The 55,682-nt window shown below is 66.2% G+C and carries 58 protein-coding genes, 5 tRNA genes and 1 pseudogene (1 of these 64 running past the window's edge); 24 read left to right on the top strand and 40 right to left on the bottom strand.

The annotated features are described in order from the left end of the window. The 4 genes from AB0M74_RS30945 to AB0M74_RS30930 form a co-directional block, all read left to right on the top strand. Positions 1-650 carry the 3' portion of a glutamate ABC transporter substrate-binding protein gene (locus tag AB0M74_RS30945; protein ID WP_366529836.1) on the top strand. 187 nt of this gene lie to the left of the window's left edge, so 650 of the gene's 837 nt are visible here — the last part of the coding sequence; the start codon falls outside the window, past its left edge; the stop codon is at positions 648-650. Between the two features lie 145 nt (positions 651-795). Further along, complete coding sequence (locus AB0M74_RS30940; protein ID WP_366529835.1) at positions 796-1,470, top strand: amino acid ABC transporter permease; 675 nt, start codon at positions 796-798, stop codon at positions 1,468-1,470. Next, positions 1,467-2,366, top strand: coding sequence for an amino acid ABC transporter permease (locus tag AB0M74_RS30935; RefSeq protein ID WP_366529834.1), 900 nt, complete (start codon positions 1,467-1,469; stop codon positions 2,364-2,366). The genes AB0M74_RS30940 and AB0M74_RS30935 overlap by 4 nt, the downstream gene beginning before the upstream one ends. Positions 2,367-2,518: 152 nt before the next feature. Then, complete coding sequence (locus tag AB0M74_RS30930) at positions 2,519-2,941, top strand: NUDIX domain-containing protein (RefSeq protein WP_366529833.1); 423 nt, start codon at positions 2,519-2,521, stop codon at positions 2,939-2,941. Positions 2,942-3,166: 225 nt separating this feature from the next. On the opposite strand, the gene recX is transcribed toward AB0M74_RS30930, so the two are convergent. Both recX and recA read right to left on the bottom strand, forming a co-directional pair. Next, positions 3,167-3,766 carry a recombination regulator RecX gene (recX, locus tag AB0M74_RS30925; protein ID WP_366529832.1) on the bottom strand — a complete coding sequence of 200 codons (600 nt, stop codon included), beginning with the start codon at positions 3,764-3,766 and terminating at the stop codon, positions 3,167-3,169. Between the two features lie 337 nt (positions 3,767-4,103). After that, positions 4,104-5,150 (bottom strand): recombinase RecA, encoded by a 1,047-nt coding sequence (gene recA, locus AB0M74_RS30920; RefSeq protein WP_328403677.1) that lies wholly within the window; start codon positions 5,148-5,150, stop codon positions 4,104-4,106. A gap of 815 nt (positions 5,151-5,965) precedes the next feature. On the opposite strand from recA, the gene AB0M74_RS30915 reads away from it, so the two are divergent. Beyond that, positions 5,966-6,190 (top strand): hypothetical protein, encoded by a 225-nt coding sequence (locus tag AB0M74_RS30915; RefSeq protein ID WP_366529831.1) that lies wholly within the window; start codon positions 5,966-5,968, stop codon positions 6,188-6,190. A 206-nt stretch (positions 6,191-6,396) separates the two neighbouring features. On the opposite strand, the gene AB0M74_RS30910 is transcribed toward AB0M74_RS30915, so the two are convergent. After that, complete coding sequence (locus AB0M74_RS30910) at positions 6,397-6,846, bottom strand: nuclear transport factor 2 family protein (protein ID WP_366529830.1); 450 nt, start codon at positions 6,844-6,846, stop codon at positions 6,397-6,399. A gap of 190 nt (positions 6,847-7,036) precedes the next feature. On the opposite strand from AB0M74_RS30910, the gene AB0M74_RS30905 reads away from it, so the two are divergent. Next, entirely contained in the window at positions 7,037-7,552 is a 516-nt protein-coding gene (locus AB0M74_RS30905; protein ID WP_366529829.1) for a CGNR zinc finger domain-containing protein, read from the top strand. Positions 7,553-7,554: 2 nt separating this feature from the next. Here AB0M74_RS30905 and AB0M74_RS30900 read toward each other — a convergent pair whose 3' ends face one another. The 10 genes from AB0M74_RS30900 to pgsA form a co-directional block, all read right to left on the bottom strand. Next, positions 7,555-8,868 (bottom strand): phosphotransferase, encoded by a 1,314-nt coding sequence (locus AB0M74_RS30900; protein ID WP_366529828.1) that lies wholly within the window; start codon positions 8,866-8,868, stop codon positions 7,555-7,557. A 98-nt stretch (positions 8,869-8,966) separates the two neighbouring features. Beyond that, positions 8,967-9,161 carry a DUF3046 domain-containing protein gene (locus AB0M74_RS30895; protein ID WP_366529827.1) on the bottom strand — a complete coding sequence of 65 codons (195 nt, stop codon included), beginning with the start codon at positions 9,159-9,161 and terminating at the stop codon, positions 8,967-8,969. A gap of 64 nt (positions 9,162-9,225) precedes the next feature. Continuing rightward, the gene (locus AB0M74_RS30890) at positions 9,226-10,389 is read right to left on the bottom strand and encodes a nucleotide disphospho-sugar-binding domain-containing protein (RefSeq protein WP_366529826.1); all 1,164 of its coding nucleotides are present in this window, start codon (positions 10,387-10,389) and stop codon (positions 9,226-9,228) included. A 283-nt stretch (positions 10,390-10,672) separates the two neighbouring features. After that, on the bottom strand, positions 10,673-11,383 hold the full coding sequence (locus AB0M74_RS30885; protein WP_366529825.1) for a PIG-L deacetylase family protein: 711 nt from the start codon (positions 11,381-11,383) through the stop codon (positions 10,673-10,675). A 134-nt stretch (positions 11,384-11,517) separates the two neighbouring features. Then, positions 11,518-11,688: a hypothetical protein gene (locus AB0M74_RS30880; RefSeq protein ID WP_328403695.1), complete on the bottom strand. Its 171-nt coding sequence runs from the start codon at positions 11,686-11,688 to the stop codon at positions 11,518-11,520. Between the two features lie 218 nt (positions 11,689-11,906). After that, a complete protein-coding gene (locus AB0M74_RS30875; protein ID WP_366529824.1) occupies positions 11,907-12,812 on the bottom strand; it encodes a hypothetical protein in 906 nt (301 codons plus the stop codon). 165 nt (positions 12,813-12,977) lie between these two features. Next, positions 12,978-13,808 carry a phage shock protein PspA gene (gene pspA, locus AB0M74_RS30870; RefSeq protein ID WP_366529823.1) on the bottom strand — a complete coding sequence of 277 codons (831 nt, stop codon included), beginning with the start codon at positions 13,806-13,808 and terminating at the stop codon, positions 12,978-12,980. Positions 13,809-14,008: 200 nt separating this feature from the next. Further along, positions 14,009-14,458 carry a helix-turn-helix transcriptional regulator gene (locus tag AB0M74_RS30865; RefSeq protein ID WP_366529822.1) on the bottom strand — a complete coding sequence of 150 codons (450 nt, stop codon included), beginning with the start codon at positions 14,456-14,458 and terminating at the stop codon, positions 14,009-14,011. A 135-nt stretch (positions 14,459-14,593) separates the two neighbouring features. Then, positions 14,594-15,103, bottom strand: coding sequence for a CinA family protein (locus AB0M74_RS30860; protein WP_366529821.1), 510 nt, complete (start codon positions 15,101-15,103; stop codon positions 14,594-14,596). Continuing rightward, positions 15,100-15,759 (bottom strand): CDP-diacylglycerol--glycerol-3-phosphate 3-phosphatidyltransferase, encoded by a 660-nt coding sequence (gene pgsA, locus AB0M74_RS30855; protein WP_366529820.1) that lies wholly within the window; start codon positions 15,757-15,759, stop codon positions 15,100-15,102. Before pgsA ends, AB0M74_RS30860 begins: the two co-directional genes overlap by 4 nt. A gap of 136 nt (positions 15,760-15,895) precedes the next feature. Here pgsA and AB0M74_RS30850 point away from each other — a divergent pair, with 136 nt between their 5' ends. Both AB0M74_RS30850 and AB0M74_RS30845 read left to right on the top strand, forming a co-directional pair. Continuing rightward, positions 15,896-16,462, top strand: coding sequence for an amino-acid N-acetyltransferase (locus AB0M74_RS30850; RefSeq protein WP_366529819.1), 567 nt, complete (start codon positions 15,896-15,898; stop codon positions 16,460-16,462). A gap of 14 nt (positions 16,463-16,476) precedes the next feature. Further along, positions 16,477-16,761 (top strand): YciI family protein, encoded by a 285-nt coding sequence (locus AB0M74_RS30845; RefSeq protein ID WP_366529818.1) that lies wholly within the window; start codon positions 16,477-16,479, stop codon positions 16,759-16,761. 79 nt (positions 16,762-16,840) lie between these two features. Here the strand turns inward: AB0M74_RS30845 and AB0M74_RS30840 are convergent, their stop codons facing one another. Beyond that, complete coding sequence (locus AB0M74_RS30840) at positions 16,841-17,845, bottom strand: TerC family protein (protein ID WP_366529817.1); 1,005 nt, start codon at positions 17,843-17,845, stop codon at positions 16,841-16,843. A 126-nt stretch (positions 17,846-17,971) separates the two neighbouring features. Between AB0M74_RS30840 and AB0M74_RS30835 the strand changes: the two genes are divergently transcribed. Further along, the gene (locus AB0M74_RS30835) at positions 17,972-18,829 is read left to right on the top strand and encodes a class I SAM-dependent methyltransferase (protein ID WP_366529816.1); all 858 of its coding nucleotides are present in this window, start codon (positions 17,972-17,974) and stop codon (positions 18,827-18,829) included. 13 nt (positions 18,830-18,842) lie between these two features. Here the strand turns inward: AB0M74_RS30835 and AB0M74_RS30830 are convergent, their stop codons facing one another. Beyond that, on the bottom strand, positions 18,843-19,610 hold the full coding sequence (locus AB0M74_RS30830; protein WP_366529815.1) for a serine protease: 768 nt from the start codon (positions 19,608-19,610) through the stop codon (positions 18,843-18,845). Between the two features lie 530 nt (positions 19,611-20,140). On the opposite strand from AB0M74_RS30830, the gene AB0M74_RS30825 reads away from it, so the two are divergent. From AB0M74_RS30825 to AB0M74_RS30810, 4 genes are all read left to right on the top strand, one after another. Then, positions 20,141-20,224 (top strand) — tRNA-Tyr (locus AB0M74_RS30825). Between the two features lie 12 nt (positions 20,225-20,236). After that, positions 20,237-20,309: transfer RNA gene (locus AB0M74_RS30820), tRNA-Arg, on the top strand. A gap of 311 nt (positions 20,310-20,620) precedes the next feature. Next, positions 20,621-20,694, top strand: a tRNA-Leu gene (locus tag AB0M74_RS30815). Between the two features lie 26 nt (positions 20,695-20,720). Then, a tRNA-Arg gene (locus tag AB0M74_RS30810) sits at positions 20,721-20,794 on the top strand. 169 nt (positions 20,795-20,963) lie between these two features. On the opposite strand, the gene AB0M74_RS30805 is transcribed toward AB0M74_RS30810, so the two are convergent. Together AB0M74_RS30805 and AB0M74_RS30800 are read right to left on the bottom strand one after the other, a co-directional pair. Continuing rightward, positions 20,964-23,552 (bottom strand): DNA translocase FtsK, encoded by a 2,589-nt coding sequence (locus tag AB0M74_RS30805; RefSeq protein ID WP_366529814.1) that lies wholly within the window; start codon positions 23,550-23,552, stop codon positions 20,964-20,966. A 157-nt stretch (positions 23,553-23,709) separates the two neighbouring features. Further along, a complete protein-coding gene (locus AB0M74_RS30800) occupies positions 23,710-24,333 on the bottom strand; it encodes a TIGR03085 family metal-binding protein (protein ID WP_366529813.1) in 624 nt (207 codons plus the stop codon). Between the two features lie 259 nt (positions 24,334-24,592). Between AB0M74_RS30800 and AB0M74_RS30795 the strand changes: the two genes are divergently transcribed. Continuing rightward, complete coding sequence (locus AB0M74_RS30795; RefSeq protein ID WP_366529812.1) at positions 24,593-24,961, top strand: DUF4189 domain-containing protein; 369 nt, start codon at positions 24,593-24,595, stop codon at positions 24,959-24,961. A gap of 64 nt (positions 24,962-25,025) precedes the next feature. Next, positions 25,026-25,577: a hypothetical protein gene (locus tag AB0M74_RS30790; RefSeq protein ID WP_366529811.1), complete on the top strand. Its 552-nt coding sequence runs from the start codon at positions 25,026-25,028 to the stop codon at positions 25,575-25,577. 63 nt (positions 25,578-25,640) lie between these two features. Here the strand turns inward: AB0M74_RS30790 and AB0M74_RS30785 are convergent, their stop codons facing one another. Both AB0M74_RS30785 and dapA read right to left on the bottom strand, forming a co-directional pair. Continuing rightward, positions 25,641-27,713 carry a ribonuclease J gene (locus AB0M74_RS30785; protein WP_366529810.1) on the bottom strand — a complete coding sequence of 691 codons (2,073 nt, stop codon included), beginning with the start codon at positions 27,711-27,713 and terminating at the stop codon, positions 25,641-25,643. Next, positions 27,710-28,618 carry a 4-hydroxy-tetrahydrodipicolinate synthase gene (dapA, locus tag AB0M74_RS30780; RefSeq protein ID WP_366529809.1) on the bottom strand — a complete coding sequence of 303 codons (909 nt, stop codon included), beginning with the start codon at positions 28,616-28,618 and terminating at the stop codon, positions 27,710-27,712. The genes AB0M74_RS30785 and dapA overlap by 4 nt, the downstream gene beginning before the upstream one ends. 147 nt (positions 28,619-28,765) lie before the next feature. Here dapA and AB0M74_RS30775 point away from each other — a divergent pair, with 147 nt between their 5' ends. After that, positions 28,766-29,218: a hypothetical protein gene (locus AB0M74_RS30775; RefSeq protein ID WP_366529808.1), complete on the top strand. Its 453-nt coding sequence runs from the start codon at positions 28,766-28,768 to the stop codon at positions 29,216-29,218. On the opposite strand, the gene AB0M74_RS30770 is transcribed toward AB0M74_RS30775, so the two are convergent. The 9 genes from AB0M74_RS30770 to AB0M74_RS30730 form a co-directional block, all read right to left on the bottom strand. Then, entirely contained in the window at positions 29,219-30,418 is a 1,200-nt protein-coding gene (locus AB0M74_RS30770) for a crosslink repair DNA glycosylase YcaQ family protein (protein WP_366529807.1), read from the bottom strand. It lies immediately after the preceding gene. A gap of 51 nt (positions 30,419-30,469) precedes the next feature. Beyond that, a complete protein-coding gene (locus AB0M74_RS30765; protein WP_366529806.1) occupies positions 30,470-31,489 on the bottom strand; it encodes a hypothetical protein in 1,020 nt (339 codons plus the stop codon). Beyond that, positions 31,482-32,756, bottom strand: a complete 1,275-nt coding sequence (locus AB0M74_RS30760; protein ID WP_366529805.1) for an ATP-binding protein — start codon at positions 32,754-32,756, stop codon at positions 31,482-31,484. Before AB0M74_RS30760 ends, AB0M74_RS30765 begins: the two co-directional genes overlap by 8 nt. 11 nt (positions 32,757-32,767) lie before the next feature. Next, positions 32,768-33,493: a response regulator transcription factor gene (locus AB0M74_RS30755; protein WP_366529804.1), complete on the bottom strand. Its 726-nt coding sequence runs from the start codon at positions 33,491-33,493 to the stop codon at positions 32,768-32,770. A 209-nt stretch (positions 33,494-33,702) separates the two neighbouring features. After that, positions 33,703-34,113 (bottom strand): flavodoxin family protein, encoded by a 411-nt coding sequence (locus AB0M74_RS30750; RefSeq protein WP_366529803.1) that lies wholly within the window; start codon positions 34,111-34,113, stop codon positions 33,703-33,705. 96 nt (positions 34,114-34,209) lie between these two features. After that, a complete protein-coding gene (locus AB0M74_RS30745) occupies positions 34,210-34,497 on the bottom strand; it encodes a hypothetical protein (RefSeq protein WP_366529802.1) in 288 nt (95 codons plus the stop codon). Positions 34,498-34,675: 178 nt separating this feature from the next. Next, positions 34,676-35,191: a hypothetical protein gene (locus tag AB0M74_RS30740; RefSeq protein ID WP_366529801.1), complete on the bottom strand. Its 516-nt coding sequence runs from the start codon at positions 35,189-35,191 to the stop codon at positions 34,676-34,678. Next, positions 35,188-35,934, bottom strand: a complete 747-nt coding sequence (gene dapB / locus AB0M74_RS30735; RefSeq protein WP_366529800.1) for a 4-hydroxy-tetrahydrodipicolinate reductase — start codon at positions 35,932-35,934, stop codon at positions 35,188-35,190. The genes AB0M74_RS30740 and dapB overlap by 4 nt, the downstream gene beginning before the upstream one ends. A gap of 122 nt (positions 35,935-36,056) precedes the next feature. Next, the gene (locus tag AB0M74_RS30730; protein WP_366529799.1) at positions 36,057-36,473 is read right to left on the bottom strand and encodes a hypothetical protein; all 417 of its coding nucleotides are present in this window, start codon (positions 36,471-36,473) and stop codon (positions 36,057-36,059) included. A 59-nt stretch (positions 36,474-36,532) separates the two neighbouring features. Here AB0M74_RS30730 and AB0M74_RS30725 point away from each other — a divergent pair, with 59 nt between their 5' ends. Further along, positions 36,533-36,985: a MarR family transcriptional regulator gene (locus tag AB0M74_RS30725; protein ID WP_366529798.1), complete on the top strand. Its 453-nt coding sequence runs from the start codon at positions 36,533-36,535 to the stop codon at positions 36,983-36,985. 193 nt (positions 36,986-37,178) lie between these two features. On the opposite strand, the gene AB0M74_RS30720 is transcribed toward AB0M74_RS30725, so the two are convergent. Continuing rightward, positions 37,179-38,285, bottom strand: a complete 1,107-nt coding sequence (locus AB0M74_RS30720; RefSeq protein ID WP_366529797.1) for a zinc-binding dehydrogenase — start codon at positions 38,283-38,285, stop codon at positions 37,179-37,181. A gap of 821 nt (positions 38,286-39,106) precedes the next feature. Between AB0M74_RS30720 and AB0M74_RS30715 the strand changes: the two genes are divergently transcribed. Beyond that, the gene (locus tag AB0M74_RS30715) at positions 39,107-39,502 is read left to right on the top strand and encodes a hypothetical protein (protein ID WP_366529796.1); all 396 of its coding nucleotides are present in this window, start codon (positions 39,107-39,109) and stop codon (positions 39,500-39,502) included. Positions 39,503-39,908: 406 nt separating this feature from the next. Then, positions 39,909-40,304: a VOC family protein gene (locus tag AB0M74_RS30710; RefSeq protein WP_366529854.1), complete on the top strand. Its 396-nt coding sequence runs from the start codon at positions 39,909-39,911 to the stop codon at positions 40,302-40,304. 299 nt (positions 40,305-40,603) lie between these two features. Here AB0M74_RS30710 and AB0M74_RS30705 read toward each other — a convergent pair whose 3' ends face one another. Further along, entirely contained in the window at positions 40,604-42,022 is a 1,419-nt protein-coding gene (locus AB0M74_RS30705) for a pentapeptide repeat-containing protein (RefSeq protein ID WP_366529795.1), read from the bottom strand. Between the two features lie 156 nt (positions 42,023-42,178). On the opposite strand from AB0M74_RS30705, the gene AB0M74_RS30700 reads away from it, so the two are divergent. After that, positions 42,179-42,577, top strand: a complete 399-nt coding sequence (locus AB0M74_RS30700) for a DUF4440 domain-containing protein (RefSeq protein WP_366529794.1) — start codon at positions 42,179-42,181, stop codon at positions 42,575-42,577. Here the strand turns inward: AB0M74_RS30700 and AB0M74_RS30695 are convergent. Beyond that, positions 42,570-43,052, bottom strand: a complete 483-nt coding sequence (locus AB0M74_RS30695) for a DUF1772 domain-containing protein (protein WP_366529793.1) — start codon at positions 43,050-43,052, stop codon at positions 42,570-42,572. The two genes, AB0M74_RS30700 and AB0M74_RS30695, sit on opposite strands and share 8 nt — an antisense overlap. A 90-nt stretch (positions 43,053-43,142) precedes the next feature. Between AB0M74_RS30695 and AB0M74_RS30690 the strand changes: the two genes are divergently transcribed. Next, positions 43,143-43,739, top strand: coding sequence for a TetR/AcrR family transcriptional regulator (locus tag AB0M74_RS30690; protein WP_366529792.1), 597 nt, complete (start codon positions 43,143-43,145; stop codon positions 43,737-43,739). On the opposite strand, the gene AB0M74_RS30685 is transcribed toward AB0M74_RS30690, so the two are convergent. Both AB0M74_RS30685 and AB0M74_RS30680 read right to left on the bottom strand, forming a co-directional pair. Beyond that, a tRNA-Gly gene (locus tag AB0M74_RS30685) sits at positions 43,731-43,802 on the bottom strand. The two genes, AB0M74_RS30690 and AB0M74_RS30685, sit on opposite strands and share 9 nt — an antisense overlap. Before the next feature lie 150 nt (positions 43,803-43,952). Further along, a pseudogene (locus AB0M74_RS30680) lies at positions 43,953-45,162 on the bottom strand (MFS transporter). A 103-nt stretch (positions 45,163-45,265) separates the two neighbouring features. Between AB0M74_RS30680 and AB0M74_RS30675 the strand changes: the two are divergent. Then, the gene (locus AB0M74_RS30675; RefSeq protein ID WP_366529791.1) at positions 45,266-45,601 is read left to right on the top strand and encodes a helix-turn-helix domain-containing protein; all 336 of its coding nucleotides are present in this window, start codon (positions 45,266-45,268) and stop codon (positions 45,599-45,601) included. Positions 45,602-45,642: 41 nt separating this feature from the next. Here AB0M74_RS30675 and AB0M74_RS30670 read toward each other — a convergent pair whose 3' ends face one another. The 4 genes from AB0M74_RS30670 to AB0M74_RS30655 form a co-directional block, all read right to left on the bottom strand. Next, complete coding sequence (locus AB0M74_RS30670; RefSeq protein WP_366529790.1) at positions 45,643-46,938, bottom strand: pitrilysin family protein; 1,296 nt, start codon at positions 46,936-46,938, stop codon at positions 45,643-45,645. Positions 46,939-47,033: 95 nt separating this feature from the next. Continuing rightward, positions 47,034-49,313, bottom strand: a complete 2,280-nt coding sequence (locus AB0M74_RS30665) for a polyribonucleotide nucleotidyltransferase (RefSeq protein WP_366529789.1) — start codon at positions 49,311-49,313, stop codon at positions 47,034-47,036. A gap of 400 nt (positions 49,314-49,713) precedes the next feature. Beyond that, positions 49,714-49,983 (bottom strand): 30S ribosomal protein S15, encoded by a 270-nt coding sequence (gene rpsO, locus AB0M74_RS30660; RefSeq protein ID WP_328403782.1) that lies wholly within the window; start codon positions 49,981-49,983, stop codon positions 49,714-49,716. A gap of 130 nt (positions 49,984-50,113) precedes the next feature. Continuing rightward, the gene (locus AB0M74_RS30655) at positions 50,114-51,100 is read right to left on the bottom strand and encodes a bifunctional riboflavin kinase/FAD synthetase (protein WP_366529788.1); all 987 of its coding nucleotides are present in this window, start codon (positions 51,098-51,100) and stop codon (positions 50,114-50,116) included. A 590-nt stretch (positions 51,101-51,690) separates the two neighbouring features. Between AB0M74_RS30655 and AB0M74_RS30650 the strand changes: the two genes are divergently transcribed. Beyond that, on the top strand, positions 51,691-52,359 hold the full coding sequence (locus tag AB0M74_RS30650; protein ID WP_366529853.1) for a metal-dependent transcriptional regulator: 669 nt from the start codon (positions 51,691-51,693) through the stop codon (positions 52,357-52,359). A 353-nt stretch (positions 52,360-52,712) separates the two neighbouring features. Here AB0M74_RS30650 and AB0M74_RS30645 read toward each other — a convergent pair whose 3' ends face one another. The 3 genes from AB0M74_RS30645 to AB0M74_RS30635 form a co-directional block, all read right to left on the bottom strand. After that, positions 52,713-53,447: a hypothetical protein gene (locus AB0M74_RS30645; RefSeq protein ID WP_366529787.1), complete on the bottom strand. Its 735-nt coding sequence runs from the start codon at positions 53,445-53,447 to the stop codon at positions 52,713-52,715. Between the two features lie 173 nt (positions 53,448-53,620). After that, entirely contained in the window at positions 53,621-54,043 is a 423-nt protein-coding gene (locus AB0M74_RS30640) for an EF-hand domain-containing protein (protein WP_366529786.1), read from the bottom strand. Between the two features lie 360 nt (positions 54,044-54,403). Beyond that, positions 54,404-54,808: a DUF4345 domain-containing protein gene (locus tag AB0M74_RS30635; protein ID WP_366529785.1), complete on the bottom strand. Its 405-nt coding sequence runs from the start codon at positions 54,806-54,808 to the stop codon at positions 54,404-54,406. Positions 54,809-54,940: 132 nt separating this feature from the next. Here AB0M74_RS30635 and AB0M74_RS30630 point away from each other — a divergent pair, with 132 nt between their 5' ends. After that, positions 54,941-55,534, top strand: a complete 594-nt coding sequence (locus AB0M74_RS30630) for a helix-turn-helix domain-containing protein (RefSeq protein ID WP_366529784.1) — start codon at positions 54,941-54,943, stop codon at positions 55,532-55,534. Positions 55,535-55,682 lie beyond the last annotated feature (148 nt).

Genomic DNA, 55,682 nt, shown 5'->3' with positions numbered 1-55,682 from the left:
ACAGCGGGTTCGATATCGAAGTCGCCAAATACGTCGCAGGCAAGCTCGGAGTGAAGCCGGAAAGCATCACCTTCAAGGAAGCCCCGTCCGGCCAGCGCGAGACGTTGATCGAGAACGGACAGGTCGATTACATCGTCGCCACCTACTCGATCAACGACAAGCGCAAGGAGAAGGTCGACTTCGCCGGGCCGTACTACATTGCGGGCCAGTCCCTGCTGGTGAAGGCCGACAACAGCAGCATCAACGGGCCCGATGATCTGAAGGGGAAGAAGGTCTGCTCGGTGAAGGGCTCGACCCCCGCCCAGAACATCGAGAAGAACTACCCCGACACTCAGCTGCAGACCAACGACACCTACTCGCTGTGCCTCGAGGGCCTCTCGGCAGGTTCGTATGACGCGGTGACCACCGACGACATCATTCTGGCCGGTTATGCCGCGCAGAGTGCTGGTTCCTACAAGGTCGTCGGTAAGCCGTTCACCACAGAGAACTACGGCATCGGCGTGAAGAAGGGCGACAAGGAACTCCGCGACAAGGTCAACGACGCAATCGAGGCGATGATTGCCGACGGCTCTTGGAAGAAGGCGTTCGACACGACGGTCGGTGCCTCGGGCTACCAGGCCCCGACGCCGCCGACGGTGAACCGGTACTGAGGTTGCCGATTGGGTGGTCCGGAAGGGCCACCCAGTCCCTCGACGTGCTGAGGGACGTTTCACCGCCGCTACAAGCCCTGCATATCGCGCGGCCAGGATGTCTCCGGCCTCGCGCACCGACCCCGATCGGAGGGACGCATCCGCCGTGTTCGACCTGATCTCGAGGTATGACGTCCTCGGAGCCTTCTGGGTGACCATCAAGCTGACCGCGTCGTCCGCGGTCCTCGCCCTGGTCTTCGGCACATTCGTCGCCGCCATGCGCGTATCGCCCGTGCCGGTCGCCCGGTTCCTCGGCAGCGCCTACGTCACCATCTTCCGCAACACACCGCTGACGCTGATCATCGTGTTCTGCTCGCTGGGCCTTTACTCCACCATGGGCTGGAAGCTGGCTCCGGAAGGCCCGAACTCACTGGCGCAGAACAACTTCCGGTATGCCGTACTGGGACTCAGTATCTACACCGCGGCCTTTGTCTGCGAGTCGTTGCGCTCGGGCATCAACACCGTGCCGATGGGCCAGTCGGAGGCGGGCCGTTCCCTGGGCTTCACCTTCACGCAGAATCTGCGCATCGTGGTGCTGCCACAGGCATTCCGCTCGGTCATCGCGCCGCTCGGCAGCGTCCTGATCGCACTCACCAAGAACTCCACGATCGCCTCGGCGATCGGCGTCGCCGAGGCCGCGACTCTGATGGCCAAGATGAACGAGAACGAGGCCGCGCTGATCACTATCGGCGCCATCTTCGCACTCGGCTTCGTGATCCTGACCCTGCCGACCGGCCTACTGTTCGGCTGGCTCGCCAAGCGATTCGAGGTGGCCCGATGAGTACCGGTGCTTCGGTTCTTTTCGACGCGCCGGGTCCCCGGACCCGCATCCGCAACCAGATCTATTCCGTCATCGCCGTTATCGCCACGCTCGCGATCGGCTGGGTGTTCTACCGCGGCTTCGCCGACAAGGGACAGTTCACCGCGGAGAAGTGGAAGCCGTTCATAGAGGCCGACGTCTGGACGACCTACCTGCTGCCCGGCCTGCGGGGCACCCTCGTCGCGGCGCTGCTCTCGATTGTGTTCGCGCTGGTGATCGGCATGATCTTCGGCATCCTGCGGCTGTCGGATCACCGTCTGGTGCGCTGGGTGGCAGGGGCGATCGTCGAGGTGGCCCGGTCTATTCCCGTGCTGATCCTGATGATCTTCCTGTTTTATATCTTCTCCGATTACAAGTTGTTCAAGGTCGATCAGCTTGCCCTGGCGGCCGTCGTGATCGCGCTGACCGTCTACAACGGCTCGGTTATCGCCGAGATCGTGCGCGCGGGGATCAAGTCGCTACCGAAAGGGCAGACCGAGGCCGCAGTGGCGCTGGGCCTACGCAAGGGGCAGCTGATGCGGTTGATCCTGCTGCCACAAGCGATCACCGCGATGCTTCCGGCATTGATCTCGCAGATGGTTGTCGCGCTGAAGGACTCGGCGCTCGGCTACCAGATCACCTACCTGGAGATCGTGCGCCAGGGCTCGCAGCTCGGTGCGGCCGAACGGAATACGGTGCCCGCACTGATCGTTGTCGCGATCGTCATGATTCTGCTGAACAGCACGCTGACATTCGTGGCGAACAAGCTGGAGCAGCGATTGCGCTCGCGCAAGCGGGCCAAGGGCGCAGCGGTCCTGCCTGCCGACTCGGTCCTCACCGACGCCACACCCGGCATGGATATCACCAACAAGCCGTAAGTCTCGATTCGACGGTGCTCGACGACTGCCTGACCCGAACCGGGGCCGTCGAGCCGAAGTTGCGGCGCTCGCTGCGGTAACCGGCTCGGGCGCACCTTTGTTGGAAAATCACCTACCGGCCATACGAGCGACATCCAACATCGAAAGTCCAGATGAGTTCCGCGACAATAGAAATCATCGCCCGCGCAGTCATCCGCGACGGCGACCGGCTGCTCGTGGCCCGCGCACGGGGCAAGAAATGGGCGTTCCTACCCGGTGGCCATGTCGAGCGCGGCGAGTCTGTCGAGTCAGCCCTGGTCCGTGAACTGTCGGAAGAACTCGGAACGGCAAGCAGGATCCTCGGCCTCGTCGGTGTCGTCGAGCACGGATATGTCGACGACGAATCGATCACCCGTCATGAGGTGAATCTGGTGTTCGCCGCTGAGGTGGAAGGTGTCCCCGTCAGCCAGGAAGATCACCTCGAATTCTCCTGGTTGCCGATAAACCAGCTGTCGACGACCGACCTGCGACCGAGCGCGTTGAAGGGCGTCATCGCCGGCGGCGCGCAGTCGTTCTGGCACGGTTGGCACGGCTGATTACGGCCATGGCCCGATCCGAAGCGAGGTCACCGGACACAACCGGTAAACCACCGAACCCAGTGGCGGCATTGCGGCCTCGCACCGGCATGTGTCGATCAGCACCGTGACCGTTATTGTGCCGCCGTGAATCCCGTCGAGCGGCCGCGCGACATCCCCGGACCGAGGACCGACTTCACCGAGGTCGCTGCGCAGAGCTGTCGAGGGGTACAGAAACTGCCGGCGCTAATCGAACGAATCAGGGAGGTCTTCGATGTCGGAGGTTGCGCCGTGGCTTGCCAGTTCGGCTTTTACCACCTGGTAGGCGATGGACTGGTTGTAGCCGCGACGGGCGAGCATACCGACGAGGCGGCGAATCGCTTTGTCGCGGTCGAGGTGTACCGGCATCGAGCGGAGTTTGCGGCGAACCAGTTCGACGGCGCGGGATTCTTCATCGTCCGAGGTGATGGCGTCCAAAGCAGGGGCCGCGTCGGACTGCGCGACGCCCTTATGGCGGAGTTCTCGGGCAAGGGCCTGTTTGCCTTTGCCAGAGAAGGTGTGGCGGGCGTGGACCCACTCTTCGGCGAAGGCGGCATCATTGATGAGGCCGACCTCGGCGAGACGGTCGAGGGCGGCTTCGGTCACCTCGGGTGTGAATCCCTTGGCGGCCAAGCGTTGTGCGAGTTCTGCGCGGCTGCGGGCGCGGACGGCGAGCAGACGCAGACCTGCGTCCTTTGCCTGCTCGACCGTCCCGCCCGGCAGGGTGGGTTCCGACGAGGATCGGCGCGCGCCGGCCTGCCTCGGCTCCGATCGACCCCGCTCGGATCCGGCCGCCACCGGATCCATATCCCATCGGCTTCCTGAACGATCAGAATCGCCCGATGAGGTGACTTTCGCCCGTCCACGCTCGGACGTGGACCCGGCCGAGCGCGCCCGCTGCGGTTCGAGCGCGCTCGACCAGCTTCCTCCTGTGTCCGGATCGGCCGAACCACCTTCAGCCGACCGGAGTCGCCCGAATCCGGGCTCGTGCGGTCGCGATCCAGTGTTGACCGGATCAGCGGAACGGCCGGAAGCGGACAGGAGTTCGTGGAGCCGACGTCGCGTTTCGTTCACCGGGTCGGGCCGCGTCGCATCGGGCGCGGCCGGACCGGAGCGTTGCGGTGTGCGTCGGCCGTTCATCGGATCAGAAATCGGCCGGCACCTCGGCGACCGCATCGGCTGCGGTCACATCTGCGCCGATGCCCAGCTTTTCCTTGATCTTCTTCTCGATCTCGTCGCGGATATCGGTGTTCTCCAGCAAGAACTTGCGGGCATTCTCCTTGCCCTGACCCAGCTGGTCACCGTCGTAGGTGTACCAGGAGCCGGACTTGCGAACGAAGCCGTGCTCGACACCCATGTCGATGAGCGAGCCTTCCTTGCTGATACCGAAGCCGTACAGAATGTCGAACTCGGCCTGCTTGAACGGCGGCGACACCTTGTTCTTGACCACCTTGACGCGGGTGCGGTTGCCCACCGCGTCGCTGCCGTCCTTGAGTGTCTCGATGCGGCGCACATCCAGGCGCACCGAGGCGTAGAACTTCAGCGCCTTACCGCCGGTGGTGGTTTCGGGGGAACCGAACATCACGCCGATCTTCTCGCGCAGCTGGTTGATGAAGATGGCGGTGGTACCCGTGTTGCTCATCGCACCGGTCATCTTGCGCAGCGCCTGGCTCATCAGACGGGCTTGCAAACCGACGTGGCTGTCACCCATCTCGCCCTCGATCTCGGCGCGCGGCACCAGCGCGGCAACCGAGTCGATGACGATGATGTCCAGCGCGCCGGAGCGGACCAGCATGTCGGCGATTTCCAGGGCCTGCTCACCGGTGTCCGGCTGCGAGACGAGCAAGGCGTCAGTATCGACGCCGAGCTTGCGGGCGTACTCCGGATCGAGGGCGTGCTCGGCGTCGATGAAGGCCGCGACACCGCCTGCCGCCTGCGCGTTGGCCACCGCGTGCAACGCGACGGTCGTCTTACCCGAGGATTCCGGGCCGTAGATCTCCACGACACGACCACGCGGCAACCCGCCGATACCGAGGGCCACATCCAGCGCGATGGAACCGGTCGGGATCACCGAGATCGGCTGGCGGGCCTCCTCGCCGAGACGCATGACCGCGCCCTTACCGAAGCTCTTCTCCACCTGAGCCAACGCCATCTCGAGCGCCTTGTCGCGGTCATACGCCTGTGGTGCCATGTCCTGATCCCCTTTTCGCCGGGTATGTCTTCGTTCTTGGTTGGCGCCCACATTAGAGGGCGGCACCGACAAGTTCTGGCGCCAACATTAGACGAACAGATGTTCGAGTCAAGCGACGCGCCCGGTGACACGCGATCCGGCTTCCCCTCCCCTGGCAACCTGCCCGTTAAGCGAGGAAGAGCCGTGACGGGTCCACCGGACATCGATGTGATCCGATCCGAAGTCCGATCACCGCACCAAGGAAATCCGGTCACTTTCCAGCAGCATTCTCCGTCGAGGGCGCCGAGCCGCTGTGTGACATAGCGGTAGAGGTGCGCAGTGCCGTTGCACATGATCGAAACGATCAGATTGGTAGGCCCGGTGGTCGTGGCGACGAATACCGTTTCCAGGTGCGCCGCGATCGCGGCGCCCGTCGCCTCGAGATCGGCGGGCGGGGTGCGCAGCAACAGTGCCGCCCGCACGGCATATCCCATCCGTTCGATCGCGAAGTCGAGGTCGAGGTACAGCACCCCGGATTCGACCAGCCCGGCCATGCGGCGGGCCACTCGCGTTGCCGTCCAGCCGATTTCGGCGGCGATCTGCGCGTACGGCGCGCGGCCGTGCGGCCGAGGATCTGCAGCATCGCCTCGTCCTGCACCGAAAGGTCGACCGGAGTCTCCGGCCCGATCCGGTCGGCCGTCGATCCGCACGGACCGAGTTGACGCAACTGCACGCCGCTGAGCAGGTGGCCGTAATGCGGCCATTCCCGGTCGAGCGGGAACCGATGGATCACCTCGTGTGCGATCAGCCCGGTCACCTGGCTGGCCTGGGGCAGTGTGTGCAGCAACAGTCTGTCGCGGCTGGGCACCGTGTTCCGCGAGGTCACCGACGCCGATCAGCGGATGACACCAGCGCAGTTCGTCGATGGGCTCGACGCGACTCTCCAGATGGCGGCCGTCGTCAGCATCGTGTTCGGGCTGATCGCGTTCGCCCTGTTCCACCGGCAGCACACGGTTGCCGGGGCAGAGCGGGACGATCGCACGGCAGTCGCCGCACGATAACCTGCCGGCACAGAAGGCGTGATCGGGAGCCAACAGCTCGCGATCACGCCTTTCCCGGCATGCGGTCGATCGGGCGGGCGCGATGCAGTGCCGCGATCCGCTCGGCGGCCGTTCCCGGCACGGTCGTGGTGTGCCGCCTGCGATGTCGTCAGCGTCGATAAATGCTGCCGCGCATGAGATTTCGACGCGCAGATGTCGCGCTTCCGCTACTGCTGCGGCTGGACCGAGTCGTCGCCTTCTTTCCGCGGGCCGAAAATGCGGCGATCGGATTCGGCGATGCGGACATCGTTGATGCTCGCCTCGCGGCGCGACATCAGGCCTTCGGGTGTGAACTCCCATTGCTCGTTGCCGTAACTGCGCCACCACTGACCCGACTCGTCGTGCCATTCGTACTGGAAGCGGACCGCGATGCGGTTACCTTCGAAGGCCCACAGGTCCTTGCGCAGCGCATAGCCGTTCTCGACGGACCACTTCCTGGTGAGGAACTCCACGATCGCCGTGCGGCCGGTGAAGAACTCGTCGCGATTGCGCCACACCGAGTCCTCGGTGTAGGCGGCGGCGACACGCTCGGGATCGCGCGTGTTCCAGGCATTTTCGGCGGCACGGACCTTGACCTCGGCGGATTCGCGATCGAAGGGTGGTAGTGGGGGTCGCATGACGACTCCTTCCTCGGGTGTTGACTGCCGTGAGGATCGCGATCCCCCGGAAATGTCCAACTGCCATTCCTTGTTTGATCAGTTAGAACTTAGCTGCATTAGGCAGCCGGGTCAACCTGTAAAATGAATTTATCCGGTTAGAACGGCGGTGGTTGCCTTGGTAGAGCACAAAGGCTCGTTACCCTCAGTCATGCTCGATCCACGCCCCCACCTCGGTGAACCGCTGGCACTCGACCTGTTGAACACGAGGTGGATCGAGAACGGACCACAGGACCTACTGACCGATGCCGCCGGACTGGGCGTCTGGCTCGACTCGGCGGGACTTGCCCACCGTGCGTCTGCGGACCAACGGACGCTGGAAGCGGTACTAGCCGCGCGCACCGCGATCTACGACGTCGTGAAGCACCGCACCGCCTCCGGGCTCAACGATGTGCTCGAACACGGCCGCGTCCGGCGCACCCTCACCGGCAGCGGCCCCACCGACGTCGACGACGTCGCGGACCCCGCCTGGCTCGCCGCCTGGTTGGCCGCCGACAACCTGCTGCGCCTGATCGCCGAAGCCCCCGACCGCATCCGCCAGTGTGCCCACCCCGACTGCGTGCTTTTCTTCTACGACACCTCGAAAAACGGCACCCGGCGCTGGCATTCGATGGCGACCTGCGGAAACCGCGCCAAAGCCGCACGCCACTACGCGAAGAAGGGGTGAGGTCAGAAGAGTTCGTCGAGCAGCCGGTAGTAGTCGAGGCGTCGCCGATCGGGCTCGACCAGGCCGTAGGCGGTAAAGAACGCCCGCACCTCGTCGGCGCCGAAGTCTTCCCGTAGATCACGCTCGGCCAGCGCAAGATCGCGATACCGATCCGCGACACCGAGGTCGCCGACATCTATCAGAATGCCGCCTTCGAGCACGTTGGACGGCGTGAAGTCGCCGTGGGCGACCACGAGATCCCGCTCGTCGGGGCGCTGTGTGCGGAGTCGGTCCAGTATCTGTTCGGGGACCAGATGCTCATGGTCTTCATCGAAGTCCTCGGGATCGATCAAACACTCGAGTACTCGGCGGGCGGCCCGGGTCAACATCGAATCGAGTCGGCCATCGAACGGGCACTCGGCAATCGGGATGCTGTGGAGGCTGCGCAGCACCGCACCCATGAGCGCCCCTACCGTCCTGCCCACGGCCGAGCTGTCGGCCACAGGATATCCGCCGGGAACCCCCTCGCTTCCGGCCGACGCAACGCCCTCGGCCGCGGCATGAGCCCCGCCTTCGGGAATACCGCCCTCTGCCGCTGCACCGATGTCGGCAGCAGCACGCTCGCCGTCCGCCGCGCGCGCGGCGAGACTCGGCACGCCCGCGTCGGCGAGTACCAGTACATCTCCGTCGAACACGGCCACATCAGGCAGTCGAATCCCGTAGTCGCGCAACCAGTTCAGGCGCGCATGCTCGGCCACCGCCAGCGGGCCCCGCTTGACCCAGTACGCGTTGTCGACGAACGAGACCCCGCCGCTGAGCCCTTCGTGATCGTCGGACCAGACCGGTGCGGCACCGAGCAGTGCGGCCACTGCGGGAGGCAGGGCAATGGGCAGCTCGTCCAGGGCGTCCAAGGTCGCGCACGTCGACTCGACCAGCTCGGAATCGGCCTCGGCGCTGCGCAGCGCCAACGCCTCCGCCAACAGTGTGCGCGCTTCGTCGAGCCTGTGCTGTTCGGCAAGCACGGTGCCGAGGTGTTGGAGCGCGAACGACAGCACTTCCGGCACGTCGGTTCGGGCCAGCTCCAGCGTCTGCCGGTAGAGGATTTCAGCGGTCACCGCATCGCCCTGATACCGGTAGACGTCACCGAGGTTGATCAGCACCGCGACCCGCCGTCGCTCGGTGTCGGCACATTGCAATGCCCGGTCGAGATGATCGAGTGCGTCCTCGTATCGCCCGAGCAGCAACAGGTCGATCCCGGTCTGCTGCCATTCGACATAGCCGGTGGGTCGGACCGCCGCCACCCGCGCCGCCAGGTGCTCACGATCGGTGTCGGCCATGTGCAACCGCCCGTCGAAAGGGTAGCCGGGGGCCACAGCTGCGTTCGGGCCGAGCGCAGGACCGCGGGTAGGCTGCGTCTGCCCGCTCGGGTGGCCGGTCACCATCGGCCGCGCGGCACGTCGAAGTCCGCGCACAGCGCCCGCCACACGTCCCGGGGATCAACCCCCGCGTCGATGGCGGCGGCACCGGTCCGACCGCCCAACGACGGGATCACATGGTCGGTGAGCAGGGCATCACCACGGGCCACACCGAACTCGGTGTGCAAGAGCTCCTGAAACTCAGTCAACCGCACCGGGTTCAAGATACTCGCGCCCTCCGATCCGGTGCGCTCCGCCCGCGGGTCCTCGACCCGTGCGCTACTGGGCTCGCACCTCGTCCAACACCGCACGGCAGCGCGCGATCGGGTCGGCGACGGTGGCGGCGCCCGCGGCGGCAGACCGGGCCGCCGCGGTGTAACCAGGGGTGTGCAGCAGGTCGAGAACCGCCGAGCGGACAGCGTCGGCGGTCAGTGGGCGAACCAGGATCGAACTACCTTGGCGGGCGGCGCGATTGGCCAGTTCCCACTGATCGCCGCCACCGGGGATCGTGACGATCGGGACGCCCGCGAGCAGGGATTTGGCCAGCAAGCCATGGCCGCCGCCGCCCACGACGGCGGCCGCGCGGGTGAGTAGTTGGTCTTGGCGACCCAGGCCCGCGGTCACCCATGACGGCAAATCGGTGGGCGGGGAGTCCAGCAGGGAGATCGCGACCCGAACGCCCGCACCGTCGAGCGCCTCCAGCACGGTTTCGACCATGCGTGTGACACCGGTATGCGCCGTCGAGGGCGCGACCATCACCAGCGGTTCGTCGCCGGGCGGCGGTTCGAGGATCGCGCTGGTCGGCTCCCACAGCAGCGGGCCGATCACGTGGGTGTGTTCCGGCCAGTCCGGGCGCGGCACCTCGAGTGCGGGCAGGGTGGCGATGAGCCTGGCGGCCGGGCCCGGGTCGGTGGCGGGCAGCCCAACGCCCTCGCGGGCCTGCTCACGTTGGCGCTGACCGTTGCGAATGGCCCGCGCAGTCAGGGTGCGCAACACTCCGTCGCGCAACCGGCCGCGCATGCCCTCCCCCGGTGCGAGTCCACTCCCGATGGGCGGCAATGCTTTCGACGGCAGATAGAGCGGATGTGGGGAAAGCTCGACCCAGGGCACCCCCAGACGTTCGGCGGCCATGCCACCACCCGCGGTGAGCACATCCGACACCACCAATTCGGGCAGCATGGCGCTCAGATCCGGCAGGATCTCCGTCGAAATGTGTGCGGCCCGTTCATGAATCCGCTGCCCGGCGTCGGCGTCGTCGTCGTCGGCCCGCGGCGCAAGGCCCTTGAGGCGGCGCACCGGAATGCCCGCTTCCCGCGCGACGTCGAACCACCGTGGCCCGGTGAACAACACGGGCTCGTCGCCGGCCGCCAGAAATCGCTCGCACAGTGCCAACGCCGGGAACGCATGACCTGGATCCGGTCCCGCTACTACGGCAACACGCATTCGCCCAGCCTGCCACACCCGCGATCACGCCGAGCGGGCCCGTCGGGCCCCGTGTTCACACAGTTGTCGATCATCGGATGCCGCACCACACGGCATCGCCTGCGACCACGGTCTAGACCATTGAGGCGGGATGGGAGGATGCAGGCGCCGTGTCCACCACGGACGAATTGATGAGCTCGCTGACCGGGTGTCACGATGTCTGGGACATGCCGGACCGCAGGAATGCGCGGAAGTACTGCCCCAGGTCTATCCGAGGATTCGCCGACGCAAGCCGGATCGAATGTCAGCCGCGGAAGTAATAGAGCTCGAAACCGACAGCGTGCGCGGCCGGGAAGCCTTCCTTCGGGCCTGTCGCCATCTCGATGACGGCGCGCACCTGGTCGGCGACCGGCTCGGGGCTGAGGATCTCCAAGTAGCGGCGGTGCTCGGCGAGCGAGGCCGCTGCCTGATCGAGGGTGTCGGTCACGTCGACAGCATGGGTGGCGCTCGGCCCGACTACCGCCGCCCACCGTGGTGACCACGGCGCGAGGCCGGAAAGTTCGGGAAAGATCCACTCGTTGCCTGCATCGGAAAGGGCGTCGAGGCCCGCGCGGCCGACCGCTCGATGGTCGGCACTGTTGGCATAGCCGGGAGCCCAGGTGTCCCCGAAGTTGAACAACACCACCATCTCCGGCCGATGACGCCGGATTGCGGCCGCCAGGTCCCTGCGCAAGGCCAGATTTTCCTCCACGCGACCATCGGGGTGCCCGAGGAACTCGACCTCGTGGACTCCGACAACCTTGGCCGAGGCGATCTCTTCGGCCTCGCGCAGGGGGCCTGCCTCGGCAGGTGGGATGCCGGCCATCCCGGCTTCGCCCGAGGTCACCAGGACATACCTGATGTCCTTTCCTTGGCCGGTCCAGCGGGCCACGGCCGCAGCCGCGCCGTATTCGATGTCATCGGGGTGGGCGACGATCACCAGCCCGCACTGCCAATCCTCCGGAAGCTGTTCCACAGCACACATTCAAGCATTCGAATTGCCGATCCGGCCGCACCCGCTCCGAGTTCCCGGCGCACCGGCCTGCGCCGCCCTACAGCCACTCGCGGCACCGCTGCTGCACCGGCCCCTCGACGGCGCAGCGACCCGAACTACAGCTTGGTGACGGACTTATCCGAGCCCGATACCGCCTTGTACAGCAGGTACAGGCCGAACACCACGGCGCTGATCACCAGGATCGGAAACAGACCTTTGATGAGTGCGCCGATAATCGCCAACGCGATCCAGACGACCGCGACGACACCGATGATCTTCCACAACATTGCCAGCCTCCAACAGGTCTTATGCGTATCGCCGTCCGGCGACCCGACTCCTCGATCCTGGCAGCCCGCTGACAATAAATCACCAGGTCAGCACCGATATCCGGGTGAAGATCAGGGTTCACCCTGACCCTCGGCACACCGTCTGTGCCTGCGGACAACGGGTCGATCACCGTGCCGAGTGAGGCCGAAAACGCTGGTCGCAGGGCAGTGGAGCGGCGCTACAGTCCCTGCGGCGGCAGCTGAGCGCCGATCTGGTGGTCGGCGACCTCGGCGAGAGCCTGCGCCCAGCCGTCGAGACGGTCGGCGGCATGACGCAGATCGGACACGATCAGGTCGAAATCGTGTCGCAGCACAACGGTTTCCGGCACCGCGAGAACGCGCCCGGCGGCGGCGACCACCTGCTCGTACTCCAGAATGCCCGCATCGAGCCGACCGAGCGCGAACTGCACGTTGCCCGAAAGTGCATCTGCCGCATCGGAATTAGTTCCGCCCATCGTGGTGATGGCGCGCTCCATCGCGGTCACATCGGCGGCGAGCGCATGCAGGGCGGCCGCACCCGATCCCGCGGTCTCCAGCATGTCGACCAGTTCGTCGTCGGGCAGTCGCTTCGAGCGCGTGATCTGCCCGACCAATCCGTGCATCGCTCGCTCCGCACGGATCAGCCTGGTGATCGGCGCCCGCGTGGCCGACCACAACGGTGGCTGCTTGGGTGAAACGAATGTCGCCTGTGGCAGTGGCGCATTACGCAATCGCAGATAGCGACGCGCACTCAGCGCGGTCCCGGTCACCAGAGCGACGGCTCCCCCACCCACGACAACGACTGCCCAGGCAGGCGCGGCGATGATGACGAGCCCGACGGTGCCCGCGGTGGTGAGACCGGACACCGTCCCGAGCTGGAAGCTGCGGCGGCGGGCCCTGCGCCGCTTACGCAGCTCCCGTTCCCTCGGATCCGCCCAGCGGCGGACCGCGACCAACGCGTGCTGGCCGACCTCGCGCAGATTGTCGGGAAGACTTCCCGGCTGGGGCACGATCGCGGACTGTGCGCGCACCACAGCACGACGTCCCGACCGCACGACGCTCGCTTCGGCCCGGACCGGCTGTTCCCGGATTCGCTTGCGGCTCACGGCTTCCCTCCCACCGGTGGTGCGGGCCGGTCGACACCGAGCCCGAGCAGCGCCCGAGTGTTGCGCTCCACCGAGAGCGGATGCACCGAAGGAGCCTTCACCGAACCAGTCCTCGCCGAACCTCCGGCAGCGTAGTTTCCAGCGACCGGCAGCAGTCGCCGGTCGCTACTGCTGCGCGGTCTGGCCCTTGTTCATCTGCGGCTGCGCCGGATTGGCCTGGGTCTGACCCGGGGTGATGGCGGGCGTGCCTGTGCTACCCGTGGGCAGTGCATCGCCACGCATGGATGCGCGGATCTGCTCGAGCTTGCTGTGTCCTGCCATCTGAATGCTGGCCTGTTGCACCTCGAGCATCCGGCCCTGCACCGAGTTCTGCGCGAGCTCCGCGGAACCGAGCGCGTTGGCGTAGCGGCGCTCGATCTTGTCGCGCACCGCGTCCAAGCTGGGGGTAGAGCCCGGCGCGGACAGCGTGGAGTCCATTTGCTGCAGCGAGGCGGAAACCTGCTCCTGCATCTTGGCCTGCTCGAGCTGGCTGAGCAGCTTGGTGCGCTCGGCCACCTTCTGCTGCAACATCATCGCGTTCTGCTCGACGGCCTTCTTGGCCTGCGCGGCCGCCTGCAGCGACTGGTCGTGCAGCACCTTGAGGTCCTCGACGGACTGCTCTGCGGTCACCAGCTGCGCGGCAAAGGCCTCGGCCGCGTTGGTGTACTGAATGGCCTTCTCGGTGTCGTTGGCGGCCGCGGCCTGGTCGGCGAGCAGAACAGCCTGGCGCGCATTGGCGTTGAGCTTCTCGACCTCATCGAGCTGGCGGTTGAGCTTCATCTCCAGCTGACGCTGATTGCCGATGACCGACGCAGCCTGCTGCGACAGGGCCTGATGCTGGCGCTGGGCTTCCTCGATGGCCTGCTGAATCTGGACCTTCGGATCCGCATGCTCCTCGATCTTCGAATCGAAGAGGGCCATCAGGTATTTCCAGCCCTTCACGAACGGATTAGCCATCGATTGATCCCGCCTCCATCTGATGCGCCGCGCTTTACCGCGACTCTAGTGCGCGACCGTCACGCACCCGATATGTGCCTATCCTCCACCATGTGGGCACCTGACCGGGAGAACCCGGCCTTTCCGACGCCTAGGGAGAATCTATCGGTTCCCGGCACCGGTCCGCAGCGTTGCCCGGGGCTGCCACCACTCGTTCTGCGTCAATTGCTCTTCACCAGGACCAGCATGTCGGATTTCGGCGCCGGAATGACGATCCGGGTGTCCTCCGCGATGTGCGGCAGGCGGACCTTCGATGCGGCACCGGACACCGACATCGTGGCCGTCGCGGGCTCGGCGCCGGTCTCGGCGGGCTCGGTGGCGGCCGTGTGCTCCGCCTCGGCCGCGGGGGTGGTGGCGGGCTCGCGGGCGGGAAGTCCGTCGGTCCCTGCCATGATCGTGCTCACATCCCATAGCACCCGCGACAGTGGCACATCCAGGGCGGCGCAGATGGCGGCGAGCAGTTCGCTGGATGCCTCCTTGCGGCCGCGCTCGACCTCGGACAGGTAGCCCAGGCTCACCCGCGCCGAGGTGGACACCTCACGCAAGGTCCGACTCTGGGCGAGACGAGCACGCCGCAGACTGTCGCCGATCGCCTCTCGCAGCAGCGTCATCTCGTTCTCCTTCGCTCACTGACAGCGGGCCACGCGCGGCGCCTACAAGCACTGCGCATGCCGTTCTTTCTGGCACAACGTCGGACACGGTCCGGTTGGTTCCCGCGGAGCGAACTTCGATTCGCCTCGCGCTCACTACGCCGAAACCGAGGTTTCTCCAGCCGTTACGTATCGCAGTAACTCCCGGATGGCCGTGTGTGTTGCGCCAATCCTGATAGTCCACCGGTCACCGAGGAGTTTCAACCGGACGACCTCGGTATGGCCTGGACCAGCAAGTCCGAGGAAGACAGTGCCGACGGGATGCCCGTCCTGAGAGTCCGGTCCCGCGACCCCGGTCAGCCCGACGCCCCAGTCCGCGCCACATCGGATCCGGGCGCCGACAGCCATCTGCTCGGCGGTGCTCGCAGCAACCGGACCCTCCGTTGCGAGTACTTCGTCGCTGACGCCCGCGAGGCTGTGTTTGAGATCAGTGGCGTACACCACCAACCCGCCGCGCAGCACCACGCTTGCGCCGGGCACGCCTGCGATGGCCGCCGCGAGCAGGCCCGCCGTCAAGGATTCCGCCGTAGCCACGGTCTGTCCGGCCGCGCCGAGTGCGTGCACCAGGTCGGCGGCGGGCACGTCGGCGATCAGCGGATCCGTCATGCCCCGCGAGTCCGTCCAGGTGTGCCCGCGAACCACACCCTAGCGGCTTGCCCGATGTAATCGAGGCCCGTGACGACCGTCAGCGCGACCGCCACGTACATCAAGGCCATCCCCGCGGTAGCGAGTCCGCCTGCCAACGGCAACAGCAGCACCGCGATCGCGACCGATTGCACAAGAGTCTTGAGTTTGCCGCCGCGACCTGCCGGGATCACGCCGCGGCGCACCACAGCCAACCGCAACAGAGTGACCCCGACCTCACGACCACAGATCACGAGGGTGATCCACCACGCCAGATCGCCGAGAACGGAAAGACCGATCACCGCGGACCCGATGAGCGCCTTGTCGGCGATCGGGTCGGCGAGCTTGCCGAAGTCGGTGACCAATCCATATTTGCGGGCCAATTGCCCGTCGAAGCGATCGGTGATCGCGGCCAGACCGAACAGCGCGGCTGCCCCGATCCGCCAGCCGGTCTGATGCCCGCCCGCCGCGAACAGCGCAAGCACGAAAAGCGGCACCAGTGCGATCCGCATCATGGTGAGCACATTCGCGATATTCATCAGCGGAACGGCGGGCTCGGCCGGTGTCGGCACGAACCCGGAATGGATCGGAGCGGGCTCGGTCCACTGGCGGTCGATCTCGTCGGGCTGCACGCTCATGCCTCCGCCTCGGTGGGCGGCCTCATGGCCGCCTCTCCATCCGGTCGCGCTGCTCGGCGCGATGCGGTGAGCGGAGCGATCGGATGTGCGGCACACCTTCAGACTATCGGTAACCGGGCCGACTACTGTGCACCCCATGACCTCTCGGGGACCAGTAGGTGGTTCGACCAGCGATGCGCATTCCGGCGCGGCACCCGCCGCGCGCGACTCTGCCCTGCTCGTGCGCCGCGCCCGAACTTCCGATGTGCCCGAGATCAAGCGCCTCGTCGACGTCTATGCCGGTCGGATCCTGCTGGAAAAGAACCTGGTCACCCTGTACGAGGCGGTCCAGGAATTCTGGGTTGCCGAGCTCGACGGACGGGTGGTCGGCTGCGGTGCGTTGCATGTGCTGTGGGCCGACCTCGGCGAGGTGCGCACGGTTGCCGTACACCCGGATGTCAAGGGGCACGGGGTCGGCAAGCTCATAGTGCAGCGCCTGGTCACAGTGGCCAGGGAACTGGAGCTCGGGCGACTGTTCGTGCTCACCTTCGAGGTCGACTTCTTCGCAGGCCACGGCTTCGTCGAAATCGAGGGCACCCCGGTGACCGCCGAGGTGTACGCCGAGATGTGCCGCTCTTACGACACCGGTGTCGCCGAGTTCCTCGACCTCAGCTACGTGAAACCCAACACCCTCGGCAATACCCGAATGCTGCTGAACCTCTGACAGGAAGCGATCCCGTGCCGATCTTCGCCGTTCACTACACCTATTCCGAGGCCACAGTCCCCGGCCGCGACACCTATCGCCCCGAGCATCGGGCCTGGTTGTCCGGCCTGGTCGAGGTGGGCACCCTGCTCAGCAGCGGGCCGTACCCGGACGGCTCGGGTGCCTTGCTGCTGTTGCGCGCCGACGACGAGACCGCGCTCGCAGATCTGCTGGCCGAGGATCCGTTCGCTCGGGAGAAGTTGATCGACGCGGTACGCGCCGTCGAATGGGTGCCGGTGATGGGCGCGTTCGCCGTCTAGATCCGATCCCGGCGGCGAGCCCGGCTCCGCAGGCCGTGACCGTTGGCGTCAGCTGTCGCGATGACGCCAACGGTGTGGCTCACTCGCCCGAGATATCGACCGGTCGCGATGCCGCCGCACCCCTGGTCTTGATCAGGCTGGCGACCGTCGCCACGATCAGGATGCCGAGGATGACCCCCAGCGACGCCGGCGTCGATATTTCCGGGACACTCACCTGCTCGCCACCGTTGATGAACGGCAGCGTGTTCTCGTGCAGTGCGTGCAGCACCAGCTTGACGCCGATGAACGCCAGGATCGCCGAGAGCCCGTAAGACAGGTAGACCAGGCGATCGAGCAATCCGCCGATCAAGAAGTACAGCTGACGCAGACCCATGAGCGCGAACGCGTTCGCGGTGAACACGATGTAGGGCTCCGCGGTGAGGCCGTAGATCGCCGGAATCGAATCCAACGCGAACAGCAGGTCCGCGAAGCCGATCGCGAGCAGTGCCAGCAGCAGTGGCGTCACCGCGCGGCGGCCATCGACCCGGGTGACCAACTTGTCGCCGTCGTAGCTGTCGGTGGTCGGCAGGACACGCTTGGCCAACGCGACGATCCTGCTGTCACGTTTCTCCTCGTGCTCGACCTCGTGGCCGCTCTCGCGCAGCAGCTTGACGGCGGTGTAGACGAGAAACAGCCCGAACAGGTAGAACACCCAGCTGAACGCGCTGATCGCCGCCGCGCCGACAGCAATGAAGATGCCCCGCATGACCAGCGCGAGCACGATACCGATCAACAGCACCTTCTGCTGGTAGATCCTCGGCACCGCGAAGGTCGCCATGATGATGACGAAAATGAACAGGTTGTCCACCGAGAGCGCTTTCTCGGTCACGAAACCGGCGTAGTACTCCCCGGCGAACGTAGAACCCCACTGCCAGGCGACGAAGCCACCGAACGCCAGCGCCAGCCCGATGTACACCGCCGACCAGCTCCCGGATTCCTTGAACGTCGGATCGTGCGGCGTGCGGACGTGTGCGAAGAAGTCGAAGACGAACAGGCCGAGAATCACGGCGATCGTGATCACCCACTCGAGAGCGGTTACGTGCATGTGGCGTCCTGGTGGTTGATCATGACATCAAGCATGCCCGATTTGTCCGTTCATGTCGGCTTGCGGGGTGGTTGCTGTCAATAATTTCACATGCGCCCGGGCACCCGTCCATGCCACAGTGACGACGTGATCGACGACTACCGAGTTCTCAACAAGGCGAACTGGGACGAACGGGCACCGCTGCACGCCGCCGCACGCGACTACGCCGTGGATCGTTTCCTGTCGGAGCCGGACTTCCTCAGCGAGGTGGTGCGATTCGATCTTCCGCTGCTCGGCGACATCCGCGGGCTGCGCGGGGTCCACCTCCAATGCCACATCGGCACCGACACGATTTCGTTGTCGCGGCTCGGCGCCACCATGACCGGACTCGATTTCTCGCCCGCGTCCCTGGCACAGGCCCGGTCGCTCGCCGAACAGACCGGAACCGCAGTCGATTTCATCGAGTCGGACGTGTACGACGCGGTGGTCGCGTTGGGCGGTGCACGTTTCGACCTGGTGTTCACCGGGATCGGAGCACTGTGCTGGTTGCCGAGTGTGGATCGGTGGGCCCGGACCGTCGCGGGACTACTGCGGCCCGGTGGGCGGCTGTTCCTCCGCGAAGGCCACCCGATGCTGTGGGCGACGGATGAAAATCACACCGACCGACTGGTTATCGGCTATCCATACTTCGAAACACCTGAGCCGATGGTGTTCTCCGATGGCGGCACCTACGTGGCGACCGACGGCGTACTCACCCAGACCACCACGCACGAATGGAACCACGGATTCGGGCAGATCATCACCGCGCTGCTGGACGCGGGCCTGACGATCACCGGCCTCGTCGAGCACGACACGGTGCCGTGGGAGGCGCTACCCGGCCTGATGACCCGCGAGCCGAACGGCGAATGGCGGCTCAACGAGCATGGGGAGCGACTGCCGCTCAGCTACACACTGCAAGCACGCAAGGGATCCGGCGCCGAGGTGGCTCTCGGCACCGGACAGTGACCAGGACATCGAATCACGGTATGGCGGGTCGCCCGCAGGCCTCGTCCACGGTCGAGCCGCCACCGGTGCCCAGCATGTTGTCGGCGAGGAAATTGTTCACATAGCCGCCGACACGGGTGAAGACTGCGGAGTAACCAGGGCGCGCGCTACCGCCCGCCCAGGAGTACAGGCCGACGAGCGTCGCTTTGTCGCCACCGCGGGTGACCAGTGGACTGCCCTCGTCGCCCGCACCGGGCGATTTACCACCCGTATCGAGGCCGGCGGCGATCATGTTGGCGGTAACGGCCGCAACCCCGTACTGGCCCTGAGCTTGTTCACGGCTGACGGTCGGCAGGTCGACGCCCATCAATTGCGAAGGCGTCTGCCCACCTTCGTGCAACGCTCCCCACCCCGACGCTTGCGCGATCACACCCCCGCCGGGGTCACTCCCCGGTTCCGGCAGACACACTGTCGCGGCATTCGTCCCGAACGACATGTTCTCGGAGGTGTGCAGCACCGCGATGTCGTTGTCGCGGTTGACCACGTCGTAGCGCGGATGCACGACGACCTTCTCGATTTCGACCACGCTGCCGCCGGAATCGTGCCGTAGCGAGCCGTACCGCAATTTCAACTGCTCCGGACCGACGCCACGAACGCACATTGCCGAGGTGATCACGGTACGACTGTTGAGCGCAGCGCCGCCGCAGGCGTGCGCGCCGCCCTTCTGCACGCTGACGGTCCACGGAAATTGATCATCGGCCGCCACATAACCGCCGACTATTGCCGACGCCGGCGTAGACACCCCCGCCACCAACGCACTCGCGCCGAAAGCCACTGTCGCGAACGCCCGGCACCGAACAAAGGCCTTGCCCATCGCTTCCCTTCCCACCGACCACGCTGACGAGGTGAAGTAACGCAACCGCCGGATGTCACGGTAGCGGTGCGGATGCGGAGAACACCAGAATCGCGAGGCGTGTCGTAACATCCGTGCTGCACTCCGGGCGGTAGTCCGGTCGCCGACTGATACCGATGGCCATCGCATTCAGGTCCGGCAGCGACACCCGAACAGTAAATCGGTTCCTCACCGGGAGTCTCGGTGCTACCGTCGCAGACAGCAAACCCCCGAACCACAGAAAGGCATAGGCAGATGACCGGGCAGACCCAGCAGCGACGGCAACGATTGCTAGACAATGCCTGGCGTGCCTATGCCCTACGTTCAGCCATGCGATTCGGCTATTGCGCGATGCGTATGAGCGGCCCCTGAGGTCTCGATTTCGAGAAGACCTGCAACAGGGGTCATTCCGCGGCACTCGTCGAGGAATGACCTTTTTTGGCAGTATGCCCGAGCGGCCGAAGGGACCTGCCGGTAAATCAGGTGCGATCCCGCCACCGGAGGTTCGAATCCTCCTACTGCCACGAAGTTTTCCCGCCCGCGTAGCTCAGTGGACAGAGCGGCGCCTTCCGAAGACGCAGGTCGGTGGTTCGATTCCACCCGCGGGCTCGGGTTGCCGGACCGTGGAGCCGTTCCACGCTTCCGGCTATCTGGTGCCGCGGGAGTTCTTCCAGTAGTTGACAATTCGAGGGGACAACTTGATTCGAGATCACAGAACCGTTCCTGGCCGGCTGCGATGCTATCGGCATGCACGACCTACACATTCGCGCGTCTGCGGTCCCACCACTCACCTCTGACATCTCTCGCGCCGCCGTACCGAGATATCGACATCAGAGAAATGCGAGAAACATCCTGGTGACTCGCCGGGACGCTATGCCGAGCTGGATGAATTGTCGCACCGAAGTATTGAGAATGACCGATCCCTCGTAGCCCAACCGGTAGAGGCACCGGCCTTAGAAGCCGGACAGTGCGAGTTCGAATCTCGCCGAGGGAACAATCCGCGGGCACAGGCGGGTGAGCGCGCTCGTAGCTCAAATGGATGGAGCACCGGTATACGAAGCCGGCGGCTGGAGGTTCGATTCCTCCCGAGCGCACTGATGGAGTGGAGGGTGACGGCTGCACAGCGGTCTCTGAAAACCTCGGTCCAGGTGCCAATCCTGGCACTCCAGCTGTTGATTCACTCCGCACGGCTCATGCAGGGTGCCGTCGGGCTCTCATAAGGCCCGATCGCGTGGTTCGACTCCACGATGAGCTACGACCGTCTCACTCCTCGTCGGTGCTGTCGGGCTCCTCGCCGCCACCACGGATCGACCAGAGCAGACGATCCAACTCGTCGGGCTTGATGAGAACGTCGCGGGCCTTCGAGCCCTCGCTCGGGCCGACCACGCCACGGGTTTCCATCAGGTCCATCAGCCGGCCTGCCTTCGCGAAACCGACGCGCAATTTGCGCTGCAGCATCGACGTGGAGCCGAATTGGGATGTCACCACGAGTTCTACCGCCTGGATGAAGACATCGAGGTCGTCGCCGATGTCGGGGTCGACATCCTTTTTCTCGCCTGCCTTCGCGGCGGTGACGCCCTCCTGGTATTCGGGTTCGGCCTGGTTTTTGGCGAAGTCGACGACGGCGTGGATTTCCTCGTCACTGATGAAAGCGCCCTGCAATCGGGTCGGCTTTCCCGCACCCATGGGCAGGAAAAGACCGTCGCCCATGCCGATCAGCTTTTCCGCGCCGGGCTGGTCGAGGATGACTCGGGAGTCGGTGAGCGAGGACGTGGCGAAGGCGAGGCGGGACGGCACATTCGTCTTGATCAGGCCGGTCACCACGTCCACCGACGGCCGCTGCGTGGCAAGCACCAGGTGAATGCCTGCGGCGCGGGCCTTCTGGGTGATCCGCACGATCGCGTCCTCGACGTCCCGCGGCGCGGTCATCATCAGGTCGGCGAGCTCGTCGACGATGGCGAGAATGTACGGATAAGGACGGTATACGCGTTCGCTGCCCAGCGGTGCGGTGATCGCACCCGACTTCACCTTCTTGTTGAAGTCGTCGATGTGGCGCACCTTGTTGGCCTGCATGTCCTGATATCGCTGCTCCATCTCTTCCACCAGCCAGGCCAGCGCGGCAGCGGCCTTCTTGGGTTGGGTGATGATGGGCGTGATCAGGTGCGGAATGCCCTCGTAGGGGGTGAGTTCCACCATTTTCGGGTCGATGAGGATCATCCGGACCTCGTCGGGCGTGGCCCGCCCGAGCAGCGAGACCAGCATCGAGTTCACAAAGCTCGATTTACCGGAACCGGTGGACCCCGCCACCAGCAGGTGCGGCATCTTCGCGAGGTTGGCCGCGACGAAATCGCCTTCGATGTTCTTGCCGAGCCCGATCACCAAAGGGTGATGGTCGTTTCGGGTCGAAGGCGCTTTGAGCACATCGGCCAGGCGAACCAATTCGCGGTCGGCGTTGGGAACCTCGATGCCGACCGCGGATTTGCCGGGGATGGGGGCGAGCAGTCGAACGTTCTCCGTCGCGACGGCGTAGGCGATATTGCGGGCCAGCGCGGTGATCTTCTCGACCTTGACACCGGGCCCGAGTTCGACCTCGTAGCGGGTGACCGTCGGGCCTCGCACGAATCCGGTGACCGCCGCGTCGATCTTGAACTGCACCAGCACCTCGGTGATCGCCTCGATCATCGATTCGTTGGCGGCGCTGCGCTTCTTGGGCGGATCACCGTCGGTCAGCAGGGTGAGCGGCGGCAACACATAGTCGCCCTCGATCTCGCGATCGGCGATCAGTTCCATCTGCTTCGGCGGCGGTGGGGTCTGATCGGCCACCTTGGCCTGCCGCTTCTTCGGCTTGGGCGGCTCCTCTGGCGACTCGACCGCAATCGGTTTGGCATCGCGCAGCGGCGGCTCGCCGAGCACCTCGGTGACCGCGTCCGCATTGCCGAATTCATCGGGCGGATAGTTCTCGACCGGGGTCCGCCCGCGCCGCCTCGACGCGCCGGCACGGTGCAGCGGGAAGCCATCCGCGTCGTAATTGGCCGGGTCGTAGTCGCCGTCGTACTCACCGTATTCGTCGCCACCGATACCAAGGCCGAAGTAAAGCCGTAACCGGTCCGGCGCCTCGCGCACGGTGGTTCCAGTCAGCAGGAGCATGCCAAAGACGATGGCCAGCAAGAGAATCGGCACCGAGAGCCACGCGGTGAGCCCATTGGTGAGCGGGCCGCCCATCACGAAACCGACGAAACCCGCAGCGCGAGACCGGCCGTGCGCGTCAGCAGGCGATCCGGCGGCGATGTGCCAGAGACCGAGGATGGGCAGCCCGACCAGCAGTCCGCCGAGCACCAGGCGTGGCCGAATGTCCGGTTTCGCCTCGGTGCGCATCAGCACGATGGCGATAGCGGTGGCCACGAAAGGCAGTCCCGCCGACGCTGATCCGGAGACCGCGCGGATGGCTTCCTCGACCCAGTGCCCCACCGGGCCGCCCGCCGACAGCCAGACTGCCGCCGCGATTACCGCGCTCAGCGCGATGAGGGCGAGGGCGATACCGTCGCGGCGATGGCCGTGTTCGATCTCGCCCGCTCGGCTGATCGTGCGGGTGGTGGCGCCGAGACCGCGCGCCAGCATGGTCCAGCCGCTACTGATGCCACGGCTGATCACCGCGAGCGGCGCGGTGTCGGACTTGCGCGGGGCCGGGCGGCGGCGGGCGGCGGTGCCACGTCCGCGCGGAGTGGCGGCGGTGCGACGCGGGGTGGCGGTAGCGCGTGGCGTTGCCGCGCGGGACCGTGCCGTGGTGGTCCTCCCCCGGGCCGATCCCGCCCGCGCACGAGAGGTCGTGGAGCTGCGGGACTTACCTGCCATGACCTCAGGCTAGCCGCAAACGCACCATCCGGACCATCCGCAACACTGGTATCGGCCGTCTCAACCCTGCCGAATTGTACGGAAGCCCAGGTCGCCCCCACCGCCGTCGAGCTCGCTTCGCACCCGAATCGCCGCGCGTGTGTCGAGCGTGCGGCGGCTAAACCGAGCGATCCAGGGCCAGTACGGCACGCACGTCGCCCGGGGCGCCGGTGGTCTCCATGCGAACTTCGTCACGACCGAAGGCATGCAGCAGCAATTCCGAAGGCTTGCCGGTCAATGTCACTTCGGCCTCGGATTGCGCGGGCACGACCGCCCGGTCGCCGTCCGGCGTCGCGAGCACGACAGTGACCGGCGCTTTCCGATATGCGATTCGCGCCATCTTGCGCAGCACAGACCACAGCCGCCCCTCGTCGGCGTCCGATAGTGTGCGTGGCTCCCACCCCGGCGCGGCACGGCGCACATCCTCGTGGTGGATGAACATTTCGGACAGGTTGGCAACGGCGTCGACCGGGCGCAGGGGTGACCACCACGGCGGTCCGGTGCGCACCTCCTCCAGCAGCTCCTGGAACGGCTTGCGCGCAGTCTTCGCCTGCACACTGTCGAGATACCCGGCAAACGATGGCAACATGATCCCCGCAGCAGCGTCGGGGCGGCGCTCACGAACCACCAAGTGCGCAGCCAGCTCTCGCACAGTCCACTTCCCACAGAGGGTGGGTGCGTCCGGTCCCACGGCGGCCATCGTCTCGACCAGTGCCCGACGTTCCCGTTGTGCCATGCTCACGCGCTCGAACATAGTCGATTGCCTGCGGCATCGACATTGCTGCACAATGAGTTATCGGAGTTGCGCCCTGGCTTTCGCTCGGCAACACTATCCACCGCACGCCCGGTGCGGGGAGCCGTAATTCCCCCGGCATCGCCCGGCGCCGAGTGGATCCGACGGCCGCGCCCCGAATTCTCGGGTAGCGCTTGCGGCCTCGGCTCTGTAGCTTGTCACTCGGTCCATCGGGTCGTGGACCTGTGAGCAAGAAGGGGATTCACCTGTGAAGAAATTCGTCACCGGTGCCGCCATTATGGCGGCAACGGTTGGATCTGTGCTGGCTACCGCGGCTCCCGCGCAAGCCGCGTACGGGTACTACGGCGCCATTGCCGTCTCCAGCGACGGGGACTACGCGATCTCGAACAACTACGGCAGCTACTCGGCCGCGGAGAATTCCGCCATGTCGGCCTGTGGCTACGGTTGCTCGGTGCTGATCTCGTGGACCAACGGCTGCGGTGTCCTCGCCAGCTCGTCGTCGCAGTGGAGCGCGTCCGCTCGCGCCAGCTACTCCGCCGCCAAATCGGCCGCGTTGAGCCGGGTGCCCGGCGGCTATGTCGTGGACTGGCGCTGCACCAGCGGCTACTCGCTGTAACTCCCGACACCCACCACCGTCGGGTCCGAACAGGTCCGCGACAACTCATTCCAGGGGAAATTTAGTGAAGCACAGAACAATTCGAGCGGCGGTCGCGGTCGTACTCGCGACGGCAGCACTCGGCCTCACCGCGTGCACCTCCGACAAGGACTCGTCGTCGGGCTCCAGCACGCCGACCTCGGCGCCGGGCAAGTTCGAGAGCGGTAAGAGCGGGGAGGGTACCGCGGAGGGATCCGCGAAGACCACGACGCCGCCGAACCTGGCCAAGCCGGCCGTCGGTCTGCTCAACGAGCGCATCACCAAGGCCTTCGATCCGAGCGTCAGCAGCGAGGAAAAGATCAGCTGGGTGCAGGACGCCGAGCGGGATCCCCAGCTGGTCGACAAGCTCGTCGAAGCCGCGAAGGCACAGAACGTCAAGGTGGAGATCACCGGCGTGCAGGAGCCCAAGGACGGCAAGCTGAAGGCCGACGCAAAGGTCACCATCAACGGTGAGCCGGTGCAGAACGCCTTCGTCGAGTTCGTCGCCGAAGGTGAACAGTGGAAGGTCTCACACCAGTTCACCTGCAACGTCGTGAAGTCGGCGAAGCTGGATTCGGCTGCCTGCCAAGCTAAGTAGAGCTTCCGCTACAGACAAGAAACCGCCGGATGATGTCACCATCATCCGGCGGTTTTCTGTGTGCTAGACGCCGATGACAGTGGGCACGATCATCGGGCGGCGACGGTAGACGTCGGCGACCCAACGCCCGACCACGCGGCGCACGCTCTGCGCGATGCGATGCGTGTCGGTGACGCCCTCGCCTGCCAGCCGCAACAGTTCGGCCTCGACCAGTTCCGCTGCGTCGGTGAGGGCGGTCGGGTCGTCGGAGAAGCCGCGGCCGCTCACCTCGGGAGTGCTGACCGCCTTGCCGGTGGACGAGTCGACCGCGACAGTGATCGAGATGAATCCACCCTCGCCGAGCACCAGCCGGTCCGACAGGGTCGATTCGCCGACATCGCCGACCGAAAGGCCGTCGACATAGACGTGTCCGACCGGGACCCGTCCGACAATCGAAGCGATACCGTCGACCAGGTCGACCACGACGCCGTCCTCGGCGAGCACGACCCGGTCCTCCGGCACGCCGGTGGCGATGGCCAGCGCGGCGTTGGCTCGCAGATGCCGCCATTCCCCGTGCACCGGCATGGCGTTGGTCGGCCGGACCGCGTTGTACAGGTACAGCAGTTCGCCCGCGGAGGCGTGTCCGGAGACGTGCACCTTCGCGTTCTGCTGGGTGATCACCGTGGCTCCCAGCCGGGCCAAGCCGTTGACCACGGCGAAGACCGAGTTCTCGTTACCGGGGATGAGTGAGGAGGCCAGCACGACCAGATCGTCCTGGCGGATGTTGATCTGGCGATGTTCGCCGCGCGCCATCCTCGACAGCGCCGAGAGCGGCTCACCCTGCGAGCCGGTCGAGATCAGCACCAGCCGGTCCCCGGGCAGAGTCGCGGCGACGTCGAGATCGACCACGACGGAGTCCGGGACCGTCAGATACCCGAGATCCTGGGCGATCTCCATATTGCGAACCATCGAGCGCCCGACGAAGCACACCCGTCGCCCGTATTTCTGCGCGACATCGACGACCTGCTGGATGCGGTGCACGTGACTGGCGAACGACGCCACGATCACGCGGTTGCGTGCTTTGCCGATCACCGTGTCCAGAACGCCGCCGATCTCGCGTTCCGGCGTGACGAAACCGGGCACCTCGGCATTGGTGGAATCGACGAGGAACAGGTCGACGCCCTCGTCACCGAGGCGAGAGAACCCGGCCAGGTCGGTGAGCCGACCGTCGAGGGGCAGCTGATCGAGCTTGATATCGCCGGTGTGCAGCACCACGCCTGCCGGGGTGCGAATGGCCACCGCGATGGCATCCGGGATCGAGTGGTTGACCGCGAAGTACTCGCACTCGAACGGACCGTGTGTAGTGCGCTCGCCCTCGGCGACCTCGGTGAGCTTCGGACGCTGACGGTGCTCCTTGCACTTGGCGGCAACCAACGCGAGGGTGAACTTGGATCCGATGACCGGGATGTCGGGGCGCAACCGCAGCAGGAAGGGCACCGCACCGATGTGGTCCTCATGGCCGTGGGTGAGCACCACCGCCACGACATCGTCGATTCGGTCCTCGATGGGCCGGAAGTCCGGCAGGATCAGGTCGACGCCGGGCTGCTGGTCCTCGGGGAACAGCACACCGCAGTCGACGATCAGCAGCTTGCCGCCGTACTCGAAAACGGTCATGTTGCGGCCGATTTCACCGATGCCGCCGAGGGCGAAGACGCGCAGACCGTTCTTGGGCAATTTCGGCGGTGCGCCCAGGCGATCGGCGACGGGACGATCGACCGGGCGGGTAGGCGCCTGTTCGGCGCGACCTCGGCCGGACTGCTGGCGGGCACGTCCCGGCTTCTTCGACGGCGTTTGCTGCTCGTTGGCGGCAGCCTTCTTGGCGGCGGCCTTCCTGGCGGGCGCCTTGTCCGGTGCGGCCTGCTTGGCACGCCGCGTGCCGGATTGCGTCGCGCCCGCGGTCTGCACGGAGCTCGCGGCCTGCCCGGCTGTCTCGACCTCGGCCGCAGCGGCAGCCTCGACCATGCTGTCGATCTCCACCGGGCTGGCCTGTGGCGCAGGCTGTGCGGCGCGCTTGGGCGCGGCCGGCGCGGCCGGCGCGGGGGCGCCCGCGGCGCGGGAGGCGGTACGGCGGGGACGGCGTGCTAGTGGTTCGCTCATCCGAGCACCCCGGCAATCTGCAGGTCAGCGGACAGCTCGTCGAGCTGTTCGGCGGTGGGCATCAGCTGCGGCAACCGTGGCTCCCCTACGTTTACGCCGAGCAATCGCAGCCCGGCTTTGCTCATGGCGACACCGCCGAGCCGGGACATCGCCGCGTTCAACGGCAACAGACTGACGTTGATCTCCCTGGCACGCACCACATCACCCGCGGCCCACGCGTCACTCAACGCGCGCAGCCGTTCGGGCACTAGATGCCCTATGACACTGATGAATCCGACGGCGCCGACCGACAGCCAGGGCAGGTTCAGCGAGTCGTCGCCGGAGTAGAAGTCCAGATCGGTCGTGGCGATCAGCTCCGCCCCCGCGTTCAGGTCGCCTTTGGCGTCCTTCACCGCAACGATGCGCGGGTGCTCAGCGAGCTTACGGATGGTGTCGGTGGCGATGGGAACCACCGAGCGCGGTGGAATGTCGTACAACGTGACCGGCAGGTCGGTGGCGTCGGCGACGGCGGTGAAGTGAGCGAGCAGGCCGGCCTGGGTGGGACGCGAGTAGTACGGGGTCACCACCAGGAGACCGTGGGCGCCTGCCCGCTGCGCATTGCGCGCGAGTTCGATGGAATGCGCGGTGTCATAGGTGCCCGCACCGGCGATCACGGTGGCGCGGTCGCCGACGGCATCGACGACGGCGCGCAGCAGATCGGCCTTCTCGGATTCGGTGGTGGTCGGCGATTCACCAGTGGTACCGGAGATCGCGAGCAGATCGATGCCACGCTCGACCAGACGGGCCGCCAGCGCGACGCCGGCATCGACGTCGAGCTTGCCTTCGGCACTGAAGGGGGTCACCATCGCGACACCTACTGTGCCGGACGCGCGCAGCTCCGTTGGCGTCGATTCACCGTTCGTCATGGTCAGAAAGGCTACCCGCTCCAGGGAACGCCCTCGACACCCTGACCGCCGATCGGCCTACCCGGGCAAGTGATTCGCCTCCTACCGCACAACAATGGCGTCAAACTACACCTTGTATGACATCACCAATGGCGTCACACTGATGTCATGGACCTCAATAAGTACACCACCCAGCTACGCGACGACCTGATCGCCGCCGCCGCGCTCGGCGACGAGAAAACGCAGGCCACCGCCGCCGCACTGGCCGCAGCGGCGGAAAGCGCGACCCGACTGGCGCTGCTCGCGGCGCTGTCCGACCTGGCCGCTGAGGTCAGCACCGCGCTCGGCGACCGCACCGTGCACGTCTCCGTGGACGGCACCGACGCCAGCGTGGATGTGCGCAAGAACTCCGCGACGACCGCCGACAACGAGCATCCGAGCTTCGAAGAAATGACCGGCGACATCAGCCGCGTCACGCTGCGACTGGTCGAGCAACTGAAATCGCGCGCCGAAGAGGCCGCCGCACAGAGCAATATGTCGCTCAATTCGTGGCTGTCGGGCGTCGTGTCGGGCGCGCTGCGCGACCAGATGCGCGGTTATGGGCCCAGGCGCGACGGCTGATCACAACAGCGGGGCGAGGTCCCCGCGGTCACCGATCACCACTTTGTCCAGTCCCAGCCAGTCCGCCATCTCGCGCAGCGCCTCGGTAAGCGCGGCCACCGTCTCCGGAGTGCGATAACCGGGCTCGGCGAACGCGCCGGGAACGAGCAGCCGCCCCGTCGGGCGCTCGGCGCGCAGGTCGACCCGGCCGACGAGTTCACCGTTGAGCAGGAACGGGAAGACGTAGTAGCCGTGTATCCGTTTGGGTTCCGGTGTGTAGATCTCGATCCGATAGTGGAAGTCGAAGAGCCGTTCGGTGCGCGCCCGGAAGAAGATCAGCGGATCGAACGGGCACAGCAGGGCCGCGCCCTCGATCCGGCGCGGTGTCGCGGCGCCGACACGAAGGTAGGCGGGTTTGTCCCAGCCCGCGACCTCGACCTGTTCCAGTTCCCCCGCGTCCACCAGGTCGGCGATGGCCGGTTCGGTCTGGGTGCGATGGGTCCGGTAGTAGTCGCGCAGGTCTGCCTCGGTCGCGACACCGAGCGCGGTTGCCGCGCGCAGCGTCAGCTCGCGGATCGCTTCTTCCTCGGATACATTGCGCGCCAAGACTTCCGGCGGAATCACCCGCTCCACCAGATCGTAATGTCGTGCGAAGCCGACCCGCTTGTCCACCGACAACGAGCCGTTGGCGAAGAGCTGCTCGCAGATCATTTTCGTATCGCTGAGATTCCACCACGAGCCTTTGGGGCGCGGCTTGTCCAGCTCCAGGTGACGCTCCACCTCACCGGCGGTCGCCGCACCGACCTCGGTGATCACGTCCAGGATGTCCCTGCCGAGCGTGGGGTTGCGCTCGACGGCCCGGCGCATACCCTCCCAGCGACCGTGGTCGTATTTCGCCATCCGCCACCGCATCAACGGCCAGTCCTCGACCGGGATCAATGCCGCCTCGTGCGCCCAATACTCGACGAGTTTGCGCGGCCGTCGCACCCCGTTACTCCAGGCAGCCTCGTCCAGCAACGCGCGGTCGTAACCGCCGATCCGGCTGAATACCGGCGCGTAGTGCGCGCGCACCACCGCTGATACCGAATCCAGTTGCAGTAGTTGCGTTCTGCCCAGCACATCGAGCACGGTCCGGCGGGTCGGCGCGACCGGTTTGCGCCTGCCGAACCCTTGCGCGGCCAACGCTGTCCGTCGCGCCGCCGCCGCACTCATTTTTCGCATGACCGGCACTGTGCCACGACGGTCCGACAAGCGCCGCCGGGCCCACGGCGGTCAGGTCGACACCGACACCTCTCCCGCGGTGTCGATCTCGGTGCGCCGATCGCACTCGGGCGCGTTCGCGAGCACCGTGGCCAGGATCCGGCGGCCCATCGGCAGCACCCGCACGGTCACCGAGCCCGCATTTGCCGCGGCCAATTCCTTTGTCGCCGACTCGATGACCTGCTGGCGCACCCATCGCGGCACACCGGCGAAGCCACCGTCGTCGAGCAGCACCACCTCGACACCGCGAGAGCGGGCGCCGCGGGCGGCGCTGCTCAGCTCGTCGGTCACCAACTGTGGCGCGCGCAGCCCGTCGCGCAGTTCGGCCTCGAGCAGCCTGCATTGTTCGCGCTCGGCCGCACTGAGCTCTGCCCCGCCCGCGATGCGTTCGAGGATCGGACGCGCGAGCTTGTCGAGCCTGGCCAGCTGTCGATCCCGTTCGCCGTTCGCCGCAGCCATGGTCGCCTCCGCCGCCGCGCGCATGGTCGCTACTTCCCGCAACAGCCGCAGGGATCGCTGCATCGGCCGCATGATCGCCGCGGCCATCGAGATCCCGGCCACCGTCGCGACCGGCACCACCGATCCGACCACCACACCGACCCGCGCGCCAGTCATCGCACCCACCACGGCGATCACCGTCGCGATCGCGCCGACGCCGAGCCAGGCCGCGCCCAACCGGCCGCGCAGCACCAGCATCGCCAGGACATAGGACGATGCGAAGGGGGTCCACACCGGTTTGGTCAGACCGTGGTCGACATCGATGATCGTCAGCACGGTCGCCACCGGTCCGGCGACTGTCACGAACACCGTGGCGGGCCACGGCAGCGGATCGACCGGAATCACCAGTACGAGGACACCGGCCACGACCATGATCAGCAACGCGCACAGCCCGGGTAGCAGCGCGGAATCGGAGAGATTCCGCAGCATGTACAGCACGATGGTGAGTTCGAAAACCAGCAGGAACAGCCACGCCCAGCGATCCCGCAGGCCCAGCAGATCGCGCAGCCCGAATTCGGTGTGGGTGTCAGCCATCGCCATCCCATACCAGCGTCACCGTAGTTCCTTCTCCCGGTTGGGATTCCACGAATCCGGCGCCACCGGCCAACTGCCGCATCCGGCCGAGGATGCTGACCGAAACACCGAGCCGGTCGGCGGGCACCCGGTCCAGATCGAAACCGGCGCCGTCGTCACGGAACACCACGCGGATACCGCCCGCGCTCACCGTGACGGAGACCATGCGCTGCACGGATCGGCCAGGCACCGTCGCGTGGCGCAGGCTGTTGCGGACGGCCTCGGCAAGCGCGGCGGCGATGGTGCCCGCGGCGTCCACCGGCAGCCGCAAATCGTCGAGCCCGGCCCAGCGTCGCGCGGTGAATCGAACTCTCGGATTCACCTCGTGCACCGCAGAACCCAGGAATCCGATGGCCGACTGCGCGTCGAGGTGGTCGGGTTCGGCATCACCACTTCGGCATTCGTCGAGTTGGTCGAGAGTGCGTTCCGCCTGGCGGCGCAGCACGGGCGACTCGGTGCCGCCCCGGGAAGCATCGAGCAAGGTCGACAGGACCGCATCGTGGATCAGGGCGGCGAATCTGGCCTGCTCACGATCGTGCGCCGCGGCGCCCGCCACGGCCGCAGCGCGCTTGCTCGCCATCACCGACTCCCGGTCCACACGCGCCGCCGACGCCAACGCGTAGGTGCAGCACCACAGGAACATCGTGCACAGTCCTGCGGCCCGTGCGAAATCGCCGACTAGCGACAATGCGGTTCCGCCCGCCACTACGGCATGATTCGCCACCGCCGCCACCGCCGCCGCGACAACCAGATAGGCGATCGACAGCGGCGGCCGCCACGCCGAGGCGGCTGCGAGCACCCCGAGCGCGAGCACCCGATACACCCACACCGAGGACGCATCCGAGGTCGGCGCGGCATAGGCGAGCGGGATAGTTGCCATGGCCGCGAGGAAACTCACCGCCGCGAGACCGGCGACCGCGCGAATGACCCGCCTGCTCCGCCCCAGCGAGACCGCGGCGAGCACCGGAAACCAGCCGAGCGCGAGGACCACGGTCAGAGCGGTCCAGCCACCCGAGACGAATCGGCTCTGGTCGGCGATGTCGGGCAGTTCCACCACCGCGACGATCAGCCCGGCGAGACCCAGAGAGAGGCCGATTCTGCGCAGAATGCGATCGGCCGTCGGCTCGGCATGGTTTTCCTCGGAGACCGCGGCAACGCGACGGCGCGAACGGCCGAACCGGAAACGGTCGAGCGTCGCGGAGTCCGCGTCGGCAGGTCTGTCCAGCATGTTGGACGCAATCATGCGCGCAGGTGCCGCTCGGGAACTGGTAGCCATCCGTCCTCCACCGCCCGCTTGTACAGATCGGTTTTGGTGGGAGCCGGACGACCGGCATCGGCATACTTCTGCCGGATCCGGCCGAGATAGTCGTTCACCGTCTGCTCCGAGAGACCGGTCAGCCGGGCCACCCGGGAAGCCTTCTCCCCGGAGGCATACAGGGTGAGCACCTCTTCTTGACGCGGGCTCAAGCCCACGTCGGACAGCTGCGGGTCACCGTCGATGGCCGCGGCCCAGTCGGTGGTCACCACCTGCTCGCCAGAGGCCGCCCTGCGCACGGCCGCGACCACGGTCGGCACGTCCTCCGACTTGCGCACGACGCCGAGTACGCCGGCCTTCGCCGCCGCGCGCACCAGAAAGGCGTTGTCCGCACCGGTGAACACCAGGACCTCGACCCCGCGGTCACGCAGTACACGCACGTTGTCCTCGGGCGAGGACCCGTCGGCCAGCCGCAGGTCGAGCACCACCAAGTCCAGCGCGGGCGGTGTCGTGGATACCGGCAGTGTCGCGCCGTCGGACGCCCCGCTCACTGCGGCGGCCAGCAGTTCCGGCACGGTGCCTGCGGTCAGCACCAGATCGAGATCCGGTTCCGGTGCCAGCATTGCCGCAAGCCCGATCGCCACCGATTCGTGGTCTTCGACGAGACCGATCCGTCGCGGCGCACGCTCGCCACCTTCGACACAGGTCACCTCGAACTCCCATCTCGGACAACTCGTCCACAGCCCCACCGGTGCAAAGCCACCACGAGTATGCCCGGCTGATACTCCCGGAGGTCAGCCACCAAAACCGGGGGCCACCCGGATGCCAACGGGTGCCGGTACCACCGGTGGCGGATTCTGCTCGGTCGTCGCCGAGTTCGCGAAATCGGGCCGGAGCTCGACGTGGCGGGCGACGCACGTCAGGACATGAGCTGCGCGGCGATGGTCGCGCCGAGCTCCCAGCAGCGCTGGAGGTCATTCTTCGTCGGCGGCCCCGAAACAACCACCGGAGCAGCGGCTTTGACCCAGCCCATGCCGGTGGTGATGCTCTCGACCGCACGCTCTGCGCCCTCGGTCCCTTGGTTACCGTGCAGATACAGTCCGTATGGGCGACCACCGGTCGAGTCGAGACACGGGTAGTAGCACATATCGAAGGCATGCTTGAGTGCGCCGGACATATAGCCGAGATTCGCCGGTGTTCCGAGCAGGTAGCCGTCGGCTGCCAACATGTCGACCGGTGTCACCGCCAGTGCCGCGCGACGAATCACCTCGACACCTTCGATCTCCGGATCCGTCGCACCGGAAACCACCGCCTCGAACATCTCTTGCATGTGCGGCGAGGGTGTGTGATGAACGATCAACAACCGGGGCACGTCGCTGAGCGTAGCGCGGCCCGCGCCCGGCGCATGTGAAGCTGTGGCCGGTTGTCAGCCGACCTGGACGGATTGTCCGGTGAAGGTGCCGGAGTTGCCTGGCGTGAGAATCCCGGTGGCGTCACCCCTGCAACCTGCCGTGCGGTAGATGGTGGCGACGCGGTCGGTGTTGTTCTCGAACGTGGTCGTCTGTTCGTAACCGAGATAGAGACACCCAGCGGGATCGGTGTAGACGTAGCCACCGACGACAAGGGTGCCCGTGGCCGCTGCTGACGTCGGGGCGAAGGTGATCATCGCGATTACCGCCAGCGCCCCGGGTATCGCACGAATGCTTCGTCGCATGATGCGCTCCTCACCAATCGAACGGCCGGTGCACGCCCAACGTCGACGCCGGACGATTGCCGGATTGTTGCTGTCAACTTTAGTCCGTCGGAACCCGGCGAGCGTATACCGATACCGGACCGAGAGCCTGCCGGTCGCAAGATCACCGTGTGGACACGACGGTAGCGAGCGCAGGTGGTTACCCCTCTTTGTGTTCGCGTTCCAGCTTCTCCAGCGCCACCGCACGGCGCATGGTTTCACGGGCGCGGGTGCGATCGCCCGCGTAGTCGTAGGCGCGGGCCAGCCGGTAGGAGACGCGCCAGTTGTCCGGATCCGCCTCCCATTCCTGCTTGACGCGGTCGAACAGTGCGTCCGCTGCCGCGCGTTCGATGCGGCCGGAGGGGCGACGCGGTAGCGCGGAGGTGTCGAGTTCCAGACCCTCGTCATGGGCGCGGCGAGCCAGGTGCTGATGCGACAGCGCCGCACGTACGGTGGCCACCACCATCCACACACCGAGCAGCGGCAGGATGACCACACCGATGCCGATAGCGATCGCGGCGACATCACCGGAACCGATGAGGCTCACCGCAATTCGGCCGAGCAGCAGGAAATAGAACCCGAGCACGACGACCAGCGCCACAAGCAGGGCAACGACCTTGCGTACCTCGCCACCGCGGCCGGGATCGGGCAACTCGACCGGTTCCGGTGCGCTCACAGATCCAGCAACGGGTCGAGTCCGACGGTCAGGCCGGGGCGGTTCGCGATCTGCCTGACCCCGAGCAGGACGCCGGGCGCGAAGGAGTTCCTGTCGATGGAATCGTGCCGGATCGTGAGGGTCTCGCCCTGTGTGCCGAACAGCACCTCTTGATGCGCGACCAGCCCGGCCAGGCGTACCGAATGCACCCGCACGCCGTCGACATCCGCGCCGCGCGCACCGTCGAGTTCGGTGCTGGTCGCGTCCGGACTACGGCCGACGCCTGCACGTTCACGCGCGGCCGCGATCAGCCCGGCAGTGCGGTATGCGGTGCCCGAGGGCGCATCGGCCTTGTTCGGATGATGCAGCTCGATGACCTCGACCGATTCGAAGAATCGGGCGGCCTGCTCGGCGAAACGCATGGACAGCACCGCGCCGATCGCGAAGTTGGGAGCGATCAGCACGCCGGTCTCCGGGCGCGCGGCCAGCCAGCCGCGCACCTCGTCGAGCCGCGCGGCATCGAAACCGGTGGTGCCGACCACCGCGTGGATTCCGCGTTCCACCAGGAACTTCAAGTTCCCCATCACCACATCCGGGTGGGTGAAATCGACAACGACCTGCGTGTTCGACTCGGTGAATGCCTCCAGCGAATCGTCTTTGTCGACGGCCGCGACCAGCTCCAGATCCGTCGCCGCTTCCACCGCCGCACAGATCGCCTGTCCGACTTTCCCGCGTGCACCGAGCACTCCGACCCGAATGGTCACCGCACCTCCTCGTTCCGCTCCAGTTCCGCAAGCCTATAAGGGGGCGCCCGAACACGGTCCGACCGCCATCGTGCGCCGGCGTCCCTTCGCCCTCGGTGCGCGGGCATCCGACCGATGCTGCGCTAAGCCGCACCACCAGCCATATTTCCAGCCATCTTTTCGAGGATGCGCACAGTCTCGAAGTACTGCTCGTCGGTGATGCCCTCGACCATCGCGCGCCGTCGGCGGCCGATTCGAATGAACGCTTCGTCATGCGTTGCCCGGCCCGCATCGGTCAGCGACAGCATGCCCGAGTCCGCGACGACGAAGCCACGTTCCACCAGCTGCGCGACCTCCTGCTCCCATTCCCCGGCGTGCGTCCAGAACGGCGCGAGAGCATCGCGGATCTCGCCTGCCGGACGCGACCCCTCGGCCAGCGAGTGCAGCATCTGCCAGTGTCTGCGGCCGAGTTCGCCGACGGCGAGATCCTCGTCGAATCGCTCATTGATCAGTCGATCGAGTTCCTTGAGCCAGTACCCGATCGGGCGCTTCTCGGCCATCGTTCCTCCAAAACATGTATAGTTACAACTACATGTAGCTTTACATGAAAGTGCGGGCAATGGAAGAGCGCGATACGGTCACCGCAACGGTCGAAGCAGCGATGGTCCGAATCCGACGCAGGCAGACCCGCGGCGCGTTGTCAGGGAAGTCTCCCGTGCCCATCGCGGTGTTCCGCGTCCTCGATGCCGTGGCGGAATCCGAATCCGCCACCGTCGGAACGTTGGCCCCCACCTTGGGTGTCGATCAACCACGCGCGAGCCGCCTTGTCGCGCAGGCAGTTTCGTCCGGACTGCTGGAACGGTTAGCCGACCAACACGATGGTCGCCGCGCCGTCCTGCGTCTCACCCCCGATGGCGCAAGCCTGGTGGCCGCCGCGCGCAACGGCCGCCGCGCCGCCATGGCCACCGCGATGGCGGACTGGACCGCCGATGAGCGCACCGAATTCGCCCGCCTACTGGGCCGTTTCGTCGACGCGCTCGACAACCACGCCGCAAGACGGCTCGGCGCCTGACGATCCGAACCGGGGCATCGAACCCCAGCGGTAGGAGGCCAAGTCTTCGAGACCGCTCGGACTGCAGGCAAGCACTCACTTTCGGTCGAATACCTATGTCGAGGTAAGCAATCAGGTCACGCGTCGCCACCACGCGAGGTCTATGAGAACGATCAGTTCCACAGTGAAGCTCGCCGTCGAAGGCGGCCCGCTGTCACTCGAAGACGATCACCTGACGCAGCGCATGACCGGCGGCGAGTTCGTCCATCGCATGGTTGATTTCGTCGAGTCCGATATGCGCGGACACCAGCCGCTCGACCGGCAGCCGCCCCTCGCGCCACATCCGGACGTACTCCGGAATATCGCGCGCAGGCACCGCCGAACCGAGGTAGCTGCCGACGATCGAACGGCCCTGCGCGACAAGGGCAAGCGGCGAAATGCTCGCCTTGGCATCGGGCGCGGGCAGGCCGACGGTGACCGTCGTTCCGCCGGGCGCCGTTGCGCCGACCGCGGTTTCGAACGCACGAATATTGCCCGCCGCCTCGACAACGACCTCGGCCTGCACAGTGCGCTCGACGACCTCGGCGGGCGTGTATGCGGAGGTGGCGCCCAGTTCCTTGGCCAGAGCGAGCTTTTCCGGAACCGTATCGACTGCGACGACCTCCGCGACGCCCAGCGACACGGCCACGAGCAAGGCCGCCATCCCGACACCGCCGAGCCCGACAACCATCACCCGGTCGGCAGGTCCCGGCCGCGCGGAGTTGAGCAGCGCGCCGCCGCCGGTCAACACCGCGCAACCGAGTACCGCGGCGACTTCGGGTGGCACATCGTCGTCGACCGGAACCACCGACCTGCGATCCACGACGGCGTAGCTGGCGAACGCGGAAACGCCCAGATGATGGTGTACTGCTGCGCCGTCACGGTGCAGCCGTCGCCCGCCATTGAGCAGCTCGCCGGCGTTGTTGGCCACACTGCCCGGCCCACATGGTGTCCGGCCCTCGCTCGCACAGCCCGCACATGCACCGCAGCGCGGCAGGAAGGTCATCACCACGCGTTGCCCGACCTCGATATCGGTCTCACCTGCGCCGACCGCCTCGACCCGCCCCGCCGCTTCGTGCCCGAGCAGCATCGGCACCGGTCGCACGCGGTTTCCATCGACCACCGACAGGTCCGAGTGACACAACCCGGCCGCCTCGATCCGCACCAGCAGCTCACCGGGACCCGGTTCGTCCAGCTCCAGATCGCACACGGTGATCGGTGCCGACTCGGCAAACGGCACGGGCGCTGCGATCCGCTCCAGGACCGCACCACGAATCTTCATGCCGCCGACGCTACCGCTCGCGATCTGCCTCGCCCCGCGAATGCACCCGAAAGCGCTCCGGCGTCGGCCATCGCCGCCGAGCTGAGCCGAGCCGGGGTTCCGGTAGCAATCGCCGAGAATCCAACGAAGTTCGGCATATCACCTGGATGGCCTTGGTGCCGAAATCCACCTTCTCGACTGTGGCTGGGCCACAGAAAGACGGCACGGGCGCTGCCGCGCTGGCCCGGTAACCACGGGACGGCACTACGGCGAAGCACGACGCGGTCGGTGGCCTGTGGGTGTTGTCAGTGGTGTCTGGCAGGGTTCGCTGTGTGACTGATCAGGTGATGGATTCGGGTGCCGCAGCGGGCGGAGCGATTCGACGGACCACCCCGCGCCCGGTTGACGTGACGGAACTCGTACCGGGGCTCGCGGTGTGGGCTCGGGACACCATCCGGCTGCATCCGAGGCGCGGTACCCCGACGAGCAGGCAGAGTTCCGTGGGAGGGCCATTGCTGTGGCCGGCTGATGAGGCGTGGCCGGTGTGCACCAGGCCGCACCAGGATTTCGGAAGCGGCACGCCGAGCACCCCCCAGGTGCCGATGGTTCCGGTTGTGCAGGCTTTCCGTTCGGATCTGCCGGCTGGTGTTGTGTCCTTTCCGCAGGATAAGGACGTTCTGCAGGTCCTGTGGTGCCCGTTCAATCACGACTTTCCGCCGCCGTGGCCTGTGGTGTTCTGGCGTGACTCCCAAACAGTCGGGGCCGTCCTTCCGACACCTGCAGCCGATCCCGCAGCTGATGACTCGCAAGTGCCGGCGTCTTGCGTAGTCCACCCCGAGCTCGTGACGGAATACCCGTCCTGGGATCTGCCGGAGGACCTGGCCGAAGCGTGGCAGGAGGATTTCTATCGGCTGAAGGAAGCAGCCCCGCTCCTGTCCTACGGCACTCACCACGCTGAGGCACCCGGCACGAAGCTCGGCGGATATCCAGACTGGTTCACCGGACCGGGCGACACTGACTGCGAGCAATGCAGCCGGCCGATGCGCCACCTGCTGACCGTGGCCAGTTGGGAATGGGACGGTGACTCCTGGCGCACCTGGCGGCCCCTCGAAGACGGTGATCGGCCTGGCGCCGTTGACCCTACTGGCCTTGCCATATGCGGGACGGGAGCTGTGTACATCTTCGAGTGCCTGTCCTGCCCGGACCGTCCCTTCACCCACTGGTACGACTCGGACTGACCGACATCCAGGGTGCCGAACTTTCCATGCCAGGCTGTCACACGGTCGATTCCCACCTGCGTCGACCGACTTCTCCCACGTCGTCACCCGGCAGCAACACCCGGCATCCATCACCTCCGAGCCCTTGCTGGAAATCCACGCCTGATCGGCGATCCACGCCACCAACTCCGGCTCTGCGTCAGCGAACGGCATCAGTCCGTGCTCGGCCACGATCTCGACCTGGGTCGTGCGCCGCACCATGTACTCACCCAGGCCCGAGGGAATGCGCGCCACGCATGATCAAGATCACGAACAGCTGGCACGGTCGACACTTTCAGTGCTAGCGTTTTCGGCCGTGACGGTGCTCCTGTAGGCCGCCTTGTACCGAGCCCAGGGTCGGGACCGTCACTACTCGAGGAGAAATCCCCTGTCAGTACAGTTCAATCACACAATTGTCGGATGTCACGACAAACGGGTGTCCGCCGAATTCTGGGCAGACATCCTCGGCTTGGAACTCGGCCCGGAATGGGGCCCGTTCATCCCACTTCCCACGGGCAACGGAGTCACCTTCGACTTCGCGAACGTTCCCCCTCCCCACATCGAAATCCAGCCCCAGCACTACGCATTCCTGATCTCCGAGGCCGAGTTCGACGCGGCCTATGCCAAAATCCAGCGCGACAAACTGGACCACTGGGCCGACCCCCGCCAGCAGGGCGTCAACGAGATCAACCACAACGACGGCGGACGCGGCGTCTACTTCACAGACCCCAACGGCCACTTCATGGAATTGATCACCGTCCCCTACGGCGGCTGGCCGACGTAACGACAAGGGGTGGCGTCCAACCGGGACGCCACCCCGGTCGGCTTGGTCGACGGCCCACTCATCGAAGCGGCCGTCAGCACAATCGAGCGCCTCGACACCTAGGTGCTCGAGATTGCGCCGCTCTGTTCGATGCCACGGCTGGACGGTCCACGAGCACAGTCGTCGAATGCGCCTTCAACAATGTGCAGGAGATCACCGATAGCCGTGTTATCGGAGAGCCATCCGTCTGGCGAGTTCGACTGCGACGGCACCGCCGAACTCCGTGCCGTCACACGACACAGAACGACGACCGAGCCTCGTCACCGGGTCGGTGCAGCGGGCTGAACTGGTGCTGGAGGCCAGGGGTTGGGCTTGACGCAGGTGGGCTTGCGGACAGTGTTGTCGTCCCAGTCGAAGTGTGCGCCGACCCAGGCTCTGGGATCGTCGAATCGGACTTCGTTCGCGGCGAATCTGGTGGTGCGGAAGGAGATATCGCCGAAGAAGTCGCCGTGGGAGAAGTCGACGGTGCGGCCGCCGAGGGTGGTGCGGGCGAAGGTGACGCCACCGTGGAATTCGGCTTGCGTGAAGTCTGTTTCGCGAGTTCCTCTGGCGCGCAATCGCGATGACGCGCCCAACTGGGCGTCGTCGAAGTCGATGGTTGCGGCATAGAACTGCGTGGCGGTGAAAGCGATTCGCGCGCTGACGAACTCGGCCCCCGCGAAGGCGATCCGCTCGCCGTCCAGTGCCGCGCGCTCGAACGAGGTGAGCTCGGCACGGAACTTCGCCTCCTGGAAGGATGTTCGCGCGCCGAGGAAACGGGCACCGCGGAACGTGGTGCGCGGACCGCGGAAGGTGACACTCTCGAAGGACGCCGAACAGTCGAAGGTGGTGCCGTCGAAGGTAGTGCCGCAGCCGGCGAACTCGTTCTTCTCGACGCGAGTCGACCCGAACTCGGCGTGGTCGAACAGTGCGGAACCATTCTGGAACGTTGCATCACGGAAGGTGACATGCGGACCCGCAAAGGTCGTGCGTTCGAATGTCGTGGTGCCGGCGAAAACCGCGCGCGCGAACGAGGTGTGTCGACCTGCGAATACCGCGTATCGGAAATCCGCCTCCTCGAGTACCGCCCCATTGAAGGTGAAATCGCGATCCGACCAGGAGATGTCTGCCGAGCGCCGCAGGTGGTCGGCGATCACCTTGATGATGGTTCGCCGCACCTCGCCGTCGTTCTGCCGGAAGTGATATACCCGTTCGACCGTGACGCCGGCTTCCTCGGTCGACTCCGCCCGCGACACAAGGTGATCGGCTGCCCCATGGAGGCCGAACGGCAGCCGCAAATAGCCACACAGCACGTCGATGCACTGCTGTCTTCGACTCGGCGCCGAGAACTCGTCGGCGACCCCGGCCATCGCGTAGACCCCCGCGATCCGGACCGCGACATCGGCATCACCCAGCTGTTTTGCCGCCGCCCCGAACAACTCCGCGAACCGCCCACGCTCGAGATCCCGTTGCCGCCGGTAGGCCACCACCAAGGCGACCGCGCCACCAACTCCCGCCGCCACCGACAACGCGATCTTGGTGAGGTCCAGCTGATTCGGCGTCTCCGCCTTCGCACCCAGCGCCCACCACAACAACCACCAGGTCAGACCTGCGATCGCCAAGCCACACACCACGACCGTCACCACCGCCAGCAGCAATGCCGCGCGGCGGAGTCGGTCGCCCAACCTCCCCCATCGCATCTCCGCATGGTAATGGGATTGTCGCTCCCCGACTACCGGAAGGATCGGTGACCGCTGCGCCCCAAACCTTTTCGACTGTGCGCCCATCCATAGCACCGACACGCGCACAGCTCGCCGATAAACGAGCCAGGAGCAGCGCGGCCCTATGATTCGCGGATGTTCGCTGACGTCTCTTGTGATCCGGTGGCAGCGGTAGAGACGCTGCACGCCGACCTCGCCGCGTGGCTCGGTTCCGACGCGGCCGTTGAGGTCTTCGATCGTTTCGCCGCGGCCCAGCACGAGGAATTCTCGATGGTGACCACATCAGGTGAGGTACTCAGCCGGACCGAGCTGCTCGCAGGGCTGCGTGTCGCCCGAAATATCCAGCCGGGGTTGAAGATCGAAATTTCCGACGTGCAAGTGCTGGCTCGGGAAGGCAATACCGTGGTGGTCCGATTTCTGGAGATGCATCGCCTCGCAGGCGCCGGCAGCTGCCGACAGGTGACTGCCGTGTTGGTCGCCGAGGGCCCGGAATTCCGCTGGCGCACCGTGCACGAGACCGAGGTCTCTACCTGAGGTCCGCTCGCCCGGCATCGGTCGATGATCCGACTACCACGGCGATCACCAGGACGAAGGCGACCAGCGCGCATCCGGTCCTGGTGAAGTGGAACAGCTCCCAACGCCGCAGGATTGCCGCGTAGTCGCTGGGTGGGCCGCTGACCATCCACCCCTTGATCTGCTGATTGATCGGCACATTGCCCAGACGGGTGACCAGGAACGAGGTGGCCGCCAGCGCCGCGGCGCAGGCGGCCGTCCAGCGCGACCGCGATGTCGACCGCGCGGCGAGGGCGAGCGTGCTCAGTACAGTCAGCCCCATGAGGATCTGCATGACCGGGCCGTTGACTCTCATGAGTGTGGTGTGAAAGGTGAACCGAACATCCAACGGCACCGCGCGGAACGCATACAGCACATTGACCGCACCGTATCCGAAGGCCCCTGCCAGCAGGCCTGGAAACAACAGCGCCGCTGATCGAACGAGCTTCGACAGCAAGGGGAACTCCCATCTCAATCTATTGCAACTCCAAGTTGCGATAGCATCGAGTCTGCCTCGATTCACCCGATATCGCAACAAGGAGTTGCAATGAGTTCCACCGCAGGGCTCGGACGCGGCCCGAAGGTGCGTGCCGCCGTGCTGGCCGCGACCGTCGAGGAACTCGCCGAGCACGGCTACGCAGCGCTCACGGTGGAGAACGTGGCCCGCCGCGCAGGCGTGCACAAAACCACCGTCTACCGACGGTGGCCCGATCGCGACGCGCTGATCGCCGATGCACTCGGCGACAGCGTCACCACCGACATCCCCATTCCCGATACGGGTTCCATCGACGAGGACCTGCGCGGACTGGCACGAGGCTTGGTCACCTGGGTGAAAAGCTCAGGCGGACAGGCGGTTTTGTCGGTACTGCTCTCAGAGACGACGGGTGCCGCCCGACCGCCCGATGCCGTCAGGCACGTCTTCCGCGATCGCATCCGCACGTCGCTTCCCGTAGTCGGCCGTGCCATCCAACGCGGCGAACTCCCCGCAGGCACCGATGCGGCCGAACTCGTCAAGGCGCTCGTCGCCCCGATCTATTTCCGTGCACTCATCACTCGGGAGTCGGTAACCGCCGCGACCGCCGACGCCGCCGCCCGACTGGCGCTCACCGGCGCACGCGCGGGACTGTTCGAAAAGAGCGGATGACGGGATTCGAACCCGCGACCCTCACCTTGGCAAGGTGATGCGCTACCACTGCGCTACATCCGCATTCACGTCCCGATGGCTTAATCTTGCCGTCGTGGCGCGAGAAAGAACAATACCGGACACCGCCGAGGAATCGGGAATCGCGGTCCCGCGTGGAATACACCCAGTCGAAGCGGGTCCCCGAAGCCCGGCTGCCACGGGGACCCGGTTCGCTCACGCCGCCGTTTGCCGCGCTTCCCGGTTTCGCCGCAGGCCCAAGCCCGCGGCGACGAGGCAGGCCAAGGCGACCACACCGACGAACCATGGGAAGACCGTGGTCAGGCCCTAGGTAGTTGCCGCCCATCCGGCCAGGATGGTCGGCAGCGCCATGGCGGAGTAGGCAAGCAGGTAGTACGCCGACATCGTTTCACCGCGCTTATGTTGCGGCACTACCTCGGACAGGTGGCGTATCGAACCACCGAAACCGAGACCGAAGGTCGTGCCGAGCAAGACGCCGGCACCGATGACCATCACCCAGCTGTGGGTGTCGAGAGCAGGCACGGTGAGCAGCAACGCGATCGCCATACCTGCGTCACCGATGATCGCCGCCCTGCGCGCGGGAACTCCGGTCGCGAACAACTGCGAGGTGGCTCCGGACAGCGCGGTCGAGGCGACCACCGCGCCACCGAACACCAAGTTGTGGATGCCGGTCTTCTGCGCGGCCAGCGACGGGTACAGCGACAACAGCACACCGAGCACCGAGCACCGACCATGCTGCCATCACGCCGATCGCCGAGAACCAGAAATCACCTCGAATCTCTTGCGGGACAGCTGGTTTGGCGATCCTGATCCGGCCGGCGACGCGGGCGTTGTGCGGCTCGTTCAGCGCGAGCACGCCGACACCGATGATCAAGCAGATCACGGTGATGACGACATAGGGTGTGCGCAGCGGGTTCGGCGCGTACTGAGCCAGCAGCGCGGAACCCAGAATCGCCACGGCCATACCGATATTGAAGGCGACACCACTGAGCTGGCCGGACCGCGCACCCCGAGTGGGCCGCATGTCCAGCAGCGCCGCCGCACCCGCCACTACCGTCGAGCCGACCGCCATACCGTGCAGTGCCCGAGCCAGCAACAACATCGGCACCGAATCGGCCAGCATGAACACCACGAGTCCGACGATCATGGTGGCGAACGCGCCGAGCAGCACCGGCTTGCGCCCGACGACATCGGAGATCCGGCCCGACACCAGCACCGCACCGAGCGCGGCGACCGCGTACACGGCGAAAACAATGGTCGTGGTGAGCGGCGAGAGGTGCCACTCCTTCTCGTAGATGCCATAGAGGGGTGCGGGGACCCCTGAGACGCCGAGCGCTACACCACTGGCCGCTAGGACCAGCGCATAGGCCCAGCGTTGTGAAGTCTGTTCGTCGGCGGCCACCATTGTCGCTGCCATCGCAGCTCCCATCAGGTAAGTTTGATCCTCATCGAACTTGATCAGCCTACATCCGGTATGATGATCGTCAAACCCACCAGTGAGGCAGATCATGACCGGAGCTAAGGAACTGGCCTCGGAGACCGTAACACCGCCGGTGGCCGCCCTGGCCACGGTGCTCGGCGCGCTGCAGGACCCGGTGCGGCTCGAGATGGTGCGCCGCCTGAGCAACGCAGGCGACGCCGTGCGCTGTAGCGCGCTCTACGAGGTGATCAACAAGTCGACCGCAACGCACCATTTCAAGATTCTGCGCGAAGCGGGCGTCATCGAACGACTGATTATCGACGGTCAAACCTGTCAGCGGCTGCGCACCGAAGACCTGGAAACGGCACTTCCCGGTGTACTCCCCTCGATCGTCGACGCCGCCAACCGCGCCCGCGAAGCCTGACGAGAGCCCGCCCACGCTCGGCCTGCCCGGCTACCAACCCGTCAGCCGTCGACCAAATGGCGTACGGCAGCGGGCAATTCACGGGTACGACGGTAGGGCCCCGCGACAGAAGCGCCGAACGGCCTGGCCAACAGCGTGGCCGCGATCGCCGACACCTCGTCGGTGGTCACCGCATCGATGCGCGCCAACGTCTCCGACACACTCCGATGGTTGCCGTAACTGAGCTCGCTGCGCCCGATCCGGTTCATCCTGGAGGCGGAATCCTCCAGACCGAGCACCAGACCGCCGCGCAGCGATCCCTTGGCCCGCGCACACTCGGCATCGGTGATCCCGTCGGCGGCAACGGCTTCCAGCACACCGCGGGCCAGCGACGCCACCTTGCCGAGATTCTCGGGCTGACAGCCGATGTACACCGAGAACGCTCCGGTATCGGCGAAGGTATCGACACTCGAGTACACCGAGTACGCCAGCCCGCGTTCTTCCCGAATCCGTTGGAACAGACGGGAACTCAACCCGCCACCGACCACGGTGTTGAGGACCGACAGCGGCCAGCGCTGCTCACCCTCGTGCCGCCCGAAGGCACGCACGCCGAAGGTCAGGTGCGCCTGTTCGCTGTCGCGGTGACTGCGTTGCAGTCCCGGCGCGCTCTGCGGCCGGAACCGTCCCTCGCGTCGCGGCGCGGGGACCGCAATGGGATCGAGCCGATCGGCGAACGCACGGTGCACCAGTTCCACCGTGTGCTCGTGCTCGACATTGCCCGCCACCGCGACGACCATCCGATCCGGCCGATAGCGACGCAGATGGAATCCGCGCAACTGCGCGGCCTGCATCGATTCGATGGACTCGATGGAACCGATCACCGGCCGTCCGAGCGGGTGACCGCCGAATAGCGCGGTGAGGAACGCGTCGCCGACCAGATCCTCCGGATCGTCGTCGCGCATGGCGATTTCCTCGAGCACGACCTGTCGTTCCACGTCCACATCGGAGGCACGGCACAGACCGTTGAGCACCACGTCGGAGACCATGTCGACAGCCAGGGGCAGGTCTTCGTCGATCACATGCGCGTAGTAGCAAGTCTGCTCCTTCGCGGTGAACGCGTTGAGCTCGCCGCCGACGGCATCCATCGCCTGGGCGATGTCCAGCGCCGATCGCGTCGGAGTTGCCTTGAACAGCAGGTGTTCCAGGAAGTGCGCGGCACCGGCGACGGTGGGCCCCTCGTCGCGCGAACCGACTCCGACCCACACACCGATCGAGGCCGACCGCACGCCGGGCACATGCTCGGTCACCACGCGCAGTCCGCCGGGCAAGACAGTGCGCCGCACACCCGAGTCGGTCATCCGCGCGTTGTCCGCCCGTAGCTCTAGTGACGAACCCCCCTGCTCGCCGCGGAGCAGAGGGGTTGTCGTCTTCTTCTTCGTCACAAAGACAAGTACTACTCGGTCTCCGCCGCGCCCGCATCAACGGTGTCGTCAGCGGCAGGCTCGTCAGCATTCTCGTCGACCGGCACCAGCGAGATCTTGCCGCGGTTGTCGATATCGGCGATTTCCACGCGCAGCTTGTCGCCGACGTTGACCACGTCCTCGACCTTGGCGACGCGCTTGCCGTTGCCCAGCTTGGAGATGTGGACCAGGCCATCACGACCCGGCAGCAGCGAGACGAACGCGCCGAAGGCGGTGGTCTTGACGACCGTGCCCAGGAAGCGCTCGCCGACCTTCGGCAGCTGCGGGTTCGCGATGGCGTTGATCATATCGATCGCCGCCTGCGCCGCAGGGCCATTGGTCGCACCGACGTAAACAGTGCCGTCATCTTCGATCGAGATGTTGGCGCCGGTCTCCTCGGTGATCTGGTTGATCACCTTGCCCTTGGGGCCGATGACCTCACCGATCTTGTCGACCGGGATCTTGATCGCGGTGACACGCGGCGCGTACTGGCTCATCTCGTCCGGGGTGGCGATGGCCTCGGCCATAACCTCCAGGATGGTGGTGCGCGCGTCGTGCGCCTGGGCCAGCGCACCGGCGAGCACCTGCGAGGGGATGCCGTCGAGCTTGGTGTCCAGCTGCAACGCGGTGACGAACTCACTGGTGCCCGCGACCTTGAAGTCCATGTCGCCGAAGGCATCCTCGGCGCCGAGGATGTCGGTCAGCGCGACGTAGCGGACCTCGTCCTCGCCCTTGTCGTTCTTGACGGTGTCGGACACCAGGCCCATGGCGATACCCGCGACCGGCGCCTTCAGCGGCACACCGGCGTTGAGCAGCGACAGGGTCGAGGCACAGACCGAGCCCATCGAGGTAGAACCGTTGGAGGACAACGCCTCCGACACCTGACGGATCGCGTAGGGGAACTCTTCCTGGCTCGGCAGCACCGGCATCAGGGCCCGCTCCGCGAGCGCGCCGTGGCCGATTTCGCGGCGCTTCGGCGAACCGACGCGGCCGGTCTCACCGGTCGAGAACGGCGGGAAGTTGTAGTGGTGCATGTAGCGCTTGCTGGTTTCCGGGCCGAGCGAGTCGACCTGCTGCGCCATCTTCACCATATCCAGTGTGGTGACACCCAGGATCTGGGTCTCGCCACGCTCGAACAGAGCCGAACCGTGCGCCCGCGGCACCACGGCGACCTCAGCGGAGAGGGCACGGATGTCGGCGAGACCACGGCCGTCGATGCGGAAGCCGTCGGACAAAATCCGTTGCCGGACAAGCTTCTTGGTGACCGAGCGGAATGCGGCGCCCAGCTCCTTCTCGCGACCGACGAAATCGTCGCCGAGGCGGGCGAGCACGTCGACCTTGATCTCGTCGATCTTGTCCTCGCGCTGCTGCTTGTCGGCAATCGACAGCGCCTCCCCCAGCTCGCGCTTGGCGGTGCCCTCGACGGCCTCGTAGACGTCGGCCTCGTACGGCGGGAACAACGGGAATTCGCCGGTCGGCTTGGCCGCCAGCGAAGCGAGATCCTGCTGCGCCTTGCACAGACGGGCGATGAACGGCTTGGCAGCCTCCAGGCCCTCGGCGACAACGGCCTCGGTCGGCGCGGTCGCGCCACCCTCGATCAGCGCGATGACCTTGTCGGTGGCCTCGGCCTCGACCATCATGATCGCGACATCGCCGGACTCGACGACGCGCCCGGCGACAACCATGTCGAACACGGCACCCTCGAGCTGCTCGACGGTCGGGAACGCGACCCACTGGCCCTCGATCAGCGCGACACGCACGCCGCCGACCGGACCGGAGAACGGCAGACCCGCGATCTGGGTGGACGCGGACGCGGCGTTGATGGCCACCACGTCGTAGAGATCATTGGGATCCAGGCTCATCACGGTGACGACGACCTGGATCTCGTTGCGCAGACCGTCGACGAACGACGGACGCAGCGGCCGGTCGATCAGGCGGCAGGTCAGGATCGCGTCGGTGGACGGACGGCCCTCACGACGGAAGAACGAGCCGGGGATACGACCAGCGGCGTACATCCGCTCCTCGACGTCGACCGTCAGCGGGAAGAAATCGAACTGGTCTTTGGGGTGCTTGCCCGCGGTGGTCGCCGACAACAGCATGGTCTCGTCGTCCAGGTACGCGACGACCGAGCCGGCGGCCTGACGGGCCAGACGACCGGTCTCGAAGCGGACGGTGCGGGTGCCGTAGCTGCCGTTGTCGATCAGCGCGACAGACTCGAACACACCGGGTTCGACCTCTACGGCCGAGGACGTGCGTTCAGTTGTTTCGGTCATTTTCTTCTCTCAACCTCTCGTCTTCGCCGAGTCGAGCGCGTCATGGGCGCGACTCGGCTATTCGTCAGCCGTACCGGATACGGGCGCGCGGCAACCCTCCTGGCTGCCACGCGCGCACCCGGCCAGATCCCCTTGGATACGGCGACGCGGAGGCGGTCATCGATCGAAGCCCGCCGGCGGAGTTTCACCTGCCGGGAGGCCACTACCGAAGACCGACGCCACGCGGCGGGTGCATACGGCTGTGCAATGTTGTCGTGTAGATGGGTGATGCTGTCTCTAGCAACCAAACAAGCGGTCGCGACAACTTTTACCCCTCACACACAAATAGCCAACGGGGAGATTGTATGCCTCCCCGTTGGCCGGTTCGCCGACTACCTCCGGTAGCCGGTGTGTCGAGCGATCAGCGACGCAGGCCGAGACGCTCGATGAGGGAGCGGTAACGCGCGATGTCGCTCTTCTGCAGGTACTTCGAGAGGCGACGACGACGGCCGATCAGCGCGAGCAGGCCGTGGCGCGTGTGGTGATCGTGCTTGTGCACCTTCAGGTGCTCGGTGAGGTCGGAGATCCGCTTGGACAGCAGCGCGATCTGGGCTTCCGGCGAACCGGTGTCCTTCTCGTGCAGGCCGTACTCGGCGAGAATCGCCGACTTCTGCTCGGTGGTCAGTGCCATGGGGCATCCACTCCTATTTTCTCAGTCCCGCGCTCGGAATCCGGTTACCCGGCTGGGCGCCACCGCGGACCGCAGCAAACCCGAGGATCCACCTTACCGGATGAATTCCGGCGCACCGAATCGCGGTCGCTCAGGCCTCGGGCGCTGTCGACGTGTCGGCGGCGGCGAGCACCTTACGGGCGTTGTCCACGTCGCGGCCCATGGCTTCGAGCAGCTCTTCGATCGAATCGAATTTGCGCATCCCGCGCAGGTGCTCCACGAAGTCCACCGCGACGTGTTGGCCATAGAGATCGGCCTCGCCGTCGAGCACGTACGCCTCGACCGTCCTGGCCCGGCCGGAGAAAGTGGGGTTGGTGCCGACCGAGATCGCGGCCATCGCGCGCTCGCCCGGCGTCACGGTGCCGATGGTCGGACCGGGGCCGAGCACGGTGAACCAGCCCGCGTACACGCCGTCGGCGGGGATGGCCGCGTGCATCGGCGGCGCGACATTCGCGGTGGGGAAACCGAGCTGCTTGCCGCGGCCGTCGCCGTGCACCACCACGCCCTCGACGCGGTGCGGCCTGCCGAGCGCTTCGGCGGCCGCGCCCATATCGCCCGCGTCGACGCAGGCACGAATGTAGGTGGAGGAGAAGGTGACCGCGTGCTCGCCGATCAGTTTCACACCGTCGACCTCGAAACCGAACCGATCACCGAGCTCGCGCATGGTGTCGAGAGTGCCTGCGGCCTTCTTGCCGAAGGTGAAGTTGTCCCCCACCACCACCTCGACCACATGCAGCCGCTCGACCAGCAGATCGTGCACGTAGCGAGCCGGTGTCAGCTTCATGAATTCCTGGGTGAACGGCATGACACAGAACACATCGACACCGAGTTCCTCGGCCAACTCCGCACGCCGGGTCAACGTGGTCAGCTGCGCGGGATGCGAGCCGGGCCGTACCACCTCCATGGGGTGCGGGTCGAAGGTCATCAGCACCGCGGGAACACCACGCGCGGCAGCGGCCTTCACGGCCCGGCTGATCAGCTGCGCGTGACCGCGGTGCACACCGTCGAACACACCGATCGTGAGCACACACCGCCCCCAGTCCGCGGGCACCTCGTCGAGACTTCGCCATCTCTGCACAGTCCGCAGCCTATCTTGCACAGCCGAACATGGCCTGACCGAAGTCCGCGCCGGGCCCGGAGCGAAGCCGGAGACAGGCGTCGATCCAGCACAACCCGCGACAGTCCCATCGAACTCCGCGCCGCGCCGGAGCAAAGCCAGGCGCAGCCGCCGATCTCAGCCGGCCCGGCGGCGTCCGGCTCCGCCCGCCTACATCGGGTGGGAGCCGCCGATCTCGCACAACCCCAGTTCGACCGAAGTCCGCGCCGCGCCGGAACGAAGCCGCAAACAGCCGCCTCCGATACAACCGATCGAAGCAGGCACCGCGTCGCAGCAAATCCGAAGGCGGCCGCCCATCCTGCGTCGCGAGGCGGCGAGAGGCGCCGATGTCACACAACGCTTCCGGTGTCGTATACGGAGGGTGAAGACTGCGTTCGCCCGTGCGGCGCGATGTGTGAATCGGCAGGCATATGCCTAAGCTCGGGTATGTGCCCGGTAAACGAGATATCGCCACCCGACGTGAGCTGGCCGACACCTCGGCGCAGCTCAGAGACGCCGCGCAGCAGGTGGGCGGCTCGACGCACGGCGAGCCGCACCGCAGCACCGTAACGATGGCGCCGGTGCTCTCGTCAGTAGCTCAGGACTACCTCAAAGTGATCTGGACCGCGCAGGAGTGGTCGCAGGAGAAGGTGTCGACGAAGCTGCTCGCCGAGCGGATCGGCGTTTCGGCCTCCACCGTCTCCGAGGCGGTCCGCAAACTCGCCGATCAAGGTCTGGTGGAACACGCCCGCTACGGCTCGATCACGCTCACCGAGGACGGCCGCCTCGCCGCCATCGCCATGGTGCGCAGGCACCGGCTGATCGAAACGTTCTTGGTCAGCGAGCTCGGCTACGGCTGGGACGAGGTGCACGACGAGGCCGAGGTGCTCGAACACGCCGTCTCCGAACTTCTCATGGCCCGCATCGACGCCAAACTCGGCTTCCCGGACCGCGACCCGCACGGCGACCCCATCCCTTCGGTCGACGGCGCCGTCCCCACCCCACCGGCCCGCCAGCTCAGCGACTTCTCGGCCGCCGAATCCGGCCGCGTCGCCCGCATCTCCGATGCCGACCCCGACATGCTGCGCTACTTCGACTCCGTCGGCATCGCCCTCGACACCCCGATTGCCGTCGTGGAACGTCGCGACTTCGCAGGCACCATCGCCATCCGCATCGAGGACCGCACCATCGATCTCGGTAGCCCCGCCGCCCAGGCCATCTGGCTCACCACCGCCGACTGACCGCGAATCCTCCGGGACTCCCCTCAGCGCCACTTCGACGAAAGTACCTCTGGGATACTCGGGGACCGCAGCCTTCTCCGACATCAGACGGATGAAGATTCCCGGCGCTCCGCAATGAAAATGTTCTTGCAGGAAGACATCTCGTGGCCTGCGCGCAGAGGCTATCCGGGGAGAGCAGTTGGCCTCCGCAGTTGTCGAGGTGAAACTCACTGCAGCGAAACTGGTCTCGATCTTGCGGTGACAGCTTCGCCGCCGCAGCGATGATCACCGTGCTCGCGGCACTCGCGGGCGGCGTCGCCGGTCGAGGTCGCGCAGCTCGGTACCCCCCCACCTCTGTGGGCAGCAGGCGGACGTCAGCACGGTAGAAAGTACCGCTGTAGACGAGCGGGGACGCCGTCGGCGAGGGCTTCGGTCCAGCAGGCGTCGTGCGGGAAGCCGATGTAGGTGGTCCAGCCGTCCGGGTTGTGGACGACAATGCGTTGGGAGTCACCGGGGACGTCCCAGACGATGACGGCCCAGCCGCCCTCGCACTCGGAAACCGTGGCATGGGCGGCGGCGAGGTAGGGCGCAACGTCGAGGTCATCGACGATCGCCGCCGCGGTGCACGGTGGCGGCACCGGATCCTCGAATCGCAGTACGCCGGATACGATCTGGCCGGGTGCGCTCACGAAGGCGCTGTGCATGCCCTCGGGCACCGGCGACGATCCCGGAGGCGGTCGCATAGTGAACAGGTAACAGCCGACCGGCACGGCGAAGGTGGTGGTGCCGTTCCCATCCGTGGTCCCGGTCCATTGCCGCGACTCGGTCGCCTCGCCGACCGGAATATCATGCCGCGCAGGGTCGCACGGCCGCATCAGCCCAATAGCCACCGGCACGTTCGGAACTGCGCCGCCCGATACGGTCAGTGTTTTGATGACCAACGTCGAGTTGTCCGGAGCTGGGAGGATCGGCGGCGCTGCGACCGTAGTCGTCACTGCTACCGAACCCCCACGCGACGGCTCTGACAATTCGTTGCCATCACCGCAAGCAACGGCGGCCACCACCACCGCGGCGCACACCATTGCCCGCTGGACGACACGCATCCCCATGGCCATCGGCCTTCCGATCGACCGTTCCTCCTGACACCTGAACTATCGCATAGACGGCAGCCGGAGTTAACCCAGATCACCCCGCATGGGCAAGGTCGCAGTCCCGTCCGTGATCTGCAGCCGACCTGATGGGCTGTCCACTTCTCGGTGGATCGCGAACACGCCCGGCGGGGTCAGCGGGAGAGGAAGTCGAGGAGGGCTCGAAATTCTGGGAGAGAGAGGTAGCCGTCGCCGTCGGTGTCGGCGGCGGCCAGGAGGGATTCGGCTGGTTCGTCGATGCGGCCCGCGCCGACCTGGCGGATCAGGGATTCGAGTTCGTCGACGGAGATGCGGCCGTCGCCGTTGATATCGAATACGCGGAAGGCGGCGTCGGCATCGGTGACCTCGATGCGGCCCGCGACCAGGGCAGCGTCGAATTCGGCCCTGGAGACAAGGAAGTCGCCATCGGTGTCGGCGGCGGCGACCAGCCGTTCGATTGCCTCGGCATCGACGTCCAGTCCGAGGGCGCGGATGCCGTCGGTGATGTCGTCCACCGAAACCAGCCCGTCGCCGTCACGATCCCACAGTTCGAATGTGTCGACCGGTCGTTCACTCATCGCTCATGCCTTCCCACCGCCGCCGATCCGAGTGCCTGCGTCCGGTCACGGGCCACTCTACGGATTCCGTTGCACCAGAGCCTTTCCGGGTGAGCGGCGCAGACCGGCCACCCACTACGCCGGCAACAGCGGCATCACGGTGCACACCGGCCGATCCGCATCAGGCGATGGTGTCTCGGCGGCACATCACCGGGGAATTCCGGACCGCCCGCGAGCGGCCCCGCCGCCCCCGACCGCGGGGATGTGACGACGTCGGCGAGCGGTCTGGTCGCCATCAGCCGATGTCCGCTACGAGCCAAGGGACTACCTGAATTCGGGCGACCGATCCCGAGACCCCCAGTCCGTGCCGGCGCCTCCGGCTCAGGCCGCAGCAGTGGCACCGCGTTCGACGCGCGTTTCATTGCCCCTGGACAGCACAAAGAACACGGGCGGGAGCACAAGCTCGATTGCGGTGAGCACGATCTGGAACCAGTGTGGCCAGCCGTAGACGGCCAGCGATATCCCGCGTCCGACCGCGCCGAGCAGGAAGATTCCGGCGAGCCAGCGGATGACCACCGCCGCGATCGGCGACTGCCGAGCGGCCCAGATCCATGCGGCGCCGTAACCGACGAAGATTGCGCCGAAGAATCGAGTCTGGCTGTCGGCGGTCACGCCGGAGGAACCCATATCCGGTATGCCGTCGATGCCGAATCCCAGGTGAAAGCAGCCGATCGCCACACAGGCGACACCCATCGCCATCGTGAGCCATTTGAGTACGGTGGTCATGGAATTCCTCCCGGATGCGCGAAGCGTACAACGCCGACGCACGGCGATCTTCGGACAACGAGCCCCTAGTAGACGTTTGTCTACTAATCCCGACCCTACGACGCTTGGTAGACAAACGTCAACTAAGCTGACATGGTGTCCACCCGCCGCCGACTCTCCCCCGACGAACGCCGCCGCATACTGCTGGAAGCCGGCGCGAAACTGTTCGCCGAACGCGCGTACGACACCGTGCTGATGGACGACGTCGCGGCGGCAGCAGGGGTGTCGCGGGCCCTGCTCTACCGACATTTCCCCACCAAGAGAGATCTGTTCGCGGGGGTCTACCAGCTGGCCGCGGACCGGCTGCTCGTGGCAACGACACTCGACACCGAAACCCCACTGCGAGAACAACTCTCAGCGGGTCTGGACGCCCACCTCGACTACTTCGAGGCCAACAGCACAACAGTGGTCACCGCCAACAAGGTGCTGGCAGGCGACCCCACCATCCAAGCCATCATCACCGGCGAACTCGGCGAGCTACACCACCGCCTGCTCGAGCTGATCGGCGTCGAAGGCGCCACCCGGGAAACAACCTCCGCCATCCTGATGAGCTGGCTCACCTTCGTCCGCGTGCTGTCCATCGAGTGGCTGGAAAACCGGGCTTTCTCCCGTATCGAACTCCGCGAAGTCTGCATCGGCGCACTGCTCGGCGCGCTCGAACCCGTTCTCGGCGACCGGGACAAGTGATCCGGCAGTCATCGGGCTCGAACATCGCATATCCGCAGCGGCCCGTATCGAACTCGGCGGGTTCACGCGATCGTCGCAACACTCTCGATTTGAGAGGTTGCGGCGATCGTGTCGTTTCAGGAGGATTTGGCCCGGTTCGGTGATCAGC

The organism is Nocardia sp. NPDC051463, assembly GCF_040681975.1.
GTDB lineage: Bacteria > Actinomycetota > Actinomycetes > Mycobacteriales > Mycobacteriaceae > Nocardia.
This window is presented reverse-complemented; position numbering and strand designations above follow the sequence as displayed.

Coding starts and splice junctions, on each gene's coding strand:
- AB0M74_RS30900 (WP_366529828.1), bottom strand. CDS start 8,868: ATGGCCGACACCGATCGTGAGCACCTGGCGGCGCGGGTGGCGGCGGTC.
- AB0M74_RS30935 (WP_366529834.1), top strand. CDS start 1,467: ATGAGTACCGGTGCTTCGGTTCTTTTCGACGCGCCGGGTCCCCGGACC.
- pspA (WP_366529823.1), bottom strand. CDS start 13,808: ATGGCTAATCCGTTCGTGAAGGGCTGGAAATACCTGATGGCCCTCTTC.
- AB0M74_RS30635 (WP_366529785.1), bottom strand. CDS start 54,808: ATGACCACCGTACTCAAATGGCTCACGATGGCGATGGGTGTCGCCTGT.
- AB0M74_RS30650 (WP_366529853.1), top strand. CDS start 51,691: ATGGCGCCGGTGCTCTCGTCAGTAGCTCAGGACTACCTCAAAGTGATC.
- rpsO (WP_328403782.1), bottom strand. CDS start 49,983: ATGGCACTGACCACCGAGCAGAAGTCGGCGATTCTCGCCGAGTACGGC.
- AB0M74_RS30700 (WP_366529794.1), top strand. CDS start 42,179: ATGTTCGCTGACGTCTCTTGTGATCCGGTGGCAGCGGTAGAGACGCTG.
- recA (WP_328403677.1), bottom strand. CDS start 5,150: ATGGCACCACAGGCGTATGACCGCGACAAGGCGCTCGAGATGGCGTTG.
- AB0M74_RS30930 (WP_366529833.1), top strand. CDS start 2,519: ATGAGTTCCGCGACAATAGAAATCATCGCCCGCGCAGTCATCCGCGAC.
- AB0M74_RS30670 (WP_366529790.1), bottom strand. CDS start 46,938: ATGACCGACTCGGGTGTGCGGCGCACTGTCTTGCCCGGCGGACTGCGC.
- AB0M74_RS30775 (WP_366529808.1), top strand. CDS start 28,766: ATGGACCTCAATAAGTACACCACCCAGCTACGCGACGACCTGATCGCC.
- AB0M74_RS30760 (WP_366529805.1), bottom strand. CDS start 32,756: ATGCTGGACAGACCTGCCGACGCGGACTCCGCGACGCTCGACCGTTTC.
- AB0M74_RS30705 (WP_366529795.1), bottom strand. CDS start 42,022: ATGCGATGGGGGAGGTTGGGCGACCGACTCCGCCGCGCGGCATTGCTG.
- AB0M74_RS30805 (WP_366529814.1), bottom strand. CDS start 23,552: ATGGCAGGTAAGTCCCGCAGCTCCACGACCTCTCGTGCGCGGGCGGGA.
- AB0M74_RS30785 (WP_366529810.1), bottom strand. CDS start 27,713: ATGAGCGAACCACTAGCACGCCGTCCCCGCCGTACCGCCTCCCGCGCC.
- pgsA (WP_366529820.1), bottom strand. CDS start 15,759: ATGAGCGTGCAGCCCGACGAGATCGACCGCCAGTGGACCGAGCCCGCT.
- AB0M74_RS30640 (WP_366529786.1), bottom strand. CDS start 54,043: ATGAGTGAACGACCGGTCGACACATTCGAACTGTGGGATCGTGACGGC.
- AB0M74_RS30860 (WP_366529821.1), bottom strand. CDS start 15,103: ATGACGGATCCGCTGATCGCCGACGTGCCCGCCGCCGACCTGGTGCAC.
- AB0M74_RS30840 (WP_366529817.1), bottom strand. CDS start 17,845: ATGCACGTAACCGCTCTCGAGTGGGTGATCACGATCGCCGTGATTCTC.
- AB0M74_RS30720 (WP_366529797.1), bottom strand. CDS start 38,285: ATGAAGATTCGTGGTGCGGTCCTGGAGCGGATCGCAGCGCCCGTGCCG.
- AB0M74_RS30880 (WP_328403695.1), bottom strand. CDS start 11,688: ATGTTGTGGAAGATCATCGGTGTCGTCGCGGTCGTCTGGATCGCGTTG.
- AB0M74_RS30745 (WP_366529802.1), bottom strand. CDS start 34,497: ATGCGACGAAGCATTCGTGCGATACCCGGGGCGCTGGCGGTAATCGCG.
- AB0M74_RS30750 (WP_366529803.1), bottom strand. CDS start 34,113: ATGCAAGAGATGTTCGAGGCGGTGGTTTCCGGTGCGACGGATCCGGAG.
- AB0M74_RS30865 (WP_366529822.1), bottom strand. CDS start 14,458: ATGACGCTGCTGCGAGAGGCGATCGGCGACAGTCTGCGGCGTGCTCGT.
- recX (WP_366529832.1), bottom strand. CDS start 3,766: ATGGATCCGGTGGCGGCCGGATCCGAGCGGGGTCGATCGGAGCCGAGG.
- AB0M74_RS30910 (WP_366529830.1), bottom strand. CDS start 6,846: ATGCGACCCCCACTACCACCCTTCGATCGCGAATCCGCCGAGGTCAAG.
- AB0M74_RS30890 (WP_366529826.1), bottom strand. CDS start 10,389: ATGCGTGTTGCCGTAGTAGCGGGACCGGATCCAGGTCATGCGTTCCCG.
- AB0M74_RS30730 (WP_366529799.1), bottom strand. CDS start 36,473: ATGGCCGAGAAGCGCCCGATCGGGTACTGGCTCAAGGAACTCGATCGA.
- AB0M74_RS30630 (WP_366529784.1), top strand. CDS start 54,941: ATGGTGTCCACCCGCCGCCGACTCTCCCCCGACGAACGCCGCCGCATA.
- AB0M74_RS30645 (WP_366529787.1), bottom strand. CDS start 53,447: ATGGGGATGCGTGTCGTCCAGCGGGCAATGGTGTGCGCCGCGGTGGTG.
- AB0M74_RS30665 (WP_366529789.1), bottom strand. CDS start 49,313: ATGACCGAAACAACTGAACGCACGTCCTCGGCCGTAGAGGTCGAACCC.
- AB0M74_RS30690 (WP_366529792.1), top strand. CDS start 43,143: ATGAGTTCCACCGCAGGGCTCGGACGCGGCCCGAAGGTGCGTGCCGCC.
- AB0M74_RS30905 (WP_366529829.1), top strand. CDS start 7,037: ATGCTCGATCCACGCCCCCACCTCGGTGAACCGCTGGCACTCGACCTG.
- AB0M74_RS30675 (WP_366529791.1), top strand. CDS start 45,266: ATGACCGGAGCTAAGGAACTGGCCTCGGAGACCGTAACACCGCCGGTG.
- AB0M74_RS30725 (WP_366529798.1), top strand. CDS start 36,533: ATGGAAGAGCGCGATACGGTCACCGCAACGGTCGAAGCAGCGATGGTC.
- AB0M74_RS30850 (WP_366529819.1), top strand. CDS start 15,896: ATGACCTCTCGGGGACCAGTAGGTGGTTCGACCAGCGATGCGCATTCC.
- AB0M74_RS30770 (WP_366529807.1), bottom strand. CDS start 30,418: ATGCGAAAAATGAGTGCGGCGGCGGCGCGACGGACAGCGTTGGCCGCG.
- dapA (WP_366529809.1), bottom strand. CDS start 28,618: ATGACGAACGGTGAATCGACGCCAACGGAGCTGCGCGCGTCCGGCACA.
- AB0M74_RS30765 (WP_366529806.1), bottom strand. CDS start 31,489: ATGGCTGACACCCACACCGAATTCGGGCTGCGCGATCTGCTGGGCCTG.